Raw genomic sequence first — 57671 nt, 5'->3', positions numbered from 1 at the left:
AAAGGCCAGTGCCGCCCAGTAAGATAACGGTGATATGAAGCGTTATCAGACTTCGTTTAACAGGATCCACAATCAGGCAGTTTTATTTGCCTTCGCAAGAGCAAACACTTCCCCGAGGCGGGTAGTCATGCCTGCTTCCATATCCTCAAATTCAATCTGGTCTTTTTCGAAGCAAACCACAATGGTAGAGCCAAGTTTAAAGCGGCCCATTTCATCGCCTTTTTCCAGCTTAACGGCTGCTTCATCATCGCTTTCGTATTGCCAGTGTTGCACGTTTTTACCAGCAGGCGGTGTCACTGTGCCGGACCAGATGGTTTCGATACTGGCTACAATGGTTGCACCAACCAGTACAATAGACATTTTCCCTACCGGGGTGTCGAAAAATGCGATTACCCGTTCATTGCGGGCAAATAATCCAGGCACATTTTCAGCAGTCAGAGGGTTAACGGAGAACAGCTCACCGGGTACATACACCATGTCTGTGAGTGTGCCTTCTACGGGCATGTGAATGCGATGATAGTCTTTCGGCGACAGATAAATGGTCGCGAACTTACCGTTTTTGAAAGGCTTTGCCAGTTCAGGTTTGCCACCCAGTAATGTAGTAAGGCTGTAGTTGTGGCCTTTCGCCTGAAAAATACTGTCCTGATGAATGTCACCAAACTGGCTGACTGCACCGTCAACTGCCTGGATCAGCACATCATCACCTTCGGCGATTTGACGGACTTCAGGTTTCAGCTGACGGGTGAAGAATTCATTGAAGGTTTTGTAGTGCTCCGGATGGGGATACAGCGCTTCGCTCATATCCACATTGTATTTCTTGATGAAAAATTTGATAAACGCTGTGGTCACGCCGCCGGCTTCAGCAGCCGCAAACTTACCAACCAGGCGGGATAAAAGATGCTTAGGCAAAATATATTGAAGGTTAACCTTGAACCAGTCCAGCACGGGCACTCCGAAAAATAATAGTTATCTAGTTTCTGTCGGATGAGATTGTACAACAAGTTGTAAACAAACGGATGCACTTTACCGTTATGGGCCATCAGTGTTTGATATAAGCGGAAGAGGAAAAAGGATTAAAAGCGGTTAGCCCTTCTGGCCGGGAGCGGTGCTGTCTTCGTGAACACGCCGTAAACACATCCCTGTGGGCTCGACTGCCGCATCCCTGCGGCAGACGGTTCACTCAGACAACACCGCCCCCGTCCGCGGGCTCCCCGTTTCCGGCACCCGTTCTTTTCAAATCTTTGCGCCAGATAGTTCACGCAGGCAATTCCGTCTCCGTGGCAGGAAGGGCTTACGGTTCTGCTATCCACATCCGGCTCTTCAGCGCTGTGCACGTATCAGCTTTTTTAAAACGGATTGGTATAGCTCGGGCGTTGTTCGTCCATGGTAGCCAGAATGCGGTGGTAGCTGTCGAAGCGGGCGCTGCTGATTTTGCCTTCTTCTACTGCTTCACGGATGAGGCAGCCGGGATCGTTCATGTGTTTGCAGTCGCGGAATTTGCAACCGCCCAGATAATCACGAAACTCTATGAAGCCGCGGGTGATTTGTTCTACCGGCATATGCCATAAGCTGAATTCCCGAACCCCCGGGGAATCGATAAGATCGCCACCTTCAGGGAAATGAAGTAATTTTGCTGCGGTGGTGGTGTGCTGACCAAGACCGGAGTTATCTGATATTTCACCGACCAGTTCATCGGCATCCGGCAGCACCTGATTGATGATACTGGATTTGCCCACACCGGACTGGCCTACAAAAACACTGACTTTGTCATTCAGACAGGTTTTCAGTTCGTCCAGGCCGTCACCGCGCTTGCAACTGGTATAAATTAATCTGTAACCCAGAGATTCATACACCGCAAGTTGCTGTTTTACCGTGTCGAATTCTTCGTCGCTCAGTAACTCGGTTTTGTTGAGGATGAGAACGGGGGCAATGCCGGTATCTTCGCAGGCAACCAGATAGCGGTCGATGATATTCAGAGATAAATCGGGCTTTACCGCACTGACAACAATGATCTGGTCGATATTCGCGGCGATGGGTTTCACGCCGTCATAATAGTCCGGCCGGGTAAGCACGGAACGGCGGTCGCGGACGATTTCAATCACGCCACTGACACCGGACTCGTTTTCATTACCGGTGTCGAACAGGACATCATCACCGCAAACCACCGATTCGATAGTCCGGCGGATGTGACAGCGGTACACCGTACCCTGCTGATCTTCAACGTCTGCGTGCTTACCGAAACGACCGACAACCCGGCCGGGGATCAGGTTGGCAGCATCAATCTGTTTTTCAGGATCAGATGCTTTATCTTTTAGCCGGCGCGCCCGGTTTGCTGCAACCTGGCGCTTCTGGCGGTGTGTCAGTTTTGGTTTTTTTGCCACGATTTCCTGCAAAGTTAACGTATACTTGACCAATGATACCGTTTGTCAGGCCCGTGTGCCATGTTAAAGACGAGGAAACTAGAATGACAAAACACGATGGCAATTTAGTCTGGATTGATATGGAAATGACAGGGCTGGACCCTGAAACCTGTAAGGTGCTGGAAATTGCCACTATCGTCACTGACCCGCAGCTCAATGTACTGGCAGAAGGGCCGGTGATCGCTGTACATCAGCCGGATGCGATTTTAGATGGTATGGATGAGTGGTGCACCCGTGTGCACGGTAACAGCGGGCTCACTGCCAGATGCCGCGAGAGTCAAATTGATGAAGCCGAAGCGGCGAAACAAACTATCGCATTTTTGAGTGATTACGTAGATGCCGGCAAATCGCCCCTGTGTGGCAATACTATCGGACAGGATCGCCGTTTTATGGTGAAGTATATGCCGGAACTGGAAGCGTATTTTCACTACCGCAGTATAGACGTGAGCACGATTAAGGAGCTGGTTAAGCGCTGGCAGCCGGAAATTCTCGACGGTTTCACGAAGAAAGGTGTGCATCTGGCACTGGACGATATCCGTGAGTCTATAGCTGAATTGCAGTATTACCGGGAAAAAGTGTTTACGATTTGAGCGAACGAACCGGTATTTCGAAAAAAATTCAAATTAAGTGTTGCGCATCGCCGGGATTTTTGTAAAATGCGCTCCACTTTTGCGAAGGGCCACTTTCGCAAAACGACTGAACCGGTTTGCGGGAATAGCTCAGTTGGTAGAGCACGACCTTGCCAAGGTCGGGGTCGCGAGTTCGAATCTCGTTTCCCGCTCCAATTTTTCAGTCATCACCAAGTCTTTTGTTGCGGGAATAGCTCAGTTGGTAGAGCATGTACCTCGTCACGAAGTGATTGCCAAGCTTGGCAAGTGACGAAGATATGAATCTACACACCGTAATAAGTCGACAATGCGGGAATAGCTCAGTTGGTAGAGCACGACCTTGCCAAGGTCGGGGTCGCGAGTTCGAATCTCGTTTCCCGCTCCAATTCTTCATCTATATTTCTTGATTTTCCGACACATAATCCTGCAAATCTGCAAGGTATGCCTGTTTCTGTGCATCCGGTAACCAGCTCGCTTTGAAACTGTTTTCTGCCAGTGTCACCAGCTCTTTAACGGTAAAGTCACCTTCTTCCTGAAGGGCAATAAAATTCTCATTCAAATAAGCCCTAAAATAAGACGGATCGTCAGAATTGATACATGGCATCAGTCCGTATTGCAGCATCTTTTTGATTTCAGCAGAGGTCAGTGACTGCACTACAAAGCGGTTGGATACAGGACATACGGTCAGTCCCAGCTTTTTCTCTCTGGCCAGGTTACATAATGCCTCAGATTCCAGAATGTTGACGCCATGGTCTATGCGGTCAACGCCAATATCTTCTATCACCTGCCGGATGTGCTCCAGAGTATTATCCTGATTTACATCGCAGTGCATGGTGAGTTTCAGGCCCATACTACGGGCTTTTTCAAAAACAGCGCTGAACTTAGCCGGCGGGTTATTCTTTTCGTCAGAATCCAGCCCCACGCCAATGATTTTATCCAGGTGGGGTTGCGCCATCATCAGGTGTTCCATAGCGGATTCAGCAGACATGTCCCGCAGGAAACATAAAATGAGATTGGTCTGCACACTCAGTTCAGCAGCGGCATCACTGCGGGCGCGGTGAATACCGTTTATCACAGTATCAAAACTCACACCACGGCTGGTATGTGCCTGCGGGTCGAAAAACAGCTCAACATATACAATATTTTGCGTGGCTGCTTTGCGGAGATAGTGCATGGTGAGCTGATAAAAGTCAGATTCATCTTTCAGCACGCTCATCCCTGCATAATAGATATCCAGAAAAGAGGGCAGGTCATGGAAGTTATAAGCTGCAATCATTTCCTGCGGTGTCTTAGCCTGTAACGACACATTATTTTTCTGCGCCAGAGCGAAACTTAACTCCGGCTCCAGTGTGCCTTCAATATGTACGTGAAGCTCTGCCTTGGGCAACTGTTCTAAAAAGGGTCTTAATTCCATAAATACCGCCACCTGATAATGAGTAGGAAAAAACTGTTCTGTTTTATAGTCAGCAAAAACTGAGCCTGACCGGGTCAGAGTTAGCAGGAAGTCATGATTTAAATAAGTCCGGGATTTCGGGGACTACCGTGAAAGCAGTAAACACGCTGCCGGACTCAGCTTGCCGCTGCCACTCAACGTAAAAAAGGCAGGTAAACAAATTAAACATTCAGGGATTTATTCACGTTAACATTTTATTAATGAATTTTTATTCAATTTTTGACGCGCGATGCTGGTGCAATAACCACTGAAGTTGCACGAAAGTCTTGCTTGCTATGTCTTGTACGGCGTGCCAGTGTGGTGCGGTCAGCCGGAACAGATAGTGTTGGAAGATTATCTTTCCATTTATATGCATTTTTATTCATTTTTAAGTGTTTGTGGCGTAGCTTTTCCAGTAAAATTAAACAACCAGACGGCACAAAACGTGCACTTCGGGTGATATGCAACGGTATGCCAATACGGTTGCCACGCCCGGCGACACTTTTTGATGTTTCACTCCGCACTGTACGGGTTGAACAAAGTGAAGTCTGCAAGCGCAAGATTCATCAGACCGGACGACGTATCCGGTTTCAGGAGAACACACAAACATGAAATCATTTCCCCGTAGCGGATTTGTATATTCCGCTATAGCCGTTGCTATTGCCGGCGCACTGGCATCGCCGCAGGTTCTGGCCCAGGAAGCTCAGGCCACAGAAAAACAAATCGAAAAGATTGAAGTTACTGCAACCCGCCGCAGCGGTTCATTGCAGGAGGTGCCGATTAATATCTCTGCGCTGACTTCAGACGTTATGGCTCAGCAGGATATTGAAGATCTCGATGACGTTGCCCGCTGGGTGCCCGGCCTGACGGTAACTGACCAGGGCGGTCGCTCTGACTCTCCTGTTATTGTGCGTGGTCTGAACACCAATTCTTCAGGCCCAGGTTCTGATGGTGGCACGGTCGCCACTTACTTCGGTGAAATTCCTTTATTTCTGAACATGCGTCTTATTGACGTTGACCGTGTTGAAGTACTGATTGGTCCGCAGGGAACCTTATACGGGGCCGGTACACTGGGCGGGGCTATCCGTTACATTCCTAAAGCGGTGGATCTGGATTTCACTTCAGGAGAAGTATTCGGTGATGCATACAGCGTCAGCGAAAGCGATTCTTTAGGCGGTGAAGGCGGCTTTATTTTCAACGCGCCGCTGATCGACGGTGAAATGGGTGTGCGCATGTCGCTTAACTATTTCAATAATCCGGGCTTTCTTGATTACAACTACGTAGTGCGGGAAGGCGGTGTATCTCTGCCTGATCCGGATTGGAACGACGATGCGGCAGTATCAGAAAATCTACGCCGTGTTGAAGATGCCAATGGTGAAGACACGTTAACTGCCCGCATAGCGCTGCGTTGGGTACCGAACGACTGGCTTGACGGTACTTTAAGCTACTTCTATCAGAAGCAGGAAGTTGAAGGACGTTCAATCACACAATTTGATGCGCTGGCCGCAGATAATCCGCTGAGCGATGTGATTGGTCCCTATGAATCGGCTTACCGCTACGAAGAGCCCCGTGAGAAAGAAGATGAATTACTCAGCCTTGAGTTGAAAGCGGATCTGGGGTTTGCTGAACTGGTATCTGCTACCGGCTATTCTCAATTCGATGCAATTGGTCAGCGGGATCAAACCGATCTGCTCATCCGTCTGGACTACAGTTATGAAGAGTTTCCTGCGTTTTCTGCCTACACCGAAGAAGTGGACGAGCGTAAAATTCTGACTCAGGAATTGCGTCTGGTCTCACAGGCGGAAGGTCCGTTAAGCTGGATTGCAGGCTTCTACTACAATAAAACGGAATACGACGGCTACAGTAAAGAATTTACCCCGGGCTTTGATGAATATGCCATTGATGTCTGGGAAGTCGGCGGAAACTACCGTCCTGATTCACTGGAATACTACTCAGTCAGCAACACAGAAACTACCGAGTCAGCGTTTTACGGTGAAGTCAGCTACGAAGTGAATGAAAAGCTCAATGTGACACTGGGTATGCGTGCATATCAGTACGACATCGAGTCAGCCTCTGCTATAGACTTACCGTTGTACTACTCAGTGTTTGAAGGTCGCGGTGAAGATTCCATTGAACTGGATTACAGTTCTGCACCGGCGGATGATTCAGGCACATTGTTTAAATTCAATGCCAGCTATCAGTTCGATGACAACACAATGGGTTATGTGACCATAAGTGAAGGTTTCCGTATTGGTGGTGCTAACGGTGTTGGTGCCTGCCCGTCTGATATTGATGATATCGCCACGCAGATTGTTTGCGCTTTGCCTGATGAGCAAAATTTCGAGCCGGATACCACTACCAACTACGAACTCGGCCTGAAGAGCAGCTACTTTAAGAACCGTTTGCAGTTGAATCTGGCCTTGTTTAACGTGGACTGGGATGATGCACAGGTAGGCGGTGCGACCATTAACGGTCAGCAACCTATCACCACTAATGCCGAAGGGGCTAACTCCAGAGGTGCTGAAATCTCTGTGCGTGCACTGGCAACCGATAACATCACCCTTTATGCCACCTATTCAAAAACCATTGCTAAGCTGACTGCTGATGCGCCATTCCTGTTCGGTGTGTTCGGAGAGCAGGGCAGTGCATTGCAGGATTACTACGACGGTAAAGATGGCGATCGCCTGCCGGGTTCTCCTGAACAACAGTTCTCATTCGGTGTGAACTACGCCACTGAAGTTCTGGATGGCAAGATGCTGGATCTTAACTACGGCTTAACCGCTCAGGATGAGGTGTTCTCGACGGTTGGCCTGCGCCAGAATGGTGAGGCACTGCCGGGTTATGCAGTCAGTAACTTTAACGCGAAGTTGTCTGACGATGTATGGAGTGTCACTTTCTACATTGATAACCTGTTCGACAAGTACGCTTATACTTCGGTACGTCGTGACCGCGGTGATATGGGACTGGCGACGTTTGCATCCATGACACCTAACGGTACTGAATTATTGCGTAACTACGGCCACTACGTGTTAACACCACGCACTGTCGGCTTGAAATTCAACTATCAGTTCGAACTGTAACGGATGGTTTATGTTAGGCTAAAGGCACCGCTAAGGTGCCTTTATTTTTTATGATGGAAATAAGAGAACACTGTTTACTGACTGCGAAGCAGGCAATTAACAACAAACAATACCCGCAGGCACACCAGGCGCTTGTGCAGGCCATCAGGCAAACCGGTGACTTTGAAGAAGCCTATTTCCTGCTGGGTATTATTCACATTGAACTGATGCAAATCAGCAAGGCAGCAGCATTGCTGGAAAAAGCCGTAAGCCTTGGCGGAACGGCAAAAACTTATGTTTATCTGGCGAAGTGTTTTGCCCTTCAGGGCAATATGACAGAGGCGAAAGCCGCTGCGGCAAACGCGCCGGTTTCTGCACTTGATGATGCTCTGTCTCTGGACACTGCCGGTGTGGCATTAAGCCGTGCGGGCGATCACCATACTGCGCTTAACTATTTTGAAAAAGCGCTTCAGCTGGCACCGGATAATCCTGCTTTTTATTACAATACCGGGGTTTCTGCCAAGTTCGCCGGTGATTTTGGCCGGGCTAAGGAAGCATTTGAAACGGCAATCCGCCTTGCGCCCGCATACAGTCAGGCACATTTCGCCTTATCAGACTTAGAAACCAGGCCGGATAATCCGGACAGGATAGCCGCACTGCAAGCGCTGGATGCCAGCCTGGCTGAGCGTCAACCCCCTGATATTGACGGCAGATTGCATGTGGCCCACGCACTGGCGAAAGAATGGGAAGCGAAAAAAGAATACGGCGAGGCGTTTACGCTTCTTAAACTGGCGAAATCAGAAAAACTGGCAACTTTGCCGCGTCATGACAGCGACTTTTCAGCGGTATTCGATATGCTGGAGCTAATTGACCTTGAGCCGCCGGTAAACACACAACCGGTAACAGGCCGGCACACCCCGTTATTCGTCACCGGCATGCCCCGTTCGGGCACTACGCTGGCTGAGCGTATTTTGTCGAACCATACCCGTGTGGCTTCAGGCGGTGAGTTACAGGATTTCGGTGTCAGCGTGAAAGAAATTGTACGCACGCCCTCACAAGTGGTGCTTGATGCTGAAACGCTGACAAAAGGGATGCAGGCAGACAGCGCGGCCATGGGCAATCGCTACCTTGAACGTACCGCTCATCTTACCGGCGGCATGCCATATCTGGTTGATAAACTGCCATTCAATTTCTTTTATGTACCGCTTATCCGCAAAGCACTGCCGCAGGCACGCATTGTGTGCATGCTTCGTCATCCCATGGATACCTGTACCGGCAATTTTCGTCAGTTGTTTTCAATAAACAGCCCTTACTACAGCTATGCCTATGACATGGATACGATTGGGCGGGTGTATACCCGGTTTTACCATCTTATGCAGCGGTGGGCAAAACAGGCACCTGACCAGATATATCTGCAATCCTATGAAGCGCTGGTTACAGACCCCGCGGGAGAAATTAAAAAGCTGCTCGGGTTTTGCGGTTTGCCCTGGGAGGAAAAGTGTTTGCACGTGGAGCAAAACGACAATCCGGTATCTACGGCCAGTAAAGTACAGGTAAGAGAAGCCATCAATGCAAAGTCAGTAGGAAACTGGCGCAGATACGAAACGCATCTTACAGACCTCGCCGCTCAGTTTGAGAAAAACGGTGTACCTTACTGAAATCTGAGAGCGCTGGTACATGCTACATAAGCTGGTCGGATGACTTGATTTTCATCTGACCAGCGGCTACTCTCACTGGTCTAACCAGAATAAGAGAAGCAAGATGGCAAAACCGAATCCACTGAGACAGTTTGCTTTAAAAGCAAATAAATACCCTTCCTTTATCAGCCGCCGGTTGATGACTGCTATGTTCCGCCATACGGTCAAACTCGCGGGTACGGCCAAACTGGATATTCTTGCTTCAGATCTCACCTCAGTCACGTTTCAGATTAAAAACCGTAAACGGGTTCAGAATCACATTGGCAGTGTGCATGCTGCAGCAATGGGCTTGCTGGCTGAATCTGCAACCGGCTTTATCGTCGGAGTGAATCTGCCGGGAGACAAACTTCCGCTAATCAAATACATGAACCTGAAGTACGTAAAGCGGGCTGAAGGCGATATGAAAGCAGAAGCGATGCTCTCTCCGGAACAAATTGCTCTCATGCAGACGGAAGAAAAAGGTGAGGTGCTTGTTCAGGTTAAAGTGACTGATGCAAACCACATCGAACCGGTGATTTGTGAAATGTGCTGGGCCTGGGTGCCAAAGAAAAAATGACAGTAATATTAAGATCTGTGTAAAAAGCGGCTGGTGCCGCTTTTTTGTTTGACATCCAACGTCATAAAAACTATTTGTTGTGTTGCGAAAAGCACAAGTTTTGTTAGTGGCTTTGTTGCCAGAGTGGCATGGCCTGAAACCGTTCTCAAATAGCATTGCAGCAAACAGGTTTTAGTATGACGAATAGTACTCGTGATAGTCTGATAAAGCGCCCGTTTATGGATAAAAAGCATTATCCCTACGGATTTGCACGTTCCGGCGATTTTTCGATAAAAGAAGCGAAAATTCTCGCAGAAAATGGTAGTGTGATTGCAGCACTGGTAGATGGAAAGCTGACACCTGAAACGGATCAGGATATGCGCTTCATTGCTGTTGCTCATGGTGAGACCGAACCGGCTTCACCAGAAGAAAAAGTGTGGCTAAAGTACCAGAAACGTATTAACCGACCTAAAGCCGCCTCAATCTATGGCTCCAAAAAAGTTGCACTGACAGAATCTGACGACGACGGTGGCACTGCGGACGACACCGATATCGTGTTAGATGACGATTAACTTGTAAATCAGTTGTAACCGCCATCCTATATTTGGCTGTAAAATGAGCTAAATGGGGATATTCATCCTATTTATTCTATATATTGGGATACATGTCTCACTTTTAGCCATTTTTTTGTTTTATCTTTCTAATGCCTTCGTTATAGTCCGCGCTACGGTATATTCCGCATATATTTTTAATAAGGTTACGAGACACAAATCCATAATACAGGAGATTTGACTGTGAAAATGATGTCAGGCGCTGCCATGGTGGTTGAAGCGCTAAAAGATGTGGGAGTCACACATGTGTTCGGTTACCCCGGTGGTGCCGTTTTAGACATTTACGATGCGCTGTTTGCGCAGGATGATGTCAAACATGTCCTCGTACGTCACGAACAGGCGGCCGCCCATATGGCGGATGGTTATGCACGTTCAACTGGCAAAACCGGCACAGTCCTCGTCACCTCAGGTCCGGGCGCAACCAATACCATTACCGGTATTGCTACTGCGTACATGGACTCTATTCCTATGGTGGTATTGTCCGGTCAGGTAATGTCATCACTCATTGGTGAGGATGCATTCCAGGAAACGGATATGGTGGGTTGTTCCCGCCCCATCGTTAAGCACAGCTTTCTGGTAAAACGGGCTGTTGATATTCCTGAAGCCATTGCTAAAGCCTTTTATATTGCCAACTCCGGCCGTCCGGGCCCGGTGGTGGTTGATTTGCCAAAAGATATTGTAAACGTTCAGGATTCCCATCCGTACGTATTCCCTGAGTCAGTGGCTATGCGCTCGTATAACCCCACTGAAAAGGGTCATATGAAGCAAATCAAAAAAGCCGTTGCTTCTATGCTTAAAGCAGAACGTCCGGTGATGTACGTGGGCGGTGGTGCCGTTGCCTGTGAGGCATCCGGTAAAGTTATTGAGCTGGCTGAGAAGCTGAATGCGCCGGTAACCTGTACGCTGATGGGGCTGGGCGCTATGCCGGGTACCCATGAACAGTTCGTCGGTATGCTGGGTATGCACGGTACACTGGAAGCCAACAAAACCATGCACAATTCAGACTGCATTATTGCACTAGGTGCCCGTTTTGATGACCGTGTTACCAACAACGTTTCAAAGTTCTGTCCTCATGCTGAAATCATTCATGTGGATATTGACCCTGCATCGATTTCAAAAACCATTAATGCGCACATTCCGGTTGTTGGCAGTGTGGATAAAGTACTTGATCAGATCCTTGAGCAACTGGCTGATGTGGATTTCTCCGGCCAGAAAGAAAAGCTCAGCGACTGGTGGCAACAAATCACCCAGTGGCGCGGCCGTGAGTGTCTTAAGTACGAACAGGGCGATACGGTAATTAAGCCACAGCGTGTTATCGAAGCTTTGTACAAGCACACCAACGGTGATGCGTACGTCAGTTCTGACGTGGGTCAGCACCAGATGTTTGCTGCTTTATATTATCCTTATAAAAAGCCCCGTCAGTGGATCAATTCCGGTGGTCTGGGCACCATGGGCTTTGGTTTACCGGCAGCCATGGGCGTACAGTTCGCACACCCTGAAGCGACCTCTGTGGTTGTAACCGGTGACGGCAGTATTCAGATGAATATTCAGGAACTGTCTACCTGTTTGCAGTACAACTTACCGGTGAAGATTATCTCTCTGAACAACCGTGCGCTGGGCATGGTACGTCAGTGGCAGGATATGATTTATAAAGGTCGTCACTCACATTCTTACATGGACTCAATGCCTGACTTTGTGAAGCTGGCAGAGGCCTATGGCCATGTAGGTATCAAAGTGGATCGTCTCGATGAGCTCGACGCCGCGATGGAAAAATGTTTCAGCTATACCGACAGACTGGTATTCATGGACATTGCTGTAGACCAGAACGAACACGTTTATCCAATGCAAGTGAAATTCGGTGCAATGGATGACATGCGCCTGAGCAAAACGGAGCGAACCTGATGAGAAGAATTATTTCAGTATTAATGGAAAACGCGCCGGGCGCACTGTCACGTATCGTGGGCGTTTTTTCACAACGTGGATATAACGTTGATTCACTGTGTGTTGCCGCAACAGACGATCCCAGTTTGTCTCGCCTGACCATTACCACTCACGGTGATGATAAAGTGATTGAGCAAATCACCAAACAGGTGAACAAACTCATCGACGTGCTTAAAGTGGTCGATTTAACCGACGGCACCCACGTAGAACGTGAACTGATGTTGATTAAAGTGGCTACACGGACTGAAGAGATCCGCGCTGAAGTGAAGCGCACCAGTGATATCTTCCGTGGCAGTATTGTTGATGTAAACGGCAGCAATTACACCATTGAAATCACAGGTACATCAGACAAGCTGGATGCTTTCGCGTCTGCAATGGGTGAATGTGCAGAAATTATCGAATCATCCCGCACCGGCGTATGCGGATTAGCCCGCGGTGAACGTGCGCTGAGACCATAAATCAGCGGTAGTAAAAAGAACGATAAAACCGGTATCGCCCTGTGATACCGGTTTTTTTATGCCCCTTTGCCGTAATACACTTCCACCCGTAAAGCCAGCCCGTACGAAGGTTTAAAATCTTCTTCCTTCAGCCATAAAACAAACGGTTCTATTTCGTAAAACAGCCAGTCACGTGTGGGATTCATGCGGTAGCGGAAGCTGGTGTACACCTCACTGAGCTCGTTTGACGGTTTTGTCAGTCCTTCTGTAAAAAGGGTATAAATAGCAGCGGAATGTGAAGTCAGCGGTTGCAGATATTGCAGTTCGTGCCGCCACAACCAGTCTTCGCGTTCATCGCGGTAGTAATAACGGTTGTTGAAGCGGAATACATGGTCGTCGTGGCTGAGATATTGAAATGTTGCTCCTATTTCAGCACCCAGTCCGTCGCGGTTGTAATAATAGGTTTCAGCGTCGTAAAACAGGGCGACTGTATCGGAGAGCGGCGCCATATCCTGAAAACGGGCTTTCGCATAAATTTGCCCCCGCCGTCCGGTACCAATCCGGTACGACATTCTGGCATTGTCACTGGCACGGTAACGCAGGGCGATGGTTGTGTTATCGCGGTTCCGGGCTACCGGGTCTCTTGCCGCTTTAATGGTATTTTGGTTATCGTTATCTTCGTTATCGCTGAGAACCAGGTCTACGCGGTCTTCCAGCGCCGGCAGTTTTACCCGAATCCGGAAACGTAAATCCATTTCACTGAGGTCCCGCGTTCTGGGTTCCCAGCCCAGGCTCACCCGGCCTTCGGCCCTGGCATCACGGTAAGCGTCACTGCCTTCCAGAGCAAAAAAGCTGTCGAGTTGCCGTGCGGTGTAGTCCATGGAGCGGGTAAGCTCCTGTTGCCAGTTATCGAACCAGAGTTTTTCATCTGTACCGGCTTCTGCCAGCTGGCTTTGTTCAACCGGAAGACGCTCAACGTCTCCGTCTGACAACCGGGGCAGTGCAACACACAGTAACAACACGATACATGACATAAATTAATTCAGGGTTTCAGACCCGGGCTTCCTATCCAGTTTTTAGCATGAAGTGAAATCAGGCATTCGTCAAAAGTTTAAATAAGTATAAAAACGTAAAGATGAAACGGTTCACCTCACAATTGTAAATTATGTCGTGAAAGGTTCTTATAGCGGTGGCATACTGTGGGTCTTGATGTAAAGGAGATTTTTTTGATGGGTGGAATTAGTATCTGGCAATTGCTGATTGTTTTAGTGATTGTTGTTCTTCTGTTTGGCACCAAGCGACTCAAGAGCATTGGCTCCGATCTGGGTGGTGCAGTAAAAGGTTTTAAGAAAGCAGTAACTGATGAAGAGTCAGATGCTGATTTCTCACAGGAAAAGCGCGTTGAAAACAAAAACGAGGCGCAATCTGTAGAAGCAGAGTCCAAGGCAGACGTTAAAGAAAAATCCTGATGTTTGACATTGGCTTCTGGGAATTATTGGTGATTGGAGTGCTGGCACTGCTTGTGCTGGGGCCGGAACGTTTACCCGGCGCAATGCGCTCCACCATCAAAACAGTGCGCAGCGTGCGTAATATGGCAACAGGCTTCAAGCAGGAAGTGGAACACCAGTTACGTGTGCATGAATTGCATGAAAATCTGAAAAAGGCTGAGCAACAGGGCCTCAAAGATATTGCGCCGGAACTTAAAGAAAGCGTCGATGAACTCAAAGATGCCGCGAAGTCCGTGCAGGAACCTTATAAAAAGAAGTAAATGTCTGACGCTAACTCTCTTATCTCGCACCTGATTGAGCTGCGAAACCGTGTCTTGCACGCACTGGCAAGTGTGCTGCTGGTGTTTTTGTGTCTGGCGTATTTCGCTCAGGATCTTTACCGTCTTCTGGCTGAGCCTTTGCTGAGCACGATGCCGGAAAACACATCCATGATTGCAACGGATGTTGCATCACCGTTTTTTGCACCGTTTAAACTTACGCTGGTGCTGTCATTTTTCATTGCTATTCCCTATGTGCTTTATCAGGTCTGGGCGTTTGTCGCGCCGGGCTTATACAAGAATGAGAAAAAGCTGGTCGCGCCGCTGTTATTCTCAAGCACACTGCTATTTTATGCGGGGATGGCTTTTGCCTATTTCGTGGTTTTCCCTATCGCCTTTGCGTTCTTTAACAGTGTGGCGCCTGAAGGGGTAACCGTCAGTACAGATATTTCCAGTTATCTGAACTTCGTACTTAAATTGTTTTTCGCATTCGGAGTGTCATTTGAGATCCCGATTGCCATCATATTGTTATGCTGGACAGGCGTGACCGATGCGGCAACGCTGCGGGCTAAACGTCCTTACGTAGTGGTCGGTGCCTTCATACTGGGCATGCTGCTGACACCTCCGGATGTTATTTCCCAGACATTACTGGCAATTCCAATGTGGTTCTTATTTGAAGTGGGCGTCATCGTCGGTGGATTTTACGCAGGTAAAAAAGAAGATGATGAGGACGAGCAATCGTCCGACTCTGAGTCAGTTTAGCTCAGACAGATCGGGACAGACGATCTGAAGATGACAAGTAAGGAATAATAATGAAATCAAAAATAAAACTGGCCGGTGTGGCCCTCTTTGGCGCTTTATCATTTACGGCGCAGGCTGAAACCGTTACTGAAGCCATGCAGGCTTGTAAGAACGAAAAAAACGACCTGAAACGTCTTATTTGTTATGACGCTGTTGCCGGTTCAATGAACATCTATGCCGGCGCAGGCAAGTCTGTTGATGACATTGCCAGCGAGCAACCCAAGCGTCAGCCGGTTGCCACTGCCAGCAAGCCACAAATTACGGAAGATGACTTTGGTCTGGAAGCACAGCGTCTTGCGGCAGAGAATCTGCCTGAAAATATGTCCGGTACCATTACGGATGTGTCGACCAGCCCGCGGGGTGACTACATAATCACGCTGGATAGCGGTATGGTCTGGCGTCAGACTTCCGATGATGTGAATTACAAATTCCGCAAAGGCGATACCGTACTGGTGGAGCGTGGTGCACTGGGTGCTTTTTATCTGAAGAAGTCCGGTGCCAGTGGCAGAATTGGTGTACGCCGGATCAAGTAAGTTGAAATGGTTCGATGCCGGCGTCAATCTCCTTGACCGCCGGTTTAATCCCGACGACATTATCGCCCGCGCTGTAGAAGCGGGGGTTGATAAACTTTGTATCATCACCACTGAGCCCGCTGAGTGGGATGATGCAAAAGCGCTTTATCAACGTTACCCTGAACACCTTTGTTATACCGTAGGTTGTCACCCGCATAACGCTAAGGTTATGACAGAGGATGACTTTACCGGTCTGGAGCAGCGCCTTGATTGTCCGGGGGTTGTTGCTGTAGGTGAGTGCGGGCTCGACTTTAACCGCGACTTTTCCCCCCGTGATGTTCAGGAATCCGTCTTTCGCCGGCAACTGGCGATTGCCGTCAAACATAATAAGCCTGTCTACCTTCACGAACGTGATGCTTTCGCACTGCAACTAGATTGTCTGGACAGTGTTGAAGGGCAACTGGCCGGTGGCATCGCCCATTGCTTTACCGGAAACCTTGACGCCATGCAGGCCTATCTCGACCGGGGTCTTTATATTGGTATCACCGGCTGGGTCTGTGATGAAAAACGTGGCGGAGATTTAAGACAAGCGGTGAAGCAGTTACCCCTTAGCCGGTTAATTCTCGAAACCGACGCGCCTTATTTATTTCCGAAAAATCATCGTCCGAAGTCAAAAAATAATGAACCTGCTTTTATCTCATCAATTGGTAGGTATTTGGCTGATTTGACAGAAATAAGTTATGAAGAGTTGGCACAAAACAGTTATGCTAATACTTGCAGGGTATTCAAAGTTGCAAGGTAGAATAATAAATGCAATTGAACACGGGGATGGTCCGCCGGTACGATGAGTGGCTGATCGCAATAACGCTGGCCGTTGTTGCCTTGTTTCTTTATGTTGTGCAACCCTACATCCGCGCCGACGACCAACAGCAGCGCATTTCTGAAATTCGTTATACTTCCTCAGCAGCATCTGCTTTTTCCATTCAAAGTTATTCCGAAATAGCCGCCGTAGACTGGACGCCTGTGAGTAACCCGGTAAATCTGGGCATGCAGGACGGTGTATACTGGTTTAATTTCTCTGTCAGGCGTGATGCACTTTTATCTGAAGAAGCGTTACTCGAAGTGGCTTATCCGCTGCTGGACAACATAGAAGTCTCTTTTTTTACGCCCGAACAGCACGGCCCGGTGGCAACTCTCCACGGCGGCGATGCGTTGTCGTTTACAGAGTGGGATATACGTCACCCCTCCATGTTATTTACCATCCCGGCGGGCTATGCACAGCTGGATGTGGTGCTGAAAGTGAAAACTTCAGGGGCAGTAAGATTGCCTGTGCGTGTGTGGAATAAAACAGAATTCATCGAATATACCTCCAGCCTGAGTCATCTGATGGGGGCATTCTTTGGTTTCCTGCTGGCCATCGGGGTAAGCAACTTTTTCTTCTTTCTGACCACCCGTAGTGCCACATTTTTACTTTACACCGCTTACGTCATTTCGCTGTCGCTGACGCTGGCGACTCTGAACGGTCAGGCCTTTGCGTATTTGTGGCCGCAGTGGGGCTGGTTTGAACAACGGGCCGTCGCTATTTGTGCCAATGCCGCCATTATGTTTGCCATGCTGTTTTCCCGCTCCTTACTGGAAGTCTCTTCCCATAGCCGGAAAATTGATAAAGCACTGAAAGCGGTGGCAGCCCTGTTCGGGTTAAATATCATTGTCAGCCTGTTTCTGCCCTATGCATGGCTTATCAAAGTGTTTCTGGTAATGCTGGGGCTGGTGGTAATTTTTACCCCGGCCATCGGTATCCGGCTTGCCATGCGGGGGCACACCATCGCCAGGTACTATTCTTTTGCCTGGAGTATTTTGCTGGTCAGCGGTTTATCTGCCAGCCTGGATAATCTGGGGGTATTCAGCACCAGTATACCGTCCAATTATTTGCTGATGCTCGGAGCGTCAGTAGAAACGTTACTGTTGACGTTTATTATCGCCATTGGATACAGCCAGCAAAAAGAAACCGCCTTTGAATCGTCCCGTAAAGCCCTTGAGCAGGAAAAACTATCTGCACAGGCGCGGGAGGATTTGGTGGAAATTCAACGCCAGTATGCCGATGAAATGGAATACAAGGTGCAGGAACGTACCCTGGAACTGGAAATTGCACTGCGCGAATTATCACAGGCCAACGAAGAACTGGAGCGCCTTAACAGCATCGACTCACTGACAGGGATCCGTAACCGCAGGCACTTTGATAAACGCTTACTGGCAGAGAGCCGGCGCAGTCGTCGTGAACAAACTGAGCTTAGCCTCGCAATGATTGACATCGACCACTTCAAGTCGGTTAATGACGAGTACGGACATGCAGCGGGTGATGCCTGTATTTGTCACGTTGCCCGTTTACTGCAATCACAGTTACGCCGTTCGTCAGACGATGTATGCCGCTATGGCGGTGAAGAGTTTGGCATTATTTTGCCTAACACCGACATTGAGGGTGCCCGACAAGTCGTGGAATCCATGCGCAGAATGATTGAGCAGACGCCGGTTGAAATTGACGGGCAGGTTATTCAGCTGACGATGAGCGCCGGTGTTGCATGTGCCGTTATTCAGCGTGAAGCACACGAACTCGATTTACTGAAGTACGCAGACAGCCTGTTGTACCGCGCTAAGCAAAACGGGCGGAATCAGGTTGTCGCGGAAATCTTTTCTGGAGAATCATCATGACATTTTCACCTTTCCCGGCAAAAAGAATGCGCCGCCTCAGAAGTCAGGACGCATTGCGGGATATGGTCGCAGAGCACGTGCTCACGGTAAAAGATCTGATTTACCCTGTATTTGTTCTGCCGGGCAAAAACCAGCGGGAAGCTGTGCCTTCCATGCCGGGCGTTGAACGTTTATCTGTGGATTTACTGGTGGAAGAAGCCGGTAAGTGGGTCGACCTTGGGATCCCCGCTCTGGCGCCTTTTCCGGTTACGCCTATGGAGCTGAAAACTGATTGTGCGAAAGAAGCGTGGAATCCGCAGGGACTGGCACAGCAGGCACTGCGTGCGTTAAAAGACGCTTATCCGCAACTGATGCTGATGTCTGATGTGGCACTGGATCCGTTTACTTCCCACGGACAGGACGGCATCATCGACAAAGACGGGTATGTGGTAAATGATATTACCGTGGATGCGCTGATAAAGCAGGCCTTGTCTCATGCTGAAGCCGGCGCTGACATTGTGGCTCCGTCGGACATGATGGATGGCAGAATTGGTGCCATCCGCAATGCCCTTGAAGCTGACGGCCATCACAATACCTGTATCATGGCTTATGCTGCCAAGTATGCGTCAGCCTATTATGGCCCTTTCAGGGACGCTGTGGGCTCTGCTGCGAACATTAAAGGCGGGAACAAGAAAACCTATCAGATGGACCCTGCAAACAGCGATGAAGCTATTCACGAAATTGCCATGGATCTGCAGGAAGGGGCAGACATGGTTATGGTGAAACCCGGCATGCCGTATCTGGATATTGTCCGTCGTTGTAAAGAAGAGCTGAAGGTGCCGACTTTTGCCTATCAGGTAAGTGGCGAATACGCTATGCACAAGGCGGCGTTTGCTAATGGCTGGTTGAAGGAAGATGAAGTTATTCTGGAATCGCTGCTTGCATTTAAGCGGGCCGGTGCAGATGGCATTCTGACTTACTTTGCGCCGCAGGCTGCGCAGTTACTTAAGGGCTGAATGTCTACCGCCCGCTGACACATCTGAGAATGCCGGCCTGATACAGGGCCGGTTTCATTGCGCCCGGTAAATACCGGTCACAGGCAATGCAGCTTCCAACCCGCCCGGTGTTGTAACCAGGTTTCGTTGGCCAGCTCAGCGTTAATTAGCGGGTGGGCTGCCAGCCAGCCCTGCGGCAGGATCAGTGTCCAGTCATCACCGTCCACTTTCAGTTCTACCTCCGGAATGTGTTTGTTCTGACGACGCAGACACAACACAACGGCAATTCTTAACACCCGTAACAAGCCCTCCAGCATTGGCCTTACTTCTTCATGGTAATGAGAAAAAGTGTCTGACTTGATTGCGAGACGGTGACATTTTACCAGGTCCCGTATCGCCACACGCTGTAATTTGGTGTAACCGGGCAAATCGATATACGTCAGCAGGTAGGCACCATGCTCATGATGCTTTTTAAACTCAACATGCAGGCCGATTTCATGCAGGGTTGCTGCAGCCCCCAGCACGGCTTCAGTATCAAGGTGGCACAAACTGGTTTGCGCACATAACTGGTGACACAGGCGCAGTGCCAGTCCCCGTACTGACTCAGCATGGTGGCGGTCGATGTGAAACCGCTTCATAGTATGATTCAGGGTCTGGCTGCGGCGGTCATTTTCCTGCAGGTTGTCCAGCATGCCATAAATCAGTCCTTCCCGCAGTGCGCCGCCGGAAATATTCATATCACGGATTTTCAGGCGCTCGAACAGGGTGATCAGAATCGCCAGGCCACTGGGGAAAATCGGCTTGCGGGACTCTTCCAGTCCTTTGATGTTCAGGTTGTCGATATGACCACAGGCGATACATTCATCACGCAGTTTATACAGGTAATCAAGGCGGATAGCATCACTGATCCCCTGTGCGACCAGGATTTCTGTGATGGCTTGTGGTGTACCTGATGCGCCCAGACAGTTATGCCAGTCAAAGCACAGGAAGGTATCAGCCACGCTGTCCAGAAGGGCGTTGGCTTTCTGTTGTGCTTTATCGAAGTTGGCCCGGGTGATTTGGCCTTTAGGGAAGTGCCGTTCCATGAACGTGACGCATCCCATATCCAGACTGACCAGGTGGATAGGGTGCATATCATTGCCGATGATAATTTCGGTGCTCGCGCCGCCGATATCAATTACCAGGGAATTGCCCTGATTCGCGGAAGTATACGCAACCCCGAGATAAATCTGCCGCGCCTCTTCTTCACCGCTGATGACTTCCAGCTTGTGGCCCAGAATGGATTCTGCTTTGTGGATGAAATCCGCTGCATTTACTGCCAGACGCAGTGTTGCAGTCGCGACCACTTTTACATTGGAACGGGGGATGTCCTGCAGGCGTTCGGCGAATGTCTGTAAACACTGCCAGCCACGCTCCATGCTGACTTCATCCAGTTCCATATCGTCATTTAAACCGGCAGCCAGCCTGACTTTCTGTTTCACTTTACCGATGATTTGCACACTGCCGTTCACGACATGCACCACCACCATGTGGAAACTGTTGGAACCCAGGTCCACGGCGGCGTAGTACTCGCCGTGAACAACCGCATCATGTTGAAGTTCTGGCTGCATAGATTTTACTGGTTTGACGGTTTCTTATTGTTGCTGTTACGGCGACTGTTTCCACGACGGGACGAATTCCGGTTAGTCGGAGTACGCCGGCGACGGGGTTTCGGTGCAGTCACATCATCCAGTAATGCAGTTCTGTCAAATTCGGTAACAGGAATGGCATGCTGAATATATTCTTCAATCGCCGGCAGGTTCTGTGCGTACTTTTCACAGGCGAAGCTGATAGCGGCACCGCTGGCTCCGGCACGGCCCGTACGACCAATACGGTGAACGTAATCTTCCGCATCGTCCGGCAGGTCATAATTAAATACGTGGGTCACTTTATCAATGTGCAGACCACGGGCGGCAACGTCAGTGGCAACCAGGATATCAAGATTGTTCCTGGTGAAGTCTTCAAGGATCGACAGACGCTTTTTCTGCGGTACATCGCCGCTTAAAAGGCCTACGCGGTGACCATCAGCTGCCAGCCAGTCGTTAACCCGCTCACAACCGCTCTTGGTGTTTGCGAAAACAATGGCTTTATCCGGCCATTCTTCTTCCAGCAGAGTAAGCAGAAGAAGCATTTTATCTTCATCTGACGGGTAGAACAGTTCTTCAGACACCCGGGTGGCTGTTTTGCGTTCCGGTTCAACCTGCACGTGAGTAGGGTTGTTCATATGCTCATAGGCCAGTTCCTGTACGCGGTAGCTCAGCGTTGCTGAGAACAGCATGCTCAGGCGTTCAGTGGCAGCAGGCATTCTGCGGAACAGGAAACGGATATCTTTAATAAAGCCTAAATCGAACATGCGATCCGCTTCATCGAGTACGGCAGCCTGAATATTATCCAGCGAGAACACACCTTGTTTGTAGTAATCAAGAATGCGTCCTGTCGTACCGATAATAATATCTACCCCTTCTTCTAGCGATTCGCGTTGACTTTGGTATCCTTCGCCCCCATAAATGAGACCAAGTGACAGTCCGGTGTGCTCGCTGAGCGGCTTGGCATCATTATAAATTTGAACCGCAAGTTCACGGGTAGGTGCCATGATGATGGCGCGCGGTCCGGATTGACTACTGGCGTCATTTTGCGCTTTTTCCAACAGATGGTGGAAAGTTGCGACAAGAAATGCCATTGTCTTGCCCGTACCGGTTTGTGCCTGACCGGCGATATCCAGTCCCTCTAGCAGGGGCGGCAACGCAAGTGCCTGGATTGGAGTACAATGAGTGAAGTTTGCAGACTTCAATGCCTCAACAACTTTGGTATTGATGGGCAAGTCGGAAAAATGTGTTTCAGTTAAATGTGTTGTTTGCATAGCTTATAGCTTATCTGTGCTTGCATTAAAAAACGGTTTCTTATAACACTAATGGTAAAGCTGAGACAAATCAGCAGCAGACCAAATATTGGAGAAAAGAATGAGCGACAAAATTATCAAGTTAACTGACGACAAATTTGAAGCAGATGTTATCAATGCTGCTGGTCCTGTGCTGGTTGACTTCTGGGCCGAGTGGTGTGGCCCTTGTAAAATGATCGCACCAATTCTCGAAGAAGTTGCGACCGAGTTTGATGGCAAATTAACAGTTGGTAAGTTGAATGTCGATGAAAATAATGAAACGCCACCAAAATATGGCATTCGTGGCATCCCAACTTTACTGCTGTTCAAAAACGGTAATGTTGCTGCTACAAAAGTTGGCGCATTGTCAAAAACTCAACTGACAGAGTTCCTGAACGAAAACCTTTAATCGTTAACGGAACATCCGAATCAGAAAAACCTGCCGGTCTGCCGGCAGGTTTTTTATACTCTGTTCTTCTGCAATTTGATCCATCTCAACAACCGGTAATGGACATAACAGCATATTACCGCTATCACTTATATAAGCTGACAATGTAAACCTTCACATCAGTGAACGTGCGACAACTTTGTCTGTCAGATGCTGCTGTATGTGCCGGTTAGTGCAAAGTAAATATCGGGCATTAAAGTTTTTTTAACAATTGCGGCAAAAAAAGTGGACGCTCCTCAATTAAGGTGCTAACGTTTGGATATATGCTCAAACCGAGCAGCGTTCTGCTTAAGTCCGACCCGGACAAACATCTATTCCAACTATTTTTTTAATTTAGGGGCTAACGTCCCGTAAGCGAAGTCCAAGCACAAAGACCCACCAGTATGAATTTAACCGAACTGAAGAATAAACCAATTAGCGAGTTGGTTGCCCTGGCCGAACAGATGGGCCTGGAGAACATGGCTCGTGCCAGAAAACAAGACATCATCTTTTCAATCCTGAAAAATCACGCCAAAGGCGGTGAAGACATTTTCGGTGATGGTGTACTCGAAATTTTGCAGGACGGCTTTGGCTTCCTGCGCTCAGCAGATTCTTCTTATCTTGCCGGGCCCGACGATATCTATGTATCACCCAGCCAGATTCGACGTTTCAATCTTCGCACCGGTGATACGATTTCAGGAAAAATCAGACCACCCAAAGATAGTGAACGCTACTTTGCCCTCCTGAAAATCCGCGAAGTTAACTTCGACAAGCCAGAAAACTCCCGTAATAAAATCCTCTTCGAAAACTTAACTCCTCTGCATGCAGCCGACCGTTTGCGTATGGAACGGGGTAATGGTTCGTCTGAAGATATTACAGCCCGTGTTCTGGACCTGGCGTCGCCAATCGGCAGAGGTCAGCGTGGTCTCATCGTTGCACCGCCTAAAGCCGGTAAAACCCTGTTACTGCAAAACATCGCACAGTCTATTGCTGCAAACCACCCTGAGTGTGAGCTGATGGTTCTGCTGATTGACGAGCGTCCGGAAGAAGTGACCGAGATGCACCGTCTGGTTCGTGGTGAAGTGGTTGCATCAACCTTCGATGAACCGGCCAGCCGTCACGTACAGGTTGCGGAAATGGTTATCGAGAAAGCCAAACGCCTTGTTGAGCACAAAAAAGACGTGGTTATCCTGCTGGATTCCATTACCCGTCTGGCCCGTGCATACAACACCGTTATTCCTTCATCCGGTAAAGTTCTGACCGGTGGTGTGGATGCTAACGCTCTGCATAAACCTAAGCGTTTCTTCGGTGCGGCACGTAACGTTGAGGAAGGCGGCAGCCTGACCATCATCGCTACAGCGCTGATTGATACCGGTTCTAAGATGGATGAAGTTATCTACGAAGAGTTTAAAGGTACAGGTAACATGGAACTGCATCTGAACCGTAAGATTGCAGAGAAACGTGTATTCCCTGCTATCGACTTCAACCGCTCAGGTACCCGTCGTGAAGAGCTGCTGACCAGCCAGGACGAACTGCAGAAAATGTGGATCCTGCGTAAGATTGTTCACGAAATGTCTGAAGTCGACGCCATGGAATTCCTCATCAACAAGCTGTCGATGACAAAAACCAATGATGAGTTCTTTGATGCGATGAAGCGTCAGAAGAGCTAAATCCTCCCGGATACGAAAAACGGCGCCTGCATGGCGCCGTTTTTGATTCCGCATTGTTTGTTGTTTATCCCGCCTCAGCCGCATACCGGCGGGAGTGTTGTAAAACTGATTTTAAATTGGTGCAGATTCAGATAGGGTAAATATTCTTATAATAAGGAATATTAACATGCACACACGACTCCTCTCCGCCGCAGTCATGCTGGCGTTTTCTTCATTTTCACAAGCACAAACTGATGTGGCTGCGATGGCAGATAAAATCGAGCCTGAAGTGATCAAATGGCGCCACCATCTGCACGAAAATCCTGAGTTATCAAACCGCGAATTTGAAACGGCAAAATACGTTGCAAAGTACCTGAAATCTCTTGGACTGGAGGTTGAAACCGGTGTTGCCAAAACCGGTGTGGTGGCTGTGCTTGACAGTGGCAAGCCCGGACCCGTGGTTGCCCTGCGGGCAGATATGGACGGCCTGCCGGTGCCGGAAGAGAACGAGCTGCCATGGCGTTCAAAAGCCAAAGGTGAGTATAACGGTAAAGAAGTACCGGTAATGCACGCCTGCGGTCACGACACCCATATGGCCATGCTGATGGGCGCTGCAAAAATTCTGACAGAAATGAAAGATGAGCTGCGGGGTAAAGTGAAATTCATTTTTCAGCCCGCTGAAGAAGGTGCGCCTCCGGGTGAACTGGGTGGTGCTGAAGTGATGGTGAAAGAGGGCGTGTTGAAGAGTCCTGACGTGGACGTGATCTTCGGTCTGCATATCAGCTCGAATCTGGACATCGACAAAGTCAGCTACAAGCCGGGCGGTGCTATGGCAGCGGTTGACCCGTTCAAAATTGTGATCCACGGTAAGCAGGCCCACGGAGCGTACCCGTGGAAAAGTGTGGATCCCATCGTAACAGCGGCGCAAATGGTTATGTCACTGCAAACCATCGTGTCCCGTGAGATCAAGCTGATTGATGATGCTGCTGTAGTAACAGTGGGTGCCATTCATGGTGGTAACCGATCGAATATTATTCCCCGTGAAGTGGAACTGGTCGGTACTATCCGTACGTTAGACAAAGCTGCCCGTGAACATGTTTATGAAGCGATGGAGCGTAAGGTTAAAGGTATTGCTGACAGCATGGGCGCTGAAGCTGAACTGACCCTGCCACTGGACTACAGTTATCCCATCACTTATAACGATCCTGAACTGACGATGGAGATGTTGCCTACGCTGCAGCGTACTGCCGGTAAAGACGGCGCGGTACTGGCCAAAGCAGTAACCGGCGCAGAAGACTTCTCGTTCTATCAGGAACAGATCCCCGGTCTTTTCCTCTGGGTTGGCGGTAAGCCTCTTGATGTGCCGGAAGCGGAATCTCCTGCTCACCACACACCGGATTTCTACGTCGATGACAAGGGCATGAAGCTGGGTGTTAAATTGCTGACCAATTTAACACTGGATTACATGGCAAAGGCTGATTAAACTTTTCAGTTTCCCTTAATGCGTAGAGTTCATGCGGTATGCGCACATCAGAAACTGTAAAGTGGTTATTGCTGGTACTGTTCAGTGCCGGCCTTAACCTGATACCGCCGCCATTTATCAGTGGCGGCTTAACAGCATTCGGTTTGCCTGTTGCCGTGTTCATGGCTTTACGTATGCCTTCAGCGCTGTCCATTCCGGGCATCGCTCTGGCTATGGCACCGGTGTGGTTTATTCACGGTATTACACTGCCTGTTATTCTCTGCTCCGGACTGCCTCTTGTTTTAGTACTCTGCAGAAGGCGGCAATCGCCCTGCGAACCACTGAAATCCGGCATCGGGTTTTACAGTTCGCTGGCTGTACTGATCCTCGCTTTTCAGCAATGGAGTGAGCAAAACGGCTTTAATACCGCGGCATTTACCACCGTCTCAGTGACCTGGTTTTGCCTGTTATCTTCGGTGTTATCAGCGCACCTTGCCTACCTTTTTACCCGGTTGGCCTGGCACCCCGGTACATTTAAAAAAGACATTAATTTTAAATATCTGCTGGCATATTGCTTCAGTGCGTTATTCTTTCTGGCGGTGCTGTGCGTCAGCTATTCGTTTATCCATCAATATCAGCAGCGTCAGAAAAGTCAGATAGAGCTTTATATGGCTCAGCGGCTTCATGTGCTGTCCGGGCAGGTAAAAGATTTTCTCGACACCCATCAGCGGGCAATTAATTTTGCTGCCGGAACGCTCTCTGCCATGCCAGGTGCAACACAACCCGACGCAGTGCAAACCGATCGTTTACTGAGCGGGCTGGCTGAATCCAGTCCTGCCTTTCTTACCTTCCTGACGGCAGACGCGCAGGGTGAAATTACCCATGCATGGCCTGAAACGCTGCTGGCGAAAGCTGCTGATGCGGGCATGCTTGATGTGTCCGGCCGTGAGTATTTCTCACAGGTCGTCGCCAGCGGGACACCGTATTTGTCAGATGCGTTTCGCGGACGGGGGTTCGGACAGGACCCGATTATCGCCATGTCGGCACCGGTAAGCGGAGCAGACGGTGAAATTACCGGTATTCTGGAAGGGTCGCTATCGCTGTCATCTTTCAGTCGTTTCGAGAGCAGTAACATTAACGGCTTTATGTTGCTGGTGGATGACAGTGAAAGAAAGCTGGTGTACGGTTCAGAGGTGCTCAGTGCCCAGCCGTTAATGCCTTCGCCTCTGGGCAATTGCGACACCGGATGCGATGCACTGACTACGATTAATAACGAAACCTGGTTTGTGAGAAGTGTGCAGATAGACGGCAGCGGCTGGCATGTTCGAATCCTTTACAGCTGGCAGCGCTTTTTGCAACTCACCAACTCATCGCTGATTACTGTGCTTGAACTGCTGGCGGTATTTGCCGTTACCGGTTTACTGGCCGGCTTCACCCTGGCTTCTGTTGTTAACCGCCCCCTTAAAAAACTTATCGGCCAGTTTGAAGCCTTTGATCCTAATAACCGGGGCCGGGGAATCGTCCCTTCTGAGAGTTTGCCGGTAACAGAATTGCGAAGTCTGGAGTCAGCGTTTGATTCCATGCAGCGGCGGCTGTTCGATGCCTTTGATGATTTAGAGCACTCACGTGAATCTCAGCGCAAACTCAACCTTGAACTGGCAGAACTGAACCGGACACTGGCTTCACGGGTCGAGGAAAAGACCCTGCATCTGGAGGCTGCGGTGAAACAGGCGGAAGCGGCGAATGTGGCGAAATCTCAGTTTCTTGCCAACATGTCACATGAAATCCGTACACCGATGAACGGTATTATCGGCTCCTGCGATAATCTTCTGGAAGATGACTTACCGCGGGGCGCAGCAAGGCGCATTGGCATGATTGCCCAGTCTGCCTCCAATTTGTTGATGATCCTCGACAGCATTCTCGACTGGTCGAAAATTGAAGCCGGCAAAATGCAAACCGAGTCGGTGAATTTTTCATTGCAAAAAGTGCTGGAAGCATCATTTCATCTTCACCAGGATGCTGCCATTAATAATGGTGTGACTTCATCAATGACCTACCTTACGCCACTGCCCGAAATGTTATGTGGTGATATGGGTAAGCTGAGTCAGGTACTCAATAACCTGCTGAGCAATGCGGTGAAATTTACTACAGAAGGGGAAATCACTGTTCTGGCTGGTTTTGAAAACGGGCTGCTGACCCTCACCGTTAAGGATACCGGCACCGGGATCGCCCCTGAAAAACTGGAACATATCTTCGAGCAGTTTGCCCAGGCAGATGCGTCTACTACCCGTCTTTATGGTGGCACGGGTCTTGGCTTACCCATCACCAGAAAGCTGGTTGAACTGATGGACGGAACCATAGAGGTGGCTTCAGAACCCGGTGAAGGCACAAGTTTTACCGTTACGCTCCCCTTTGACATCGCTGAAGCGGAGCCTGAGGCAGAGAGTGAGCCGGATGCGTTTATTCCAGATAATCTGAAAGTGCTGGTGGTGGAAGATAACGATATTAACGCCCACATCGTAGTGGACATGCTGAAAAACAAAGGGATCCGGTGCGTACGTGTGGCCAACGGTAAACAGGCCGTGGCAGCGGTGCGTCAGATGCAGTTTCACATTGTGTTGATGGATTGCCAGATGCCGGAAATGGACGGGTTCGAAGCAACCCGAGCTATCCGCGGGCTTGAGTCAGAGAAAGCGGGCATTCCCGTGATTGCACTGACAGCCAATGCCTTCGTAGATGATCAACAGGCTTGTCTGGCTGCCGGTATGAATGCTTATCTGAGTAAGCCGGTTAAGCGCCGGCAATTACTCAGCATGCTGGCGCAAACCTGGAAGACGCACTACGGCTCAACCGGCGGCTGAACATCTTTGGCTGATTTCTGATTCGGGTTACCAATAAAGCGCAGGGCCAGGTAGCCAAGCAGGCCGGATACCAGTGAACCCGCCAGTATGCCCAGACGTTCATCAAAGGCTTTTTCCGAGCCGCCGAATGCCAGCGAACCGATAAACAGACTCATGGTAAAGCCGACACCACACAACAGGGCACAGCCGTATATATGTCTGAATGACAAATCTTCCGGCAGATTGGCAAACTTCATTTTCACCGACAGCCATGAAAATAAAAACACGCCAAGCTGCTTACCGATAACCAGACCAAAAAATACCCCCAGGGTTACCGGATGCGTCAGTGCGTCCGCTTCCATCTCGCTAAAGTTAATGCCGGCGTTCGCAAAGGCGAAAAGGGGCAGGATGACAAAACTGACACTGCTGTTCAGGCTGTGCTCCAGATGAATGACCGGTGAATATTCCGGGTCCTTTTTATCGCGCATCGGAATAAATGCAGCCAGAACAACACCCGCCAGAGTGGCATGTACGCCGGATTTAAGCATGGCTGCCCACAGTACCAGCCCGATTAATACATAAGGGGGAATGTCGGTAACGTTGCGGCGGTTCATCCAGAAGAGTACGGGTAAACATACAGCCGCTACAATTAATGCAGATAAAGAAATATTATCTGTGTAGAAAAGGGCGATGATGACAATGGCGCCGATGTCATCAATGATGGCCAGCGTGACCAGAAATATTTTTAAACTGGCGGGTACTCTGCTGCCGAGCAGTGCCATGATCCCCAGTGCAAAGGCGATGTCTGTGGCGGCCGGAATGGCCCATCCTTCCACGGCATTTTCAGCACCAAAAGTCAGCGCAAGGTATATGGCAACCGGTATAATCATTCCGCCTACAGCACCGGCAGCCGGCAGTACAATATTTTTAGGATCAGACAGGCCGCCTTCACATACAGCCCGCTTTAGTTCCAGCCCGACATGGAAAAAGAATACTGCCATCAGACCATCGTTAATCCACAGCAGCAGGGCTTTGTCAATTTCGAAGCTGCCGGCGGCCACCGTCACCTTCATATCAAGAAAATCTTTATACACGCCATTTAGCGGCGTGTTGGCAATGATCAGGGCGAGAAGGGTGGCTCCCATCAGAATGATGCCTGCTGACGCATCCCTTTTCAGAAATGACTGTACGTCAGAAACGATTTCTTCAAGGACATTCTCTACGCCCGTTTTTGCCATGTGATTACTCCACGTTTAATAAAGCCTTCTGAAATGCCTGAGCTGCCAGGCTTATCTGACGGTGTTTTACGGTTACAGCCTGCCAGTGGTTTACTAGCGGGAAATCATTGATGTTGAGGACCCTCACACTGTCCGGCGGCGTGTGCGCCAGAGTGTGTTCGGAGAGAATCGCCAGACCCAGCCCCGATGTGACCGCAAGACGAATCGCTTCGTTACTTTCAATAATCATGGAATTCCGGAACACCAACCCTTTGTTGTCAGTGTAATCCTGAATCGCGCGACGCGTACCGCTGCCGTATTCCCGTAGTAAGAATTTATGATTAATGAGGTCTTTTAGATCACAGTTATCCGGGCCGTCATAGTCAGGCGGCGCGATAACAACCAGCTTGTTTTGTAAAAATGGCGTACAGATCAGATTGTCGTCCTGGGGCGGCTGACTGAAAATGTACACGTCATCCCGGTTGTGACGCATGCGCTCGATAATATCCGCGCGGTTGCCCACCGTGAAACGCACTTCAATATTAGGATGTTGCCGGCAGAACGGGCTTAAAATGGGCGGAACCACATATTTAGCTGTCGTTACGACTGCCAGCTTCAGGGTACCGATTTCCACCCCTTTCAACGCATGGATCTGACTTTCCAGTCTGGACTGAGAGCCCAGCACTTCCTGTGCACACTGATAAACGGCTTCTCCGGCTTCCGTCATTTTCAACTGGCCGTATGTCTGTTCGAATAACGGCATGCCTACAATACCGGACAACTTTTTAAGCTGTAACGAAACGGTGGGCTGAGAAAGAGAAAGCGCCGAGGATGCCGCAGTGATAGAACCGTGATCGACAATGCTCTGGAAGACCTCCAGAAGACGAAATGTCAAAGATTGCATAAAGACTCCCTGGTTCATGCAAATATAAATAATTCACTATTGATAGTAATAAAATATAACGAAGGATCTATTTATTACAGTCTTATCATCGCAGGTAATGTGGGTATTATCAGATTTTATGCTAAAATCGCGTGCTTTCTGATCCGCCTGATTAATTTCACATCAAACAGCGGGTCTTACCAACGTCTCAAACCATGGGGAGTCACACGATGGCTAAAGTTGCTATTGTCATGGGGTCTACGTCTGATTGGCCGACAATGCAAAACGCGGCGAAGATGCTTAAATCGTTCGGAGTGGAATTTGAAGCAAAGGTGGTCTCTGCCCACCGTACACCTAATCTGCTGGTGGAATTTGCCGAAACTGCACATGACGAAGGTTTCAGCTGTATTATTGCCGGCGCCGGCGGAGCCGCGCATTTGCCCGGCATGATTGCTGCCCATACCCATCTGCCTGTTTTTGGCTGCCCCGTGAAATCAAAAGCGCTGAACGGTATTGATTCTTTGCTATCCATCGTACAAATGCCTAAAGGTGTTGCTGTAGGCACACTGGCCATTGGTGATGCCGGTGCCGCTAACGCCGGTTTGCTTGCTGCTCAGGTTGTGGCGTTGCAGGACGAAGCGGTACGGGACGCGGTCATTGCATTCAGAAAAACACAAACAGATACAGTACTGAGCAACGGTAATCTGGAGCTTGATGAATGAGAGTATTGGTGTACGGCGCAGGTCAACTTGCGCAAATGATGTATCTTGCGGGCTGTCCGCTGGGTATTGAAGTGCAGGCTGTTGAAGTCAGTAATGACACGGTTGTACACCCTGTCAGCAAGCGTCCGCTGGATATCAGTCTGGCGCAGGCCATAGAGTCTTCAGATGCCCTGACAGTTGAATTTGAGCACGTGCCGGAAAGGCTGCTTGAGCAGGCCAGCAAAACAGAAAAACTCTATCCGTCCATGAATGCCATCCTGGTCGGTGCAGATCGTGTCAGAGAAAAGCGTCTCCTTGATGCGCTCAATGTACCCAATGCAGCCCATCAGGTAGTCACGTATATCGACGAGCTGGAAGATTGCGTATCGGCACTGGGCGATAAGCTGATCATCAAAGCCAGCCGTGACGGTTACGATGGTTATGGCCAGTGGCGTTTAATGAGCGAAGAGCAGCTTCCCGAAATCAAACAGGCGCTGAGCAATCTGGATCTTAAAAAAGTGCCACTGGTGGTTGAAGCCATGGTGAACTTTGATCGCGAATTGTCGCTGGTTGGCGTGCGGGATAAAGACGGTGACATCAAGGTGTACCCGCTGGCTGAGAACCTGCACCACCAGGGGCAGCTGCATGTGTCTGTGGCACCGGCTCCGTTCGTCTCTGAAGCGTTGCAGAAAAAAGCTGAAGAAATTTTCCGCGTGCTGGCTGAAGGCATGAACTATGTGGGCGTGCTGGCGGTGGAAATGTTCCAGTGCAAAGATGAATTGCTGGTCAATGAGCTGGCGCCGCGGGTACATAACTCCGGCCACTGGTCGATGAGCGGCAGCGACACCAGTCAGTTTGAAAATCATCTGCGCGCAGTCACCGGTTTACCGTTAGGGGATACAGAAGCCCGCGGCCCCAGCGCCATGGTTAACATTATTGGTTGCAGCAGCTTTTCCCGTGATCTGTTGAAGATAGCCGGCTGTCATTTGCACTGGTACGGTAAAACCGTCCGTGAAAAGCGCAAAATGGGCCATATTAACGTGACGGCAGCATCCTATGCTGAACTGGGAAGTAAGCTTGAAGAGCTTGGCCAGTATGTACCTTCAGAGTATTTTCCTAAACTGGGAAAAGAAGCGCGTAAACTTAAGCAGATAGAGTCTTGACAGAAAAAATTCTGTCGCTAGAATACGCATCCGCTGTTCGCAGCAAGCTTTAGAGAGTGTGCCGACTTAGCTCAGTTGGTAGAGCAACTGACTTGTAATCAGTAGGTCGCCAGTTCGATTCCGGCAGTCGGCACCATTCTCTCTGCATCCGCTGAAAATTCTTCGTTTTCTTGCAGTAAATCAAACTGCACACTTCCTAAATCAGGTTATCTCTCCTAAGATGGTGTTAAACCAACGTCTTTCACCGGAGCGAAAACGTGTCTGTGCTTTTCAGACTGTCAGTCTGTTTACTGGCATTGTTGTTAACTTCTGCAGCGTCTGCGGCATCACAGTTTGAACTGACAAACACGCAGGCAAGAGCAACCTTTCCGATGGCTGAAACAGCCGCTGTCTACACCACAATCACGAATCACTCAGATCAGCCGGTTACCCTTGTCCGCGCCAGTGTCAGTGAAGATCTGGCCGCACAGGTGCAAATACATTCAACTGTCATGCAGGACGGGATGATGAAAATGCGTCAGTTGCAAGACGGGGTCACCGTCGCACCCGGAGAGTCTGTGGCTATGCAATCCGGCGGTACGCACTTTATGCTGACCGGATTAGTCTCAGGACTGGAAGCCGGTTCAGCTTTTCCCATGACCTTATATTTTAGCGACGGGTCTGAACAGAAGGTGACAGTGCCGGTCGTCAATGCATCGGAAACAATGCATCACCATCATCATGGTAATGATCACTGACCGTGAAAAACGCATAGAAACAATTGAACTGACTAATCTAAAAAATAGATTTTATTTATTTTTATCGATTGCTATTATTGAATCATGACGATTCAAAAACAATTTATTCCACTAAGGAGTGTACGATGAGCAAGATTGATATTGGTATTTCAGAAAACGATCGTTTCGAGATTGCCGAAGGGCTGAAAAGATTGCTGGCAGACTCTTATACCTTGTACCTGCAAACGCATAATTTCCACTGGAACGTCACCGGACCACAATTCCGCGAACTGCATCTGATGTTCGAGGAGCATTACACCGAGCTGGCAACTGCTGTGGATGATATTGCCGAGCGCATCAGAACGTTAGGTGTTGCTGCGCCGGGTACCTATAAGTCATTCGTTGAGCTATCTTCTATTGAAGAAGTTGAGGGTGTGCCGGAAGCGTCTGAGATGGTACGCTTGTTAACACACGGTCATGAGGCCGTTGTGAAAACATCCCGCAGTGTGCTGAAGCTGGCACAGGATGCCGATGACGAATCTTCAGCTGCCCTCGTTTCAGACCGCATGCGTGTACATGAGAAAACCGCATGGATGTTACGGGCGATGCTGCCTCAATAAGGTATAAAAATAACATGACGACATCATGGACTAAATCGCTGTGCCTGGCCGCTGTGCTGGGCACAGCTTTTTCTGCTCAGGCGACAGAACTGAATGTAGAAGAACTGACTACCGGCCTCTCTCACCCCTGGGGAATGGCTTTTTTGCCTGACGGTAAAATGGTGATCACCGAACGGGCAGGGAACATCCGTATTTTTGACAAGACTGCCGGCCTGAGTGCCCCGCTGAAGAATGTACCGGAAGTGGCTGCTGTGAATCAGGGCGGATTACTGGGTATCACCGCCGATCCTGACTTTGCAGACAACCAGACCATTTACTTTTGTTACAGCAAACCGGGTGAAGGTGGCAGTAGCAGCAGTGTCAGCAAAGCTAAAATCGCCGGAGACAGCCTGACTGATGTCGAAACCATCTTTTCAGCCTCACCGCTGGTGGATAACGGTTTTCACTTCGGCTGCCGGGTAGCGTTTGATAATGAGGGGCATTTGTTCGTCACTCTGGGCGATCGCTACAAGTACATGAAAGAGGCGCAGAACACCGGTAATCATCTGGGTACGGTGGTGCGGATCTGGCCTGACGGTTCTGTACCGGAAGATAATCCGTTCATCAAAGGTGACGCGCCGCAGGTGTACAGTTACGGTCACCGTAATGTGCAGGGCCTGACAGTTCATCCGCAAACCGGTGAGGTCTGGGCAATGGAGCACGGTCCGAAAGGCGGTGATGAAGTGAATTTGCTCGGCAAAGGTAACAACTACGGCTGGCCGCTGATCACTTACGGTATTGATTACAGTGGTGACATTATTTCTGACAAAACAGAAATGGAAGGCTTGGAGCAGCCCGTTGTTTACTGGGATCCGTCTATCGCGCCGTCCGGCATGGTGTTCTACAACGGTGACAAATTCCCTGAGTGGAAAGGTGATTTGCTGGTGGGGTCACTCAAGTTTACGCACCTTCGCCACATTGACATGGAAGGGGGAAAACCCGGCGAGCAGACAGAATATCTCCGTGACAGAAACGAACGTATCCGTGATGTGATTGAAGGGCCTGATGGCTATTTATATTTGCTGACCGACACGCCGGAAGGCAAGTTGCTAAAGGTATCACCAAGGTAAACTGGCTGACTGCTGTTGCCGGCTCTACTCTATAAAGCGAAAAGCTCACCGGACGGTGAGCTTTTTTGTCTGCAGCGCTATTCGCCCTGCACGTATAATTCACCGTCGTATAAGCCCTGGATGGTGAGCTTCTGATTGGCCAGTGAACGCAGATAATCAATATGTTCCTGCTCGATTAATTGTCCGGGCACGATCAAAGGAATGCCCGGCGGATAGGGCGTTACCAGTCCCGCTGCAATACGGCCGGCACTTTCCTGCCAGGGAACCGACTCACGTTTGCTGAAAAACGCCGTTGAAGGCAAGGTCACAAGATTAATCGGCGGGATCTTCGCCGGCATCACCGCACGGCTCTTACTGCGGTTCAGGCTGACACTGCCTTCATCCAGTTTCTTCAGCGCATTGTACAGGCGCACAATCTTCGAGCGCATGCCGCCAAGGGTAAGCAGAACCAGGATCGTGCTGTGTGTGAACTTCTCGATTTCCAGACCCACTTCATCCATCAGGAAGCGGTGAATTTCATGGTTCGAATAAGACAAGGCTGAAACGTCGATAAGAATTTTCAGGGGATCATGACCCATATTGTCTTCTTCAAAATGGTCAAAGGCCTGTGCAAAATCTTTTGATTCCAGAATACGGATGCGGCTGAAGCGCGATACCTGCTCCTTAAGTTCCGCCACGTTGCTGAGCAACTCATTCAGTATTTTGTAGCCTTCCATCTCCAGTTGCTGACGGCACACGTCCAGCGATGCAATCAACTGATACTTGGGTGAGGTGCTGGTATGTATGCTGTAAATCTCTTTGAAGAAGTCGATATCGAAATCCGGGTCATTCACGTGAATGAACGACGCCTGAGAGAATGCTGATACCACTTTATGCGCCGAGTGCGTCACGTAGTCTGCACCGGCGTGAATGGCTGAATAGGGTCTGAAATGCGGGTGGAATAAGGAATACGCAAACCAGGCTTCGTCGATGAATACTTTGATACCGTACTGGTGGCCCAGGTCTACAACCTGTTTCAGGTCGGTCAGCAGTCCGTCGTAGGTACAACCCGTCAGCACAATGAGTTTTGCATCCTGGTTGGCTTCAATCACTTCTTTCAGTTGTGACAGTTTCGGCGGTGAGAAAATGCCGTAATCAGGGTTAAAAACGCTGTCCAGATACACCGGCATAGCGCGTGCCTGCACAATACCGTAGTGCACGGATTTGTGACAGTTACGGTCGGCGATCACTTTATCGCCTTCACGCAGCAGGGTTTGCAGAATAATTTTGTTGGACGTCGATGAGCCGTTAGTCACGAAATACGACTGGCGGACTTCAAAGGTATTTGCCAGTGCAGACTGGGCACGGCCAATGGCATGGGTACCGTCAGATAAAGAACCCAGCGAGTCAACGCTTACCGACAGGTCGCTGACAAACACATTGCGGCCGAAGAAACGGTAAAAATCACTGATATAAGGCGAGTTACGGAAGCTGGCACCGCCACTGTGACCCGGCGTATGCCAGGAGTCGTTGGCTTCCAGTACATACTCTTTGTAGGCAGTCCAGAATGGCGTTTCATTGCGGTCGTCAAAGTCGTTAATGATGTAGCCGAGGATCGATTCCGGATCGGAGATAATATCGTTGCGGTAGAAAAACGACTCCATGCCGCTGGCCTGGTTAACAATATCCAGCCCCTTAATGGCATCTCCCAGTACATAAACCGGTAATTCCGGGCGGATGGCTTTGATGGCCTTGATGACCACCGCATTGTTGTCTACTTTGCCTTTGCCTTCGCCACCGATTTCAAATTGCCTGACTTCGGTGTCCCAACTGAATACCACGGCCTGAATTTCTCCGTCGTTGTGAACAGAGTCCAGGGCTGTGGCGACAGAGCTGGCTTCAACGACCGTGATCTCAATGTCTGGCCTGTCGAACAGCTCGGTGGTGGAACGGATGCTGGTGGAAAGCTGCTCCAGCAGCTCTGCTGAGTCTTCAATGATCAGAATTTTCAATTGGGGGAGCATAGTAAGAATAAATCGTTCCTTAAAAAGTCGTGGCAGTCAGTGTAACGCTGAACTGTATGGTTGTCAGTCTTGCTTTTGCAGCTAACGCACCCATATCATTGAGCAAATATTCAGAACAGGCAAATACGCATGGATAATTTAGTTGCGAACAATACCGTTGATATCACTCCGGAGAATTTTCAGCAGGTCATTCTGATGGATTCACGGGAAAAAGTGGTACTTGTGGATTTTTGGGCAGAATGGAGCGAGGAGTCGAAAAGTGTTTCTCCCATACTGGCAAAGATCGCGTCTGAATACGGTGATAATTTAATTCTTGCACGCGTCGATTGTGACCAGCAGCAGGAAGTCGCGGCGCAGTTCGGTATTCGCAGTCTGCCCACGGTCATGGTAGTGAAAGACGGCCAGCCGGTGGACGGCTTTGCCGGCGTTCAGGGCGAGGACCAGATCCGCGAGTTCCTGAGTAAGTACCTGCCAAACCCGGAAGATGAATTACTGGCGAAAGCCGGTGAGGCCATTTACGAAGGTGATTATGCAACGGCATTCCCGTTTGCCAAACAAGCCTTTGAAATGAACGAAGGGAATATTAACGCCCGTTATATGTACATCGATTGCCTGGTGGAAACCGGTTCGGTGGATGCTGCAAAGGCGCTGCTGGCAACGATTACTCTGGTCGATCAGGATAGTCGCTATCAAACGCTGACCGGTAAAGTTGAACTGGCAGAACAGGCTGCTGAGTCTCCGGAAATTCAGCAGTTAACCGCACAGGTAGAAGCTGAACCCGATAATCTGCAATTGAAAGTGGAATTAGCGGTGCAGTTACAGCAGGCCCATAAATCTGCCGAAGCACTGGCATTGTTGTTTACTGTGTTAAAGACAGATTTGAATTTCGGCGAAGCGAAAAAGTTGATGCTGGATATGATTAATGCATTGCCGGATGGTGACAGCCTGAAGTCTGAGTACCGCCGTAAGGTTTACAGTCTGCTCTATTAATCGTTGTCTTGTGGGGTTTGCTGCGGGTAGGGTGTAAAACCGCCTTCAGCAAGCCAGCACAGCGCTTCGAAGTAGCTGGAAAAGTAAGCCCGTTCGTAATTTGTTCCGCGAATGTCTTCCCGCAGGTGTGGATGGGTTCGTTCAATTTGAGCACGCTTCACCATGCCCGCATCAAGCACATAGGCAGATCGCGTCAGACCCATGGTGATGTTCTTCTTTATTCCCCTTGCCAGTACATTCTGACATTCAGGCGTAGACAATACCCAGCGGCGACCGTCCATTATGGCTCCCCAGGGTTCATTGTTAAACCCTTGCGCCATCCGGTGAATATCCTCTGTCATGGCCTCTGCTGTGGCTTTATTCCAGGCACCCGTTGCAAACACTTCAAGCAGGTTGCCCGAAACGTCGAGTGCATAGTGTCCCTGAAGAGGAAATCTCATTGGTTATCCTTTAATGCATAACTACAGTATTGATATAGCAGATATTTTGAGGTTTTGTGACAAAATATAACTGGTCAAATGTGTTAACGTTGTCTCCGGTCAAAAGATCAGGCGTCATCAGGGTTGTGCATCAGCAACCAAAACAAACTTAATGAGGAGAAATGCATGGACTGGTTATGGCCGGCACTGGCTATTGTTTGCATTGTTGAAGGGCTGGGACCGTTAATCATGCCTGACCGTTGGCGATTATACCTGCTTTCTGTGAGCCAGCAATCGAGCAATAGTCTAAGACAAGTCGGAGGAGTGCTGGTGGTGATTGGCGTCGTCAGCCTGGTGTATCTATCCCGTTGAACAATCGTTAATTTATAAAAAAATAATATGGCTCAGACCATGTCTGTCTTATTTTTGCGCATAAAACAGATGATCAAAGGTCGCAATCTTTGGTAGAATCCCCGCCTAATTTTTTTACACACTAGATTCATGGCAAAGAACGTTGTGGTACTCGGCACTCAATGGGGTGACGAGGGTAAAGGTAAGGTCGTAGACCTGTTAACAGATCGCGCAAAATACGTGGTTCGCTATCAGGGCGGTCACAATGCCGGTCACACACTGGTAATCGACGGTGAGAAAACCGTCCTCCACTTAATCCCGTCCGGTATTCTGCGTGACAACGTTACCTGCATCATTGGTAACGGCGTGGTGTTAAGCCCGGAAGCACTGATGAAAGAAATTACCATGTTGGAAGAACGTGGTGTGCCTGTGCGGGAACGTTTAAAAATTAGTGAAGCCTGCCCGCTTATCCTGCCTTATCACATTGCACTGGACGTGGCCCGCGAAAAGGCCCGTGGCAGCAAAGCAATCGGTACAACCGGTCGTGGCATCGGTCCGGCTTACGAAGATAAAGTGTCACGTCGTGGTCTGCGCGTTGGCGATCTGTTCAACCCTGAAGATTTCGCGGCAAAACTGAAAGAAGTACTGGACGTACATAATTTCACGTTGACGCAATACTACAAAGAGCCGGCAGTGGATTTCGATGAAACCCTCAAGCAGGCGCTGGCTGTGGCAGATATCCTGAAAGCCATGGTTGTTGACGTAACCGACGAACTGGACAAAGCCCACAAAGCGGGTTTGCCAATTATGTTTGAAGGTGCGCAAGGTACACTGCTGGATATTGACCACGGTACATACCCTTACGTTACGTCATCTAATACCACAGTAGGCGGCGTTGCTACCGGTGCCGGTTTTGGCCCGCTGAACCTGGATTATGTATTAGGTATTGTTAAAGCGTACACAACCCGTGTTGGTTCCGGTCCTTTCCCTACAGAACTGGCTTGCGATGTTGGTGAGCATCTGGGCGTAAAAGGTCATGAGTTCGGTGCGACCACTGGCCGTAAGCGTCGTACCGGCTGGTTCGATGCCGTTGCGATGAAACGCGCTGTGCAAATTAACTCAATCACCGGTTTCTGCTTAACCAAGCTGGACGTACTGGATGGTCTGGAAACTCTGCAAATCTGTGTAGGTTATAAAGACGCAGACGGTAACGTGAAAGACGTTCCGCCTATGGCTGCTGATGGCTACGACCTGGTTACTCCGGTTTACGAAGAAATGCCGGGCTGGAAAGAGACAACTTTCGGCGTTACTGATTTCGATAAGTTACCTCAGGAAGCGCGCAATTATATCGCACGCCTTGAAGCCATTACCGGCGTGCCTGTTGATATCGTATCAACGGGGCCTGACCGTAACGAAACTATCGTTTTACGTCATCCTTACGACGCGTAAGCGAAAAGATAAATACCTGAAAAGCCTGCTTCCGAGCAGGCTTTTTTGTCGGTAAAGTAAACCACTGAATGCTGAACAGGGGAGTGAATCAATGCAAGTTGTAACTGATACCGGTAATGCGCCCTCTAAGGAGGCGGGGGATTACGCTGCAACGTTCGCTGCGCTGCGAAGCACCTTTTTCACCAACAAAACCCGTGATATCAGCTGGCGCAAACAGCAGTTGCTGGCCCTTAAGACCATGCTCGTTACCCATGAGCAAGACATTCACCGCGCCCTGAATCAGGATTTAGGCAAATGTGAAACAGAAGCCCGTACTTCGGAAACCGGCTTTTTACTCTCTGACCTCAAGCACACACTCAAACATATCGACAGCTGGGCAGATTTACGTCACGTATCTACGCCCCTGGCGGCCCAGCCGGCCCGCAGTTATCTGCAACCGGAGCCGTTGGGTGTTGTGCTGATCATCGGGGCGTGGAATTATCCTGTGCAATTGCTTTTAGCGCCGCTGATTGCGGCACTGGCAGCGGGTAATTGTGCCATTGTTAAACCGTCAGAACTGGCCCCGGCATCATCAGCATTAATGGCCAGCTTGCTGCCTCAGTATCTGGAAGAAGACGCGGTGGCGATTGTTGAAGGGGCTAAAGAGGAGACACAGGCTTTATTAACCCTGCCTTTCGACCACATCTTTTATACCGGTGGCGAAGCGGTGGGCAAAATTGTAATGTCTGCAGCAGCGAAACACCTTACGCCGGTTACCCTGGAGCTTGGCGGGAAGAGCCCCTGTATTGTTGACGCCAGTTGCAGACTGGACGTCACCGCCAGGCGGATAGTGTGGGGTAAGTGGATGAACTGCGGCCAGACCTGCATCGCCCCGGACTATATCCTGATTGAGAAAGGGTTTGCTGAAGCGTTTCTAGCCGCCCTTGAACGGGAAATCACTAAGCAGTACGGGCCTGAACCTTTGCAAAGCAAAGATTACGGGCATATCGTCAATACCCGTCATTACGAAAGACTGTGTCAGCTCATTGCGGATCTGCAATGCCGTATTGGTGGCGAACGGGACGACGGGAAACGCAAGCTGGCCCCGGCTGTGGTGTTAAATCCTCCGGCAGACAGCACGCTGATGCAGGAAGAAATCTTCGGCCCGGTGTTGCCGGTCATCGAACTGGAGAACATAGAAGACAGCATTGGCTTTATCCGCGGGCGGGCAAAACCTCTGGCGCTGTATCTTTTCAGTGAAGATCACGGCTTTCGTGACAAAGTACTTACGCAAACCAGTGCAGGCAGCGTGTGTGTGAACGACACGATGATGTTTATGACCAATGCCAACCTGCCTTTTGGCGGGGTCGGCGGCAGTGGCATGGGGCGCTATCACGGACAATATGGCTTTGATACGTTCAGTCATCTCAAATCTGTGATGGTAAGAGCCTCGAAGTTTGATGTGCCTGTACGCTACGCCCCGTATTCCCGATTTAAATTATGGCTGTTGAAAAAATTATTATAAAGGAGAGCACATGCCTCAACCGTTTCATCTTGCAATTCCCGTTGACGATTTAGCCGCTGCTGCTGCGTTTTACGGAGACTTACTGGGCTGCGAACGCGGGCGCAGCGACACCCGCTGGATTGACTGGAACTTCTATGGCCATCAACTGGTAACTCATTGCGTTGATGCCATGCCCTCTGCACCACAGCACAATGAAGTAGACAGTCACGCTGTTCCGGTGCCGCATTTCGGTGTGGTGCTGGATATGGCAGACTGGCACAAACTGGCTGAACGGTTAAAAGCGGCAGATTTGTCGTTTGTTATAGAGCCTTACGTGCGCTTTAAAGGGGAACCCGGCGAACAGGCGACCATGTTTTTTCATGATCCTGCAGGCAATGCGCTGGAGTTCAAGGCGTTTAAATCGCTTTCTCAGTTGTTCGCTGTGTAACAGGTATAAAAAAGCGCAGCGTTGTGCTGCGCTTCATTAACCGGGCCGCTGAGCCCGTGTAAGCTGACTACAATTCCACTTCTTCAACAATTGCCTTACCGCGTCCTCTGGCTTCAGAGGCTGCATCCAGGCCTGTTTCAGTACGCTTGATCAGGTGAACATCGCCAAAGTTACTTTCCTTCATGGTGTAGCCCATTGCTTCAAGCGCCTTTACAACGTCTGCCGGCATGCTTGCATGATACGCAATGGTGTCCTTTGGCCAGAGCTGATGATGGAAGCGGGGGCTGTTTGCTGACTCATCTGCTGTCATATCGAAAAACAGCGCGTTCAGTATGGACTGTGCCACTGAAGAAATAATCGTGGTACCGCCCGGTGAGCCGGTGACCAGTTTTACTTTATCGCCTTTCAGCACAATGGTGGGTGTCATGGAAGACAGCATGCGCTTACCCGGCTGGATTTCGTTAGCGGTACCGCCGATGGCACCAAAGAAATTAGGCACGCCGGCCTTAGCACTGAAATCGTCCATTTCGTCGTTCAGCAGGAAGCCGGCACCTTCTACCACCACGCCACTGCCAAAGGACAGGTTAATGGTAGTGGTATTCGCTACCGCATTGCCCCATTTGTCCATAACCGAGAAATGGGTGGTGTCCGGACTTTCATATAAGCCGGGTTTCACGTCTTCTGTCACTGAAATGGCTTCAGGATCCACTTCTCCGGCACGGGCAGTAATGTAGGCCGGTTCTAATAACGCTTTTACAGGCACATCGACAAAGTCGGGGTCGCCCATGTATTCGGCGCGGTCAGCAAACACACGTTTACCGATTTCAGACATCAGATGAATATACTCTTTACTGTTTTGTGCAGGCAGAGACTGATTTTTCAGTACTTCATTGAGCATACTGATCCACTGGGCAACAGCCACACCGCCAGAGCTGGGAGGTGGTGCAGTGATAAGTTTGTAATCCTGCCAGGGATAAACAATCGGTGCCCGCCATTTGGCTTCGTAACCCTGTAAATCCTCTTCTGTGACCAGTCCACCGTTTTCGGCCATAAAACCGGCAATAATGCGGGCGGTCTCGCCCTCGTAAAAGCCTTTTTCACCTTCGTCACGAATGCGTGTCAGCGCTGCGGCTAACTCAGGTTGTTTAAACAGCACATCTGCAGTGCGGGCGTCACCGAAATAGTCGCCAAAGTTGCTGGTGATCCCTTCTTTTTCCTGTCTGGCCATGTAGCGGGTGATATGATCAGCCAGTTTCGCCGGCACATTAAACCCTTTTTCTGCCAGGTCTACAGCAGGCTGCACCAGACGGTTCCAGGGTAATTTACCGTAGCGCTGATGTGCCGCCCACATGCCGGCAACTGAACCGGGTACACCGGAGGCTTTTGCACCAAACAGCGACTCCAGGGTTTTCACGTCACCGTTTTCATCGAGGTACATATCACGGTGGGCTGCCGCCGGTGCCATTTCACGGTAATCCATAAAGGCGGCTTCATCGTCGAAAAAGATGGTCATGAAACCACCGCCACCGATGTTACCCGCTTCAGGGAAGGTCACTGCCAGCACAAATTGCGCCGTGATGGCCGCATCAACCGCGTTACCGCCTTCGTTTAATACTGCCATGGCAGCATCGGCAGCAAAGGTATCAGGCATAGACACCGCCTGCTGGCCGGTTTCAACTTCCGGGGCCGGTACAGATACCGTGGGTTTTTCACCGGAGCATCCTGCCGCCACAAACAAAAATAGCGAGAGTAAAAGTATTCGCATAATGGCTATCCAATCATAATGATGCTGGCAATGACATAGGCAACGAGTGTCAGTCCGCCAGCGGTAAGTGCATAGGGAAGCTGGGTACGGATGTGCGTTAACAGGTCGCACCCGGCCGCGATAGACGATACCGCTGAGGTATCGGAAATAGGGGAGCAATGATCACCAAATACGCCGCCGCCCAGAATAGCGGCAATGACCAGAGAGGGTGGCAGTCCTAATGACTGGATCAACGGAACGCCGATGGGGATCAAAATCGCAAACGTGCCCCAACTCGTGCCGGTGGTAAACGACATGACCGCGCCGGCCAGAAACAGCATGGGAACAATTAATACCAGAGGCAGGTACTCACCCACAATACCGGCAACAAAAACGCCGGTGCCGAGTACTTTTAAGCTGGCACCCAGTGTCATGGAAAGTAATACAATCGACACCAGCGGGAGCAGTTCGCCCATCCCTTTAAAGCCAATTTCTACGGCTTCGTGGTGGGTAAAACGCTTATGCAGAATTAACAGGAAGTACGCGACAACGGTAGCAAGAATAGTGGCGTACAACACAGATTTGCTGCCACTGCCGTTAGCCAGCACGCCATCACCGGTCCACAACATAAAGCCAACCATACTGACAACCATGAGCACCAGCGGCACCACCATAAAGCGTACTTTGGTTGCCGGTTCTGACTCAATGACAGTACCGGTGTGAGTCATGGCGGCATCTTCTTTTGCCATCGGACCGTGCACTTTGTCTTTCACTATGGTGTACACCACAATCGCCAGAGTGATAAGGGCGTAGAAATTCAGCGGTACTGTGCCCCACAAGATACTGGCGGAAGACTGCTCCAGCTCGTAACCGTCCAGCAGGCCAAGGACGAATGCGCCCCATCCGTTCAGTAAGATAAGAATACAAACCGGCGCGCTGGTACTGTCGATGATGTAGGCCAGGCGTGCCCGGCTCATTTTGAATTTATCAAATAAGCCCCGGGCGAATATGCCGGCGGTGAGTACACTTAAATTAGACTCGATAAATACTGCAACACCGGTGAGCATCGTCAGACTGCCAACTTGCCGCTTACTTCTGGCAATGCCTTTGCCTGTGAGCCAGTTTACGGTAGCCGTGACACCGCCTGAGTCGCGGATATAGGCTAACAGCGCACCCACCAGAATAGAGAAAATAAGGATCCGGGTATTGCCCGGACTGGCGGCAACGTCGATGGTTCTTTCGATAGCATTCACCGGCGCAAGCAATACGCCGTCACCGGTCACACTCAATAAAATCAACGCTTCAGATGAGAGAACGGCCAGTAACAAGGCCATAATGACTTCTTTTTTCCAGAACACCACAAAAATGGCGACGAGAGGCGGGATAATTGAAACCCAATCCATGAAAAATGTTCCTGCTTTTATTCTAATGATTGATCGCAAATCAGGCGCTGATATTCAGTGCGCTTTGTTCCGCGGGGCAGTGTGACGCTTTATAAAAAAGCGTGGCGATAGCCTAACTGAGAACTTACCGGTTCTGCCAGTACTTTTACCTCAGTGATTGAGTATTGCTTCGTAAACCCGGGTTATCACACTGCCATATTTTGCGGTTTCAAATTCGCCGCCGGCAAACTGCAGGTTGCCGGTACTCTGTTTCTCAACCGGTGTATGTCTGGCGTTGGTAAACAGCACAATACCGAGATCCTGCGCCGGGTCGATAACCGTTGCCGTGCCTGTCCAGCCGGTATGACCAAAAGCTTGTGAACTGGCATAGGGACCGAAGTGCCAGCGATTACTGCCGTTGCTGCCCCTGCGCCAGCCAAGTCCGAAACCGGGATTCAACGGGGAAGGGGCGGTAAACAGTGAAATAGTGTCCTGGTCGGTCAGTGCAACCTGTCCGTAGCCACCGCCATTCAATAAGGTTTGCATCAGCACGGCAAAATCATCCACTGTGGAGAATAGGCCTGCATGCCCTGATACACCGCCCATGCTGTACCAGGCCTTTTCGTCATGCACTTCTCCACGCAGCGTGTACGTGCGGATGCCGGGGAAATCGATATTGTGACTGCGTGTATTGCCATTTATTTCTGTAGCGGCAATCTGACTGGGGGCAAACCCTTTTTTCAGCGGATTAAACACCGTGTGATTAAGTTGAAGCGGGCCGTAAATGAACTGCTCACAATACCGGTCGAGAGACATGCCTGTTATCCGCTCAACCAGCAGTCCCAGCAGCATAAAGTTGGTGTCACTGTACGTAGCCTGCGCGCCTTTGCTTATCTGAAAAGGTACCGCAGTGGTTAATAAGGTTGATGTATGTGATTTATCCCGTGAGCGGAAAGACTCACCGTAGCGCTCGCCGGGGGCAAAAAAACGCACCTCAGGCCCGTAGCCGGACTGATGACTCAGTAAATCTCTGACAGTGCGGGCTTCACGGCCACCGCCGGCGTACTCCGGCAGGTACTGATACACCGGCGCATCAATACTCAATTTCCCCTCAGACACCAGTTTCATCAGTGCCAGATTAGTTGCAAACATTTTCGTGTTAGAGGCTACATCAAACAGCGTGTCCGGTGTCACCGGCTCCGGCTTTGCGAGGCGGGTGCCTGTTTCATCGTAAAGTAGCGCATTGCCATAGGCTGTACGTTTAATCACAGCGCCGTCTTTGATAACCAGTAATACGGCTCCGGGAAAGCCATCCTCAATGTCCTGCTGAATTAACGCATCGACTGGTCTGAAGGCTTGTTGCCATTTTTGCGTTTCATCAGTCAACGCAGGCCAGGGAATGGTGACGTGCAAAGCGTCACTTTCTGAATCACTTTGCACCTCAAGGGTGTTTGTACCGTTGTGTGTACGCTTTTTCAGAGAATAACTGTAGGTATGACCGGCCTCCAGGGGAGAGGCAATGTTCAGCGTTTCGCCATTTACCTTCACTGTGGCGTTGATGGTTGTGGCCGGTGTCAGTAAAATTTCGCCCCGTCCTTTGTACGCTTTAAACGCGACCTTGTCGTTCACCTCTTCCCGGCTGGAACGCTCTTGTTGGGGGAAATCACTATCAATTTGCCCTGACTGACGACGCTTCTCTTCAGCAGGTGCGGCTTTCAGTGCCGTTTCACGGGCGTAGCGGGTATTCAGCGCCTTGACCTTTTGCGGAAAATACTTATCCAGCAAAGCGAACAATGCGGCTGCTGTGCGGCTGTTAATCGCGCCGGTTACGTTATCCTGCACAAAGTGCATCTGGAACGCCGACAACGCATTGATGGTTTGCTCATCCAGTGTGCCGGTTTCCACCACGCCGTATCCGTAAGTGCGCAGCGCAGCCTGCGTTAAAGAAACAGAGGGCAGGGCGCGGTTAAAGCGTTGCCAGTATGTCGTTAATGTGCCGGTTTCATACCAGGCGCCTATCCCTTCCAAATACAGCTGATACCATGGAAAACGCGGGCCCGGGTCATTTTTTCTGTTAAATGCGATATCTGCATGGCCAACAACAGCGGTGGGAGAAATGTCAGGGTTGCGGGCGAGTATGTCTTTTGCCAGCGCAATGAGCACCTGAATTTGTTCCGGGTGATAATCAGGAAATACACAAAGACGGTTGCTGCCATGTTCTGACCGGCTGGCCGCTGTCTCATTATCCCGCTGACATTCAGGTACATTCACAATCTCAATGCCGATGGATGTATCATTCAAATGGTTACGCGTTTGCCACTCACCTTTGCCGGCATGCCAGGCGCGTTTCGATTCAGGCACAAGCTGCAGCACAGATGCCTCATCACCCGGAAACGTGGGGTCAGACGGATCAGTGACCAGGTAATGCGCACTCAGCCCGCCTTCATCCACCAGAGCATGCACACTTTTCTGGTAATCTATCGCGGTAAAGTGCATAACAAGCACTTTCACCCGTTCACCGGTATTTTTCGATGGCATACTGGTGTAACCGCCGGCGCAGCCAATCAGTGTGGCAACCGCGCAGGTAGCGACCAGAAAGCGAAAGTGTCGGGATAAGAGTGACATGTTATTACCGGTTAATGCTGCATGAAATAACCAAATTATCACAATTATTTCCTAAGTAAATAATAAAATATTCCAATGGCGGGTGTGTGTCATTCAATGTCGAACTTAAAGAATAGCCAATGAAGAGATTGATTTCCCTGGACGTACTGCGGGGGCTTACCATTGTGTTAATGGTTCTGGTGAATAACCCCGGAAGCTGGCAAACCGTTTACTGGCCTTTATTGCATGCACAATGGCATGGACTGACACCGACAGATCTGGTGTTTCCTTTCTTTATTTTCGTCATGGGCGTGGCAATCCCTTTTTCTTCTTATCGTCAGCAAGGCGGTTCAGCCGGAGTAATGCTGGCAAGAATACTGAAACGCAGTGTATTGCTGTTCTTATGTGGCCTGTTCCTCGCGCTGTTTTATTACAATCCTTATAATCCGGATTTCGACTGGGTCCGGGACCGGCTGGAAAATGTCCGGGTGATGGGGGTTCTGCAGCGACTGGCACTGGTTTACTTTTTTACTGCGATACTGGCGATGTGCCTGCGAATTCGCGGACTGCTGTTTGCCGCGGTGTTGCTGGTGGCGGCGTACTGGGCGGCGATGACGTTTATTCCCTATGCAGATACAGCCGGCAACGTATATCAGGGGCAATGGGCATACGGCAACAGTCTCGCAGCATGGATAGATGCCGGCGTGTTGGGAAAGCATCATGTTTACTATTCAATGGCAACACCATTTCCCTTCGATCCGGAAGGTTTGTTAAGCACCATGCCTGCAATATCCACCTGTCTCTGCGGGGTTATTTGTGGCCTTTGGCTGCAGCGTGAACCGGGAATGTTGCTACTTAAAATGGCAGGTGCAGGCATTTTGCTTATTCTGGCCGGGGGTGTCATGTCGTTGTGGGTGCCGGTGAATAAAGCGCTCTGGTCACCGGGGTTTACGGCAATAACGGCAGGCTGCGCAATGGGGTGTTTAGCGTTGTTGCACTGGATGACAGACTTGCGCGGTTATCAACGCTGGGCGCAGCCCTTTATTATCGCAGGTGCAAACAGTATTGTATTTTTCATGTTATCCGGTATTGCTGCGCGGCTGCTTTTCATGATTCCGGCGGGCTCCGGCTCCCTGAAAGCTGCGCTTTACCAGTCTGTATTCCTGCCTTACTTTTCACCTTTTAATGCTTCTTTGCTGTTTGCAGTAAGCTTTCTCTGTGTGATGTTTTTGCCGGTATGGTGGATGTACCGGAAGAACTGGTTTATCCGGCTATGAAGCAGAATCGTTTTGTTATGTAAATGGTAAGTAAAGCTTGTGACGTTTACGGGCCGTTGACGTCGAAGATGCATATTATATTTCATGCATTTTATTCAGGCAGGCAAAAACATGACCAAACCAATCCTCTTTGACGGACGACGCAAAACCCTTAAATCTCTGGCTTCACTGGCAGTAGCGACACCGGTGATCATGCTCACCGGTTGCGGTGGCAGCGGCGGTAGCAGCTCGACTTCAACCAGTACGTCAACAGGCAGTACATCAACCGGTTCTTCCTCCGGCAGCAGCGGCACAGGCACGACGACAACGCCTGTGGCTGATAACGGCAGCTGGTTGAGTGGCGGTACAGATTCAATGACAGCGGATTTCCCCGCTGACAGCATTTTTGAAAACAGCAGTACCTGCTCTGTTGAACTGACCGGACAACAAACGGAAGGTCCATGCTATTTCGACTCTGACTATCTTGATGACATCTCAGAAGGTCAAACCGGTTTGCCGATGCAGTTATGCCTGCAACTCATAGACGAACAATGTAATCCGCTGTCAGGCTATGAAATAGAAGTGTGGCACTGCGATGTGGAAGGCATTTATTCCGGCGATACGACAGGAAGCAGTGACACCAACGGGTTCAATTCTTCTTTTTGTACAGGGAACGACAGTGAAGCGCTGCAATCGCGCTGGTTCCGGGGCATTGCAGTAACAGACAGCAGTGGCCGTGTGAACTTTAGGACCTGCTTCCCGGGCTGGTATGCCAGCCGTGCCATTCACATTCACTTCAGAGTGAAGAATAATAACAACGACGAGCTGATTTCCCAGTTTGGCTTTGATGATGATTTCTGCACAGATATCTGTACCAGCCATTCTGACTATATCAATCACGGTGCGCCAGATACATACCTGACCAACGATACGGTATTCGGCAGTGATTACAATGAGTATGTGTTCAACCTCGAACAAAATGACGACGGCTCCTTGCTGGCCTACAAGCGCATCATCATCTCCTGACCGGACGGCAGGTTTTGCACTTGCCGGAAGTGCTCACTTCATTCTATAAAGTAAGGCGTGACAGGGGACTGATCACGCCATTTCCTCCTTGTTGCAGCACATGCGTATAGATTTGTGTTGTTCGCACATCGGAATGCCCCAGTTGATGCTGGACAGTTCTGATATCAGCCCCGGCCGCTAACAGGTGCGTGGCAAATGAATGCCTTAATGTGTGCGGCGTAACGTGTTTCTTTATGCCCGCCTCCTGACTTGCCCGTTTTACATTGCGCTGCAACTGCTTTTCATCAATATGGTGACGTCGTAACAGTTTAGTTTCGGGGTCAACAGAAAGATGCCGGGAAGGGAATAAATACTGTCACTCCAGCGTTTTATTTCTCGAATGATATTTTTTACGCAGACCCTGCGGGATCCAGGCTCCGGAAAACTCCGGTACAGTCAAATCCCGGGACAATAACTGGTCGACTTGCCCGATTTGTGACGTCAGTAACGGAATGAGAGATTCTGAGAGCGTGACGATGCGATGTTTTCCTCCTTTACCGAACCATACCCTCAAACATTTATAATCAAAGTCTATATCGCCAGTGCGTAACCTAACGCATTCCATAAGCCGCAGACCGCTACCATAAAGCAGAGCAACTGCCAGGTAATGTTGTGCGCTCACACGCCCGAGCAAGGCCTGGATCTCGGATTGCGTCAGTACCACGGGTAACTTACGCTCCCGTTTACTATTCAAAAAACTCATGTCTTCCGGCAAGGGCAATTCAAGATATTTGTTATATAGAAAGAGCAGTGCGTTAAGGGCGATTGCCTGAGTGCTTTTCGCACACTGTTTTTGAATAGCTAAATAAGTCAGATAACTCTCAACATGCTGAGCGTCCATCTCCTGAGGCCGGGCGTAGTTGTGGTACCGGATAAAGTCAGTAATCCACGTTAAATACGTTTCTATGGTTCTTTTGGCGTAGCCTCTCGACAACATAAATTCATACACTTCCCGCAGAAACTTTGATTTCATAATGCTTATCAAAATAAAAACAGCTTAAGAATATGTGAGAGTCAAGAAAACTGGCAGGAAGGATGGTTTTACACCATTTCACATCCCACTTCGCAAACGGTGCATTTTGCTCCCGCGAAATTGCACCAAAACCGCACAACCTTTTAAAGGTGGGGCTTCTGAGATATTCTGGAAAAATGAAAACAGACAATTACACCAATATGGGGTGGTTGATCACACCGTGTTGGTGTCTATTTAGTAGTTATGTGCCAAAGGTAATTTAGTATGTGTAGATGTTGTGAAAAGAACGTCCCAGTAGAGCGTCCTAGAATTTGCCCTGAGTGTAGACATGAATTTAAGGGAAATGGCTGGGATGGGATTGATGCTCACTGGAAATCAAAACACGAAGATGTAATGTCTTACAAAGAATTTTGGAATGGGCTTTGTAAAGCTCACAAGGTATAACTGTTTTAATGACTTAGGGCTAGGAACAACTGCGAATATTGACTTTGATGCCTCGCTCGGATTTGAACTATCTGTGAACGCTCCGAAAATTACACAGGTGCAAGATAAAAAGATGACGAGCAATAGTAAGGGGAACTTTATGAAAAACGTGAAAGGTGGAATCGTGGCGTTACTGGAGCTGCTGGTTGCAGATTCTCATCCGAGCGAGTGGCAAGAAGGAAAATATGGACAGATGTTCGCCTAGGAGCGCGCCTTGGGGGTTCAATTCCCCCGAGCTCCACCATTTTTTAGTACCGGCACATAACAATCACATTAAGTCGGTCGCAAGCTCCCTGGGACAGTAACACGTGGGCTCTGTCGCTTCGCTCGGATTTTAGCCCACGTATTACTGCCCCTTATGTGGGTGTTATACACAAGGAAACATCAGTGGTTGTAATATATGGAATAAATCAACATCTCAACCCAATTAAAGCTGCACTTTCAGATGTAATACATCATTGCATGCAGTCAATTCTTGGTATGCCCGAAGACAAACGAGCACATAGATTTGTGCCTCTAGAAAAAGACAACTTTTATTATCCTGGTGGAAGAAGCGATGCTTATACGGTAATCGAAATCAATTTGATGAAAGGTCGCAAGCCGGATACGCAAAAGCAACTTATTAAAACGCTTTTCAAAGAAATAGAGTCCGCCATCGGTATTGAGCCAATCGACATAGAAATCACCATCAAAGAGCAAGAAAAATATCAGTGGGGTTTTAGAGGAATTACAGGCGACGAGGCGGTCGATTTAAAGTACAAAGTAAATGTATAACAAAAAAATTAAGTCACTCACTCCGTTCGCTGGGACGCATACATGCGGGGCGGCTTCGCCATTATGCCCCACATGCCTGCGCCCCTTATTTAAAAGTTATAACTCAGCTGTAACATTTAACTAAACAGGTATTTTCTTGCATACTTTCTCTTCGATTAATTCAAAAAACTTTTTTAAGTTAAGCATTGAATATGCATTGGTTCCTGCACTTTGCAGTTTGTTCTTAGGGTTTGGGGTACTCATATTTGAATCGAATGAGTTAGGTGAAAAACTTAAGAATGCTATTTTCGAATTCATACAACTAGACGGCCTTCACTTAGCTCTTCTAATCGGAATAGTGATTGTAGGTATCAAGTGTTATTTTAATTACATTGATCGCATGCAAAATTTGCTCGCTTGGGCCGCTACTTCTATTGCCGCTATTGGTTTCAATTTTGCTGCAGTAATAAGTGGTGTAGCTTTGGGTTTATCTATTCCAGTTGCCATTGAACAAGGGTCATTTAATTGGTTCCTTCTTTCGTTGTTTTTATCAGCATATTTCGTTGCCGTTCAGTGGGTGTTCGCCGGAATGTCTGAGATTGCTAACTTCAAAAGTGTACGAGAAAGAGAAATTAGCTTGACGTTGAGTGGTTCTGAACGTGAAGTTTATTTTGGTATCTTTGTACTGGCTGGTTCTTTGCTGGCAGTTTTATATTTCGGGGTCGATTTTATACTTGAGTTATAACAATCACATTAAGTCGCTCGCAGGCTCGCTGGGACAGTAACACATGGGCTCTGTCGCTTCGCTCGGATTTTAGCCCATGTGTTACTGCCCCTTATGTGGGTGTTATGCACTCAAGGAAGGATTATGGACGTAGGTTCGATTTCTGCTGCTTTCACAAGCCTTAAAACCGCGACGGAACTAGCAAAGATAATAAAGGACAGCACCAACTCTCTGGAGCAAGCAGAGGTAAAATTTAAATTAGCCGACCTACTTGGAGCTCTTGCCGAGGCAAAGGTTGATATGGCAGAAGTTCAAGAGCTTCTAATTCAAAAAGATAAAGAAATTTCTTCGTTGAAAAAGGAGCTTGAGACTAAAGGTAATATTAACTGGGAAAAACCATATTATTTCCTCCATTCTGAAAACGCCAAAGAAGGTCCATTTTGCCCAACCTGTTACGACAAAGATAACAAACTAATAAGGCTACAAGAATTCGGCAATGGATGCTGGAAATGTCTTGTATGTAATGCTTGGCGAGAAGATAGCTCGCATGTTCCAGTAGATATATCTCCAAACAACGATGGGTGGCTTTAACAAAGTGCATAACAAAACGCTGTTGGCACTCCCTTCGGTCGCTGGGACGCTAACACGTGGGCTGGCTCGCTTCGCTCGGATTTTAGCCCACGTGCTAGCGCCCCAAAGCTTAGCGTTATGTACTCAAAGGAATTGAACCATGGTTTACAAGCTTGAACTGCCTATTAAGTTAATCAGTCTACTTGCACCATTTGTAGTTTTCTTATTTCCATCAGGCCCATTTAATTCTGAAAGCCCTTTAGCTCTTTTAGTATGCGCTTTTCCTTACTTAGTTATCTTTGCGTTTACCCATTTCGTCAAACAAAAAAGCCCTAAATTATTGATTGCCACCGCAACACTACTAGTACTTCTAGTACTTTCTAGCCTTTCAATGATTTTCGGAACAGGATCCGATCCTCAGTCATCTATCGGTCTGTTCTTCGTCTACATCGCACAAGTTTTGGCAGCGCTTCTATTTGTTAGTGTATTCTCAGTTATTCGTGCAATTAAAGGCAACGTACATAACAAACCGCTATAGTCGCTCGCAGGCTCGCTGGGACACAAACACGTGGGCTGTGTCGCTTCGCTCTGATTTTAGCCCACGTGTTTGTGCCCCTAAGCGGGGTGTTATGTGCTCAAGGATATAAAATGAATGCAAGGGAGTTTGTTAGCCTCTGGAAAGAAGAAATTAATTCTTCATTAAGTCAGTACCAGGACACAAATCAGGGGTCTTTAGTGCAAGCTTTGTATCAAAAGTTAAACCTAACACCTGAACAAGAGAAAACTTTCTGGAAAGCTGCGGAAGTAATGTTAAACGATACCGCATATACATTTCTTATGGCATTAGACGGCTGCGCTCAACTTGGCGGCAATCAACAAACATATAAAATCTTCGGAGAAGATGGGGACTTAATATCTGACTGTGGAGATATTGAAGCCGCAGCAGGAGATCTTTTTGAGTGACGCACATAACAACTCAATAAACTCACTCACTTCGTTCGCTGGGACGCATACACGCGGGGCGGCTTCGCCATTATGCCCCACGTGCCTGCGCCCGTTATTGAAAAGTTAGCTGCCAAGAGGGAATTATGCAGATATTTTTAACGATTATTGCTGGCGCATGTACTTTTGTACTTGGTCAAATCTTTCTCAAGTTATACATCGAACCAATCCAAGCATACAAAAGTGTTATCTCAGAAATCGCTGACAAACTTATCTTATATGCTAATGTCTATGCGAACCCCAAAACACTAGATGAGCCAAAGCAAGCGGAAGCTTGTAAAGAGTTTCGTATTTTGTCTTCAAAGCTTCAGGCAACTATGTATTTGGTTCCATCTTATAAGTTAATGTCGAAAATATTTTCATTACCAAGTGTTGAGAATGTTACTAAAGCGTCCAAAAACTTAATTCGCTTACACAATGGTCACGATCATGTATTGGCTAATCAGGGCACGTTAAACTGTTATTCTGCACAAAAAGTCAGACAAGCATTAAATATATATATTCCACCAGATGAACTATTAGACCCAAAATTAGAAAAGGAATTTATTAAGGCAAAGTCAGGCAGCTAACAAACGCATTAACACTCGCTTCGCTCGCTAGGGACAAAAACACGTAGGCTCCCTGCGCTTCGCTTGGTATTGTAGCCTACGTATTTTTGCCCGTTATGCGGGCGTTAGCCCAACAAAAGGATTTATTATGCTTGAACTAATAATTGAAGGTCTTGACAAGTTATTTTCAGCGGGCTCTTCCTTATGGAAAGCTAGACGTGAACAAAGAGATGTTGCTCTTGATGCCATCTATATGGCTTGTACTGAAACAAAAATATATTTGACAGAATTTAGGCAGTCAGGGAATAGAAATAAAACAAAAGAAAAAGAACTTGCTCTACTATGGAAAAAGGCCTCGATTCCTGTAAGAAGCTTTGACCCGGAACTTGCAGACAAATGTTATTACAAAGGTGAGTATTGGATAAATCCTAAAGAGTGGCAAGGGGCTGATGAGGACCTAAAAATAAGCATAGATCGAGTAATCGAAGAAGCAAAGGATCTCAAAGTTTTAAGCGACGAAGAATATGAAATTCGTATCAGAATGTTGAAATCGTAAGGGCTAACAAAATGCTGTAGTCGCTCGCAGGCTCGCAGGCTCGCAGGCTCGCAGGCTCGCTGGGACGCAAACACATGGGCTGCGTCGCTTCGCTCCTAAGTTTTAGCCCATGTGTTTGCGTCCCTAAGCAGGGCGTTAGCTCTCAGGAAACATAAAGGAAGTTTCTAATGGATGTAGTATCAGCTGTTTTTGCTACTTATTTGGATGCTGTATCAAATTCTGTTCATGACAGGTTAACTGATCAGTTCAATACAGTAGAACAAGCGAAGGTTGTTAAATACGATGGATTCGAAATACCATACTCTTACCAAATTTGGAAAATCAAAGACAAATCAGTTTGCGAAACTTACTCGCATAACCTAAACGATAAGTCACTCTGCTCTCAAGCCGCCAAACGTATGTTCAGAGAAATGTGCCTGTATCTTCAAGAAAATCCGCAATCAGGCCCCAAATATGGAAAGACAAAAAACATGTATTGTAATGCGGCAACAAATTATAAGCCTCTTGTTGCAACAGTGTCTTTCGACGAAAAGTCACAAAATGACAAGGCTAAACAGGCATGCAGTGTTGCAATATTGAAGGTTATGGAAAACCCTTCAAAGAGTAACATTGCAGCGCGAAAAGAAGCTTGCTCTGAAAACGATTAGGTGTTGAGCTAACAATCACATTAAGTCGCTCGCAGGCTCGCTGGGACAGTAACACGTGGGCTCTGTCGCTTCGCTCGGATTTTAGCCCACGTATTACTGCCCCTTATGTGGGTGTTAAGTGCCAAAAAGGAATTTGAGCCATGGAAGAAGTATTTGCATTCGCTGATGAAAGCGGCACATCAAAAGGGTGCCCCTGCTATACGATAGGCATCATTGCAATTCCAAAAAATTACTTTGCAGAATTTAATCAGAAAGTATCAGATATCTATGACAGAAGCGGTCTGCAAGGGGAAATAAAATGGGAGAAAGTTAGAAAAAGTGCAGGTCAAATTAACCTATGCATAGATATTTTGAGATTCATTTTGACGAGCCCGGTATCATTTCATGCAATTGCTGTATCCAAACAGCCTTATCGCAAGTGGCATAACAACGAAGAAGCTGCTTTTTATACAACCTATGACTACCTTATCCGCGAGAGCAGTCGTTCAAAAAATGCGAAAATTACAGTGTTCGCAGATCACAAATCTAACTCTTACGCCAAACAGCATGAAGTAATGCAGATCGTTACAAACCATATGCTAGCGAAACTGCCAACATCTTCAAAAGTACATCACGTTGCAATGGAAGACTCTAAATATCATTGGGGATTACAAGCAGTCGATATTTTAACTGGTGCTGTGAACAGTAGTTACCAATTATATTTTCAGCCCTCAGCACAAATGCAACCTGCGAAAAAAATCGCTATCAAAAAAATGGCAAGACTATTAGGCTGGGATTCGTTAGCTTACGATACAATGCCAAACAAGGACTTTAATATTTGGCACTTTCCCCAAGAAACGCGAGCCATTCCTGCAACAAAAGCTGTTGTTCCTAATTTGTCGGTGGCTAATGTAAGTCGTGAGGATTTTGAACGTTATATGGCACTTAACACATATGAGCCCAACTCCGGTCAATAGGTAATAGCAATTCCCTGGCTGCGTGAGCAGCCAGTTCAAATCCCTGGGCTAAACCTCTTA

Annotated in this window: 54 protein-coding genes, 3 tRNA genes and 2 pseudogenes (1 of these 59 running past the window's edge); 43 read left to right on the top strand and 16 right to left on the bottom strand. The window is 48.9% G+C overall.

Annotated features, from left to right (window positions below; genetic code table 11):
- The 3 genes from ACXAGR_RS03485 to rsgA all read right to left on the bottom strand — a co-directional run.
- Positions 1 to 70, bottom strand: partial view of a DMT family transporter gene (locus tag ACXAGR_RS03485; RefSeq protein WP_474841408.1) — the 5' end (the start) only. It extends 803 nt beyond the left edge of the window; only the first 70 of its 873 coding nucleotides appear in the window; it begins with the start codon at positions 68 to 70; its stop codon lies off the left edge, out of view.
- 2 nt (positions 71 to 72) lie between these two features.
- A complete protein-coding gene (asd, locus tag ACXAGR_RS03480; protein ID WP_474841406.1) occupies positions 73 to 945 on the bottom strand; it encodes an archaetidylserine decarboxylase in 873 nt (290 codons plus the stop codon).
- Positions 946 to 1346: 401 nt separating this feature from the next.
- The gene (rsgA, locus tag ACXAGR_RS03475) at positions 1347 to 2381 is read right to left on the bottom strand and encodes a small ribosomal subunit biogenesis GTPase RsgA (RefSeq protein ID WP_303571999.1); all 1035 of its coding nucleotides are present in this window, start codon (positions 2379 to 2381) and stop codon (positions 1347 to 1349) included.
- An 83-nt stretch (positions 2382 to 2464) separates the two neighbouring features.
- Here rsgA and orn point away from each other — a divergent pair, with 83 nt between their 5' ends.
- The 3 genes from orn to ACXAGR_RS03460 all read left to right on the top strand — a co-directional run bounded on the left by orn (position 2465) and on the right by ACXAGR_RS03460 (position 3413).
- Positions 2465 to 3010, top strand: a complete 546-nt coding sequence (gene orn / locus ACXAGR_RS03470) for an oligoribonuclease (protein WP_119502708.1) — start codon at positions 2465 to 2467, stop codon at positions 3008 to 3010.
- Positions 3011 to 3128: 118 nt separating this feature from the next.
- Positions 3129 to 3204 (top strand) — tRNA-Gly (locus ACXAGR_RS03465).
- Positions 3205 to 3337: 133 nt separating this feature from the next.
- A tRNA-Gly gene (locus ACXAGR_RS03460) sits at positions 3338 to 3413 on the top strand.
- A 9-nt stretch (positions 3414 to 3422) separates the two neighbouring features.
- Here the strand turns inward: ACXAGR_RS03460 and add are convergent.
- Together add and ACXAGR_RS03450 are read right to left on the bottom strand one after the other, a co-directional pair.
- Complete coding sequence (add, locus tag ACXAGR_RS03455) at positions 3423 to 4442, bottom strand: adenosine deaminase (protein WP_474841403.1); 1020 nt, start codon at positions 4440 to 4442, stop codon at positions 3423 to 3425.
- A gap of 251 nt (positions 4443 to 4693) precedes the next feature.
- Positions 4694 to 5014 carry a hypothetical protein gene (locus tag ACXAGR_RS03450; protein WP_474841401.1) on the bottom strand — a complete coding sequence of 107 codons (321 nt, stop codon included), beginning with the start codon at positions 5012 to 5014 and terminating at the stop codon, positions 4694 to 4696.
- A gap of 54 nt (positions 5015 to 5068) precedes the next feature.
- Here ACXAGR_RS03450 and ACXAGR_RS03445 point away from each other — a divergent pair, with 54 nt between their 5' ends.
- The 6 genes from ACXAGR_RS03445 (at position 5069) to ilvN (ending at position 12761) form a co-directional block, all read left to right on the top strand.
- The gene (locus tag ACXAGR_RS03445) at positions 5069 to 7540 is read left to right on the top strand and encodes a TonB-dependent receptor (protein WP_474841399.1); all 2472 of its coding nucleotides are present in this window, start codon (positions 5069 to 5071) and stop codon (positions 7538 to 7540) included.
- A gap of 50 nt (positions 7541 to 7590) precedes the next feature.
- Positions 7591 to 9177: a tetratricopeptide repeat-containing sulfotransferase family protein gene (locus ACXAGR_RS03440; protein ID WP_474848165.1), complete on the top strand. Its 1587-nt coding sequence runs from the start codon at positions 7591 to 7593 to the stop codon at positions 9175 to 9177.
- A gap of 103 nt (positions 9178 to 9280) precedes the next feature.
- Positions 9281 to 9772, top strand: a complete 492-nt coding sequence (locus tag ACXAGR_RS03435) for a DUF4442 domain-containing protein (RefSeq protein ID WP_474848164.1) — start codon at positions 9281 to 9283, stop codon at positions 9770 to 9772.
- Between the two features lie 176 nt (positions 9773 to 9948).
- A complete protein-coding gene (locus ACXAGR_RS03430; RefSeq protein WP_303575660.1) occupies positions 9949 to 10323 on the top strand; it encodes a MaoP family protein in 375 nt (124 codons plus the stop codon).
- 222 nt (positions 10324 to 10545) lie between these two features.
- Entirely contained in the window at positions 10546 to 12264 is a 1719-nt protein-coding gene (locus ACXAGR_RS03425) for an acetolactate synthase 3 large subunit (RefSeq protein ID WP_119502703.1), read from the top strand.
- Positions 12264 to 12761 carry an acetolactate synthase small subunit gene (gene ilvN, locus ACXAGR_RS03420; protein ID WP_119502702.1) on the top strand — a complete coding sequence of 166 codons (498 nt, stop codon included), beginning with the start codon at positions 12264 to 12266 and terminating at the stop codon, positions 12759 to 12761. The genes ACXAGR_RS03425 and ilvN overlap by 1 nt, the downstream gene beginning before the upstream one ends.
- 56 nt (positions 12762 to 12817) lie before the next feature.
- Here ilvN and ACXAGR_RS03415 read toward each other — a convergent pair whose 3' ends face one another.
- On the bottom strand, positions 12818 to 13774 hold the full coding sequence (locus ACXAGR_RS03415; RefSeq protein ID WP_474848163.1) for a hypothetical protein: 957 nt from the start codon (positions 13772 to 13774) through the stop codon (positions 12818 to 12820).
- A gap of 195 nt (positions 13775 to 13969) precedes the next feature.
- Here ACXAGR_RS03415 and tatA point away from each other — a divergent pair, with 195 nt between their 5' ends.
- From tatA to hemB, 7 genes are read left to right on the top strand one after another with little or no spacing between them, the layout of a single operon-like run.
- Positions 13970 to 14209 carry a Sec-independent protein translocase subunit TatA gene (gene tatA / locus ACXAGR_RS03410; RefSeq protein WP_119502700.1) on the top strand — a complete coding sequence of 80 codons (240 nt, stop codon included), beginning with the start codon at positions 13970 to 13972 and terminating at the stop codon, positions 14207 to 14209.
- Entirely contained in the window at positions 14209 to 14508 is a 300-nt protein-coding gene (tatB, locus tag ACXAGR_RS03405; protein ID WP_119502699.1) for a Sec-independent protein translocase protein TatB, read from the top strand. The genes tatA and tatB overlap by 1 nt, the downstream gene beginning before the upstream one ends.
- Positions 14509 to 15267 (top strand): twin-arginine translocase subunit TatC, encoded by a 759-nt coding sequence (gene tatC / locus ACXAGR_RS03400; RefSeq protein WP_474841388.1) that lies wholly within the window; start codon positions 14509 to 14511, stop codon positions 15265 to 15267.
- A 50-nt stretch (positions 15268 to 15317) separates the two neighbouring features.
- Complete coding sequence (locus ACXAGR_RS03395; RefSeq protein ID WP_474848161.1) at positions 15318 to 15839, top strand: hypothetical protein; 522 nt, start codon at positions 15318 to 15320, stop codon at positions 15837 to 15839.
- 1 nt (position 15840) lies between these two features.
- The gene (locus ACXAGR_RS03390; protein WP_474848159.1) at positions 15841 to 16620 is read left to right on the top strand and encodes a TatD family hydrolase; all 780 of its coding nucleotides are present in this window, start codon (positions 15841 to 15843) and stop codon (positions 16618 to 16620) included.
- A gap of 8 nt (positions 16621 to 16628) precedes the next feature.
- Positions 16629 to 18527, top strand: coding sequence for a diguanylate cyclase (locus ACXAGR_RS03385; RefSeq protein WP_474841382.1), 1899 nt, complete (start codon positions 16629 to 16631; stop codon positions 18525 to 18527).
- A complete protein-coding gene (gene hemB / locus ACXAGR_RS03380) occupies positions 18524 to 19522 on the top strand; it encodes a porphobilinogen synthase (RefSeq protein ID WP_349589684.1) in 999 nt (332 codons plus the stop codon). The genes ACXAGR_RS03385 and hemB overlap by 4 nt, the downstream gene beginning before the upstream one ends.
- Positions 19523 to 19599: 77 nt before the next feature.
- Here the strand turns inward: hemB and ACXAGR_RS03375 are convergent, their stop codons facing one another.
- Positions 19600 to 21111 (bottom strand): Ppx/GppA phosphatase family protein, encoded by a 1512-nt coding sequence (locus tag ACXAGR_RS03375; RefSeq protein WP_474841379.1) that lies wholly within the window; start codon positions 21109 to 21111, stop codon positions 19600 to 19602.
- A 5-nt stretch (positions 21112 to 21116) separates the two neighbouring features.
- Positions 21117 to 22400, bottom strand: a complete 1284-nt coding sequence (gene rhlB, locus ACXAGR_RS03370; RefSeq protein ID WP_119502692.1) for an ATP-dependent RNA helicase RhlB — start codon at positions 22398 to 22400, stop codon at positions 21117 to 21119.
- Positions 22401 to 22500: 100 nt separating this feature from the next.
- On the opposite strand from rhlB, the gene trxA reads away from it, so the two are divergent.
- The 4 genes from trxA to ACXAGR_RS03350 all read left to right on the top strand — a co-directional run bounded on the left by trxA (position 22501) and on the right by ACXAGR_RS03350 (position 28817).
- Positions 22501 to 22827, top strand: coding sequence for a thioredoxin TrxA (gene trxA / locus ACXAGR_RS03365; protein WP_119502691.1), 327 nt, complete (start codon positions 22501 to 22503; stop codon positions 22825 to 22827).
- 422 nt (positions 22828 to 23249) lie between these two features.
- Positions 23250 to 24515, top strand: coding sequence for a transcription termination factor Rho (gene rho, locus ACXAGR_RS03360; protein WP_119502690.1), 1266 nt, complete (start codon positions 23250 to 23252; stop codon positions 24513 to 24515).
- Between the two features lie 166 nt (positions 24516 to 24681).
- On the top strand, positions 24682 to 25977 hold the full coding sequence (locus ACXAGR_RS03355) for an amidohydrolase (protein ID WP_474848157.1): 1296 nt from the start codon (positions 24682 to 24684) through the stop codon (positions 25975 to 25977).
- A 38-nt stretch (positions 25978 to 26015) separates the two neighbouring features.
- Positions 26016 to 28817 carry an ATP-binding protein gene (locus tag ACXAGR_RS03350; protein ID WP_474848155.1) on the top strand — a complete coding sequence of 934 codons (2802 nt, stop codon included), beginning with the start codon at positions 26016 to 26018 and terminating at the stop codon, positions 28815 to 28817.
- Here ACXAGR_RS03350 and nhaA read toward each other — a convergent pair.
- Together nhaA and ACXAGR_RS03340 are read right to left on the bottom strand one after the other, a co-directional pair.
- Positions 28796 to 30034 carry a Na+/H+ antiporter NhaA gene (gene nhaA / locus ACXAGR_RS03345; protein WP_474848153.1) on the bottom strand — a complete coding sequence of 413 codons (1239 nt, stop codon included), beginning with the start codon at positions 30032 to 30034 and terminating at the stop codon, positions 28796 to 28798. The genes ACXAGR_RS03350 and nhaA overlap by 22 nt on opposite strands.
- 4 nt (positions 30035 to 30038) lie before the next feature.
- Entirely contained in the window at positions 30039 to 30917 is an 879-nt protein-coding gene (locus ACXAGR_RS03340) for a LysR family transcriptional regulator (protein WP_474841371.1), read from the bottom strand.
- A 209-nt stretch (positions 30918 to 31126) separates the two neighbouring features.
- Between ACXAGR_RS03340 and purE the strand changes: the two genes are divergently transcribed.
- The 6 genes from purE to ACXAGR_RS03310 all read left to right on the top strand — a co-directional run bounded on the left by purE (position 31127) and on the right by ACXAGR_RS03310 (position 35205).
- Positions 31127 to 31618 carry a 5-(carboxyamino)imidazole ribonucleotide mutase gene (gene purE, locus ACXAGR_RS03335; RefSeq protein WP_119502685.1) on the top strand — a complete coding sequence of 164 codons (492 nt, stop codon included), beginning with the start codon at positions 31127 to 31129 and terminating at the stop codon, positions 31616 to 31618.
- The gene (locus tag ACXAGR_RS03330; protein ID WP_474841368.1) at positions 31615 to 32760 is read left to right on the top strand and encodes a 5-(carboxyamino)imidazole ribonucleotide synthase; all 1146 of its coding nucleotides are present in this window, start codon (positions 31615 to 31617) and stop codon (positions 32758 to 32760) included. The genes purE and ACXAGR_RS03330 overlap by 4 nt, the downstream gene beginning before the upstream one ends.
- A 60-nt stretch (positions 32761 to 32820) precedes the next feature.
- Positions 32821 to 32896, top strand: a tRNA-Thr gene (locus tag ACXAGR_RS03325).
- Positions 32897 to 33017: 121 nt separating this feature from the next.
- Positions 33018 to 33497 (top strand): copper chaperone PCu(A)C, encoded by a 480-nt coding sequence (locus ACXAGR_RS03320; RefSeq protein WP_474841366.1) that lies wholly within the window; start codon positions 33018 to 33020, stop codon positions 33495 to 33497.
- A 125-nt stretch (positions 33498 to 33622) separates the two neighbouring features.
- A complete protein-coding gene (locus tag ACXAGR_RS03315) occupies positions 33623 to 34096 on the top strand; it encodes a Dps family protein (RefSeq protein ID WP_119502683.1) in 474 nt (157 codons plus the stop codon).
- 14 nt (positions 34097 to 34110) lie between these two features.
- On the top strand, positions 34111 to 35205 hold the full coding sequence (locus tag ACXAGR_RS03310; protein WP_474841364.1) for a PQQ-dependent sugar dehydrogenase: 1095 nt from the start codon (positions 34111 to 34113) through the stop codon (positions 35203 to 35205).
- A 77-nt stretch (positions 35206 to 35282) separates the two neighbouring features.
- Here ACXAGR_RS03310 and ACXAGR_RS03305 read toward each other — a convergent pair whose 3' ends face one another.
- Complete coding sequence (locus ACXAGR_RS03305; RefSeq protein WP_119502681.1) at positions 35283 to 37208, bottom strand: aminotransferase class V-fold PLP-dependent enzyme; 1926 nt, start codon at positions 37206 to 37208, stop codon at positions 35283 to 35285.
- Positions 37209 to 37337: 129 nt separating this feature from the next.
- On the opposite strand from ACXAGR_RS03305, the gene ACXAGR_RS03300 reads away from it, so the two are divergent.
- A complete protein-coding gene (locus ACXAGR_RS03300; RefSeq protein ID WP_119502680.1) occupies positions 37338 to 38198 on the top strand; it encodes a thioredoxin family protein in 861 nt (286 codons plus the stop codon).
- On the opposite strand, the gene ACXAGR_RS03295 is transcribed toward ACXAGR_RS03300, so the two are convergent.
- Positions 38195 to 38638 (bottom strand): hypothetical protein, encoded by a 444-nt coding sequence (locus ACXAGR_RS03295; RefSeq protein WP_474848151.1) that lies wholly within the window; start codon positions 38636 to 38638, stop codon positions 38195 to 38197. The two genes, ACXAGR_RS03300 and ACXAGR_RS03295, sit on opposite strands and share 4 nt — an antisense overlap.
- Positions 38639 to 38803: 165 nt before the next feature.
- Between ACXAGR_RS03295 and ACXAGR_RS03290 the strand changes: the two genes are divergently transcribed.
- From ACXAGR_RS03290 to ACXAGR_RS03275, 4 genes are all read left to right on the top strand, one after another.
- Positions 38804 to 38989 (top strand): DUF2065 domain-containing protein, encoded by a 186-nt coding sequence (locus ACXAGR_RS03290; protein ID WP_119502678.1) that lies wholly within the window; start codon positions 38804 to 38806, stop codon positions 38987 to 38989.
- A 129-nt stretch (positions 38990 to 39118) separates the two neighbouring features.
- A complete protein-coding gene (locus ACXAGR_RS03285) occupies positions 39119 to 40417 on the top strand; it encodes an adenylosuccinate synthase (protein ID WP_119502677.1) in 1299 nt (432 codons plus the stop codon).
- A 91-nt stretch (positions 40418 to 40508) separates the two neighbouring features.
- The gene (locus ACXAGR_RS03280; protein WP_474848149.1) at positions 40509 to 41921 is read left to right on the top strand and encodes an aldehyde dehydrogenase family protein; all 1413 of its coding nucleotides are present in this window, start codon (positions 40509 to 40511) and stop codon (positions 41919 to 41921) included.
- Between the two features lie 10 nt (positions 41922 to 41931).
- Positions 41932 to 42348, top strand: a complete 417-nt coding sequence (locus tag ACXAGR_RS03275; protein WP_474848147.1) for a VOC family protein — start codon at positions 41932 to 41934, stop codon at positions 42346 to 42348.
- A 67-nt stretch (positions 42349 to 42415) separates the two neighbouring features.
- Here ACXAGR_RS03275 and ggt read toward each other — a convergent pair whose 3' ends face one another.
- The 3 genes from ggt to pbp4b form a co-directional block, all read right to left on the bottom strand.
- The gene (gene ggt, locus ACXAGR_RS03270) at positions 42416 to 44113 is read right to left on the bottom strand and encodes a gamma-glutamyltransferase (protein WP_474848145.1); all 1698 of its coding nucleotides are present in this window, start codon (positions 44111 to 44113) and stop codon (positions 42416 to 42418) included.
- Between the two features lie 5 nt (positions 44114 to 44118).
- Positions 44119 to 45495, bottom strand: coding sequence for a Na+/H+ antiporter NhaC family protein (locus ACXAGR_RS03265; protein WP_474848143.1), 1377 nt, complete (start codon positions 45493 to 45495; stop codon positions 44119 to 44121).
- Positions 45496 to 45645: 150 nt separating this feature from the next.
- Positions 45646 to 48099 carry a penicillin binding protein PBP4B gene (pbp4b, locus tag ACXAGR_RS03260; RefSeq protein WP_474848141.1) on the bottom strand — a complete coding sequence of 818 codons (2454 nt, stop codon included), beginning with the start codon at positions 48097 to 48099 and terminating at the stop codon, positions 45646 to 45648.
- A gap of 119 nt (positions 48100 to 48218) precedes the next feature.
- Between pbp4b and ACXAGR_RS03255 the strand changes: the two genes are divergently transcribed.
- Together ACXAGR_RS03255 and ACXAGR_RS03250 are read left to right on the top strand one after the other, a co-directional pair.
- Entirely contained in the window at positions 48219 to 49355 is a 1137-nt protein-coding gene (locus ACXAGR_RS03255; RefSeq protein WP_474848140.1) for an acyltransferase family protein, read from the top strand.
- Positions 49356 to 49466: 111 nt separating this feature from the next.
- Entirely contained in the window at positions 49467 to 50360 is an 894-nt protein-coding gene (locus ACXAGR_RS03250; RefSeq protein ID WP_474848138.1) for a dioxygenase family protein, read from the top strand.
- A 43-nt stretch (positions 50361 to 50403) separates the two neighbouring features.
- Here ACXAGR_RS03250 and ACXAGR_RS03245 read toward each other — a convergent pair.
- Positions 50404 to 51372: pseudogene (locus ACXAGR_RS03245) on the bottom strand (integron integrase).
- Between the two features lie 618 nt (positions 51373 to 51990).
- On the opposite strand from ACXAGR_RS03245, the pseudogene ACXAGR_RS03240 reads away from it, so the two are divergent.
- From ACXAGR_RS03240 to ACXAGR_RS03195, 10 genes and pseudogenes are all read left to right on the top strand, one after another.
- Positions 51991 to 52099, top strand: a pseudogene (locus ACXAGR_RS03240).
- A 143-nt stretch (positions 52100 to 52242) separates the two neighbouring features.
- The gene (locus ACXAGR_RS03235) at positions 52243 to 52629 is read left to right on the top strand and encodes a tautomerase family protein (RefSeq protein ID WP_474848136.1); all 387 of its coding nucleotides are present in this window, start codon (positions 52243 to 52245) and stop codon (positions 52627 to 52629) included.
- A 136-nt stretch (positions 52630 to 52765) separates the two neighbouring features.
- On the top strand, positions 52766 to 53353 hold the full coding sequence (locus ACXAGR_RS03230) for a hypothetical protein (protein ID WP_474848134.1): 588 nt from the start codon (positions 52766 to 52768) through the stop codon (positions 53351 to 53353).
- 123 nt (positions 53354 to 53476) lie between these two features.
- Complete coding sequence (locus ACXAGR_RS03225; protein WP_474848132.1) at positions 53477 to 53923, top strand: hypothetical protein; 447 nt, start codon at positions 53477 to 53479, stop codon at positions 53921 to 53923.
- Between the two features lie 139 nt (positions 53924 to 54062).
- On the top strand, positions 54063 to 54440 hold the full coding sequence (locus ACXAGR_RS03220) for a hypothetical protein (RefSeq protein ID WP_474848130.1): 378 nt from the start codon (positions 54063 to 54065) through the stop codon (positions 54438 to 54440).
- Between the two features lie 110 nt (positions 54441 to 54550).
- Positions 54551 to 54865 (top strand): hypothetical protein, encoded by a 315-nt coding sequence (locus ACXAGR_RS03215; protein ID WP_474848126.1) that lies wholly within the window; start codon positions 54551 to 54553, stop codon positions 54863 to 54865.
- A 125-nt stretch (positions 54866 to 54990) separates the two neighbouring features.
- Positions 54991 to 55473, top strand: coding sequence for a hypothetical protein (locus ACXAGR_RS03210; RefSeq protein ID WP_474848124.1), 483 nt, complete (start codon positions 54991 to 54993; stop codon positions 55471 to 55473).
- A 127-nt stretch (positions 55474 to 55600) separates the two neighbouring features.
- Positions 55601 to 56008, top strand: a complete 408-nt coding sequence (locus ACXAGR_RS03205; protein WP_474848123.1) for a hypothetical protein — start codon at positions 55601 to 55603, stop codon at positions 56006 to 56008.
- A 167-nt stretch (positions 56009 to 56175) separates the two neighbouring features.
- Entirely contained in the window at positions 56176 to 56655 is a 480-nt protein-coding gene (locus tag ACXAGR_RS03200; RefSeq protein WP_474848121.1) for a hypothetical protein, read from the top strand.
- A 140-nt stretch (positions 56656 to 56795) separates the two neighbouring features.
- Positions 56796 to 57611 carry a DUF3800 domain-containing protein gene (locus tag ACXAGR_RS03195; protein WP_474848119.1) on the top strand — a complete coding sequence of 272 codons (816 nt, stop codon included), beginning with the start codon at positions 56796 to 56798 and terminating at the stop codon, positions 57609 to 57611.
- Positions 57612 to 57671: the final 60 nt, after the last annotated feature.

The sequence above is a fragment of the Alteromonas sp. ABH4_457 genome, assembly GCF_056160625.1.
This window is presented reverse-complemented; position numbering and strand designations above follow the sequence as displayed.

What these genes read in the sequence shown, in the direction of transcription:
- rhlB (WP_119502692.1), bottom strand. Translation starts at nt 22,400, where the DNA reads ATGCAAACAACACATTTAACTGAAACACATTTTTCCGACTTGCCCATC.
- ACXAGR_RS03300 (WP_119502680.1), top strand. Translation starts at nt 37,338, where the DNA reads ATGGATAATTTAGTTGCGAACAATACCGTTGATATCACTCCGGAGAAT.
- ACXAGR_RS03350 (WP_474848155.1), top strand. Translation starts at nt 26,016, where the DNA reads ATGCGCACATCAGAAACTGTAAAGTGGTTATTGCTGGTACTGTTCAGT.
- ACXAGR_RS03340 (WP_474841371.1), bottom strand. Translation starts at nt 30,917, where the DNA reads ATGCAATCTTTGACATTTCGTCTTCTGGAGGTCTTCCAGAGCATTGTC.
- ACXAGR_RS03275 (WP_474848147.1), top strand. Translation starts at nt 41,932, where the DNA reads ATGCCTCAACCGTTTCATCTTGCAATTCCCGTTGACGATTTAGCCGCT.
- ACXAGR_RS03395 (WP_474848161.1), top strand. Translation starts at nt 15,318, where the DNA reads ATGAAATCAAAAATAAAACTGGCCGGTGTGGCCCTCTTTGGCGCTTTA.
- ilvN (WP_119502702.1), top strand. Translation starts at nt 12,264, where the DNA reads ATGAGAAGAATTATTTCAGTATTAATGGAAAACGCGCCGGGCGCACTG.
- nhaA (WP_474848153.1), bottom strand. Translation starts at nt 30,034, where the DNA reads ATGGCAAAAACGGGCGTAGAGAATGTCCTTGAAGAAATCGTTTCTGAC.
- ACXAGR_RS03375 (WP_474841379.1), bottom strand. Translation starts at nt 21,111, where the DNA reads ATGCAGCCAGAACTTCAACATGATGCGGTTGTTCACGGCGAGTACTAC.
- ACXAGR_RS03225 (WP_474848132.1), top strand. Translation starts at nt 53,477, where the DNA reads ATGGACGTAGGTTCGATTTCTGCTGCTTTCACAAGCCTTAAAACCGCG.
- ACXAGR_RS03200 (WP_474848121.1), top strand. Translation starts at nt 56,176, where the DNA reads ATGGATGTAGTATCAGCTGTTTTTGCTACTTATTTGGATGCTGTATCA.
- ACXAGR_RS03440 (WP_474848165.1), top strand. Translation starts at nt 7,591, where the DNA reads ATGATGGAAATAAGAGAACACTGTTTACTGACTGCGAAGCAGGCAATT.
- ACXAGR_RS03385 (WP_474841382.1), top strand. Translation starts at nt 16,629, where the DNA reads ATGCAATTGAACACGGGGATGGTCCGCCGGTACGATGAGTGGCTGATC.
- ACXAGR_RS03215 (WP_474848126.1), top strand. Translation starts at nt 54,551, where the DNA reads ATGAATGCAAGGGAGTTTGTTAGCCTCTGGAAAGAAGAAATTAATTCT.
- ACXAGR_RS03315 (WP_119502683.1), top strand. Translation starts at nt 33,623, where the DNA reads ATGAGCAAGATTGATATTGGTATTTCAGAAAACGATCGTTTCGAGATT.
- add (WP_474841403.1), bottom strand. Translation starts at nt 4,442, where the DNA reads ATGGAATTAAGACCCTTTTTAGAACAGTTGCCCAAGGCAGAGCTTCAC.
- tatB (WP_119502699.1), top strand. Translation starts at nt 14,209, where the DNA reads ATGTTTGACATTGGCTTCTGGGAATTATTGGTGATTGGAGTGCTGGCA.
- ACXAGR_RS03250 (WP_474848138.1), top strand. Translation starts at nt 49,467, where the DNA reads ATGACCAAACCAATCCTCTTTGACGGACGACGCAAAACCCTTAAATCT.
- ACXAGR_RS03445 (WP_474841399.1), top strand. Translation starts at nt 5,069, where the DNA reads ATGAAATCATTTCCCCGTAGCGGATTTGTATATTCCGCTATAGCCGTT.
- ACXAGR_RS03195 (WP_474848119.1), top strand. Translation starts at nt 56,796, where the DNA reads ATGGAAGAAGTATTTGCATTCGCTGATGAAAGCGGCACATCAAAAGGG.
- ACXAGR_RS03210 (WP_474848124.1), top strand. Translation starts at nt 54,991, where the DNA reads ATGCAGATATTTTTAACGATTATTGCTGGCGCATGTACTTTTGTACTT.
- purE (WP_119502685.1), top strand. Translation starts at nt 31,127, where the DNA reads ATGGCTAAAGTTGCTATTGTCATGGGGTCTACGTCTGATTGGCCGACA.
- ACXAGR_RS03435 (WP_474848164.1), top strand. Translation starts at nt 9,281, where the DNA reads ATGGCAAAACCGAATCCACTGAGACAGTTTGCTTTAAAAGCAAATAAA.
- tatA (WP_119502700.1), top strand. Translation starts at nt 13,970, where the DNA reads ATGGGTGGAATTAGTATCTGGCAATTGCTGATTGTTTTAGTGATTGTT.
- tatC (WP_474841388.1), top strand. Translation starts at nt 14,509, where the DNA reads ATGTCTGACGCTAACTCTCTTATCTCGCACCTGATTGAGCTGCGAAAC.
- ggt (WP_474848145.1), bottom strand. Translation starts at nt 44,113, where the DNA reads ATGCGAATACTTTTACTCTCGCTATTTTTGTTTGTGGCGGCAGGATGC.
- ACXAGR_RS03220 (WP_474848130.1), top strand. Translation starts at nt 54,063, where the DNA reads ATGGTTTACAAGCTTGAACTGCCTATTAAGTTAATCAGTCTACTTGCA.
- ACXAGR_RS03285 (WP_119502677.1), top strand. Translation starts at nt 39,119, where the DNA reads ATGGCAAAGAACGTTGTGGTACTCGGCACTCAATGGGGTGACGAGGGT.
- ACXAGR_RS03305 (WP_119502681.1), bottom strand. Translation starts at nt 37,208, where the DNA reads ATGCTCCCCCAATTGAAAATTCTGATCATTGAAGACTCAGCAGAGCTG.
- ACXAGR_RS03310 (WP_474841364.1), top strand. Translation starts at nt 34,111, where the DNA reads ATGACGACATCATGGACTAAATCGCTGTGCCTGGCCGCTGTGCTGGGC.
- ACXAGR_RS03290 (WP_119502678.1), top strand. Translation starts at nt 38,804, where the DNA reads ATGGACTGGTTATGGCCGGCACTGGCTATTGTTTGCATTGTTGAAGGG.
- ACXAGR_RS03430 (WP_303575660.1), top strand. Translation starts at nt 9,949, where the DNA reads ATGACGAATAGTACTCGTGATAGTCTGATAAAGCGCCCGTTTATGGAT.
- ACXAGR_RS03330 (WP_474841368.1), top strand. Translation starts at nt 31,615, where the DNA reads ATGAGAGTATTGGTGTACGGCGCAGGTCAACTTGCGCAAATGATGTAT.
- orn (WP_119502708.1), top strand. Translation starts at nt 2,465, where the DNA reads ATGACAAAACACGATGGCAATTTAGTCTGGATTGATATGGAAATGACA.
- ACXAGR_RS03355 (WP_474848157.1), top strand. Translation starts at nt 24,682, where the DNA reads ATGCACACACGACTCCTCTCCGCCGCAGTCATGCTGGCGTTTTCTTCA.
- ACXAGR_RS03265 (WP_474848143.1), bottom strand. Translation starts at nt 45,495, where the DNA reads ATGGATTGGGTTTCAATTATCCCGCCTCTCGTCGCCATTTTTGTGGTG.
- rho (WP_119502690.1), top strand. Translation starts at nt 23,250, where the DNA reads ATGAATTTAACCGAACTGAAGAATAAACCAATTAGCGAGTTGGTTGCC.
- ACXAGR_RS03295 (WP_474848151.1), bottom strand. Translation starts at nt 38,638, where the DNA reads ATGAGATTTCCTCTTCAGGGACACTATGCACTCGACGTTTCGGGCAAC.
- trxA (WP_119502691.1), top strand. Translation starts at nt 22,501, where the DNA reads ATGAGCGACAAAATTATCAAGTTAACTGACGACAAATTTGAAGCAGAT.
- ACXAGR_RS03255 (WP_474848140.1), top strand. Translation starts at nt 48,219, where the DNA reads ATGAAGAGATTGATTTCCCTGGACGTACTGCGGGGGCTTACCATTGTG.
- pbp4b (WP_474848141.1), bottom strand. Translation starts at nt 48,099, where the DNA reads ATGTCACTCTTATCCCGACACTTTCGCTTTCTGGTCGCTACCTGCGCG.
- ACXAGR_RS03280 (WP_474848149.1), top strand. Translation starts at nt 40,509, where the DNA reads ATGCAAGTTGTAACTGATACCGGTAATGCGCCCTCTAAGGAGGCGGGG.
- ACXAGR_RS03415 (WP_474848163.1), bottom strand. Translation starts at nt 13,774, where the DNA reads ATGTCATGTATCGTGTTGTTACTGTGTGTTGCACTGCCCCGGTTGTCA.
- hemB (WP_349589684.1), top strand. Translation starts at nt 18,524, where the DNA reads ATGACATTTTCACCTTTCCCGGCAAAAAGAATGCGCCGCCTCAGAAGT.
- ACXAGR_RS03205 (WP_474848123.1), top strand. Translation starts at nt 55,601, where the DNA reads ATGCTTGAACTAATAATTGAAGGTCTTGACAAGTTATTTTCAGCGGGC.